Source organism: Pseudomonas sp. WS 5071 (genome assembly GCF_012985765.1).
In the GTDB taxonomy this organism is placed as follows: domain Bacteria; phylum Pseudomonadota; class Gammaproteobacteria; order Pseudomonadales; family Pseudomonadaceae; genus Aquipseudomonas; species Aquipseudomonas lundensis_A.
Genome location: NZ_JAAQWY010000027.1, coordinates 1 through 56,724 on the forward strand (window position 1 = coordinate 1; position 56,724 = coordinate 56,724).

Below are 56,724 nucleotides of genomic sequence, written 5' to 3' on the forward strand. Positions count from 1 at the left end.
GAGACGAAGATCCATGGCGGACACCTCTTTCCAGGACACATCACACCTCCTAAGGGGTCAATGTGTCCTATTAAAAGTGTTCGCGATGTCTCCGAACATTGTGTTCGCTATGTCCCCGGTCCATACATCCCGGAGGCTGGGGTGGAGGTGTAGGGCGACCTCTTAGCCTTCGTAGCTGATTCGACCGTCCACCAGCGTGTAGCGTACGGCGCCCGGCAGGCAATGGCCCAGGAACGGGCAGTTATCGCCTTTGGAGAGCCATTTTTCACCGGCCACGGTTGAAGCACCCGGATCGAACAGCACCAGATCGGCAGCCGCCCCGACACTCAAGCGACCCGCTGGCAGGCTCAAGGCATCTGCCGGGCCTGTGCTCAAACGCGCCAACAAGGTCGGCAAGTCCAGTAAACCGTCTTCAACCAACGTCATCGCCAAAGGCAACAACAGCTCTACGCTGCTCATGCCTGGCTCGGTGGCGCCGAACGGTGCCAGCTTGGCGTCCCGTTCATGGGGTTGGTGATGGCTGGAAATGGCTTGTACCACGCCGGATTTGACTGCTTCACGCAGTCCGTCACGGTCGGCACGGGTGCGCAGCGGCGGTTGCACGTGGTAGACGCTGGAGAAGTCCACCAGCGCTTCGTCGGTCAGAATCAATTGATACAACGCCACATCGGCAGTGACCTTGAGGCCGCGCGCCTGAGCTTGCGCGATCAAAGCGACGCCGCGTGCGCTGGTCAGTTGACTGAAGTGCGCCCGCACGCCGCTTTGTTCGACCAGCAACAGGTCGCGGGCCAGCGCTACGGTTTCGGCCGTTTCAGGTATGCCGGGCAGTCCACGGAATGCGGCCATCGGGCCATCGTGGGCCAGGCCGCCTTCAGCCAGGTCACGGTCTTGAGAGTGGAAAATCACGGTCAGGTCGAAGGTGGCGGCGTATTCCAGCGCGCGGCACAAGGTGCGCGTGTTGCTGAAGCTGGTGAGGCCATTGCCGAACGCTACGCACCCGGCATCGCGCAGGGCGATCAGTTCAGCCAGTTGCTCGCCTTCCAGCCCCTTGCTCAGCGCTCCGATGGGGAACACTTTGCAGTTGCCGGCTTCGCGGGCGCGGTCGAGGATTAGCTCCGCCACTGCCGAAGTATCGAGCACCGGTTTGGTGCGCGGCGGGCAGCACAGGCTGGTCACACCACCGGCTGCGGCGGCACGGGTTTCGCTGGCAATCGTGCCTTTGCGGCTGTAACCCGGCTCGCGCAGGGCAACGTTCAAGTCCACCAGCCCGGGGGCCGCCACCAGGCCTTTGGCGTCTAGCGTGCGGGTCGGCGTGAAACCGGCCGGGGCTGCGCCCATGGCGACGATTTTGCCGGCTTCCAGGTGCAGGTCGGTGATCTGATCCAGCTGGCTGGCGGGGTCTATTACACGGGCGCCGAGAATGCTGAGCTTCACTGGGCGTTCTCCTGTTCGAATTGGCGCTGGGCCGTTTGCCCGCTCATGGTCATGGACAACACCGCCATGCGCACGGCGATGCCGTAGGTCACCTGATTGAGAATCACCGAGTGGGGGCCATCGGCCACCGCCGACTCAATCTCCACGCCACGGTTGATCGGGCCGGGGTGCATGACGATGCAATCGGGTTTGGCACCCGCCAGCCGGGCAGTGGTCAGGCCGAACAGGCGATAGAACTCGCCTTCGCTCGGCAGCAGGCCGCCGGACATGCGTTCGCGTTGCAGGCGCAACATGATCACCACGTCGACGTCCTTCAGGCCTTCAGTCATGTCGGTGTAAACCTTGACCCCGTATTGCTCGATGCCGACGGGCAGCAGGGTTTTCGGTGCGATAACGCGAATGTCCTGACAGCCCAACGTTTTGAGCGCGATCATGTTCGACCGCGCCACCCGCGAGTGCAGGATGTCACCGACGATGGCCACCGACAGGTTCTCAAACCCACCCTTGTGACGGCGGATGGTCAGCATGTCGAGCATGCCCTGGGTCGGGTGCGCATGACGGCCGTCGCCGCCGTTGATGATCGCGACCTGCGGGCAGACGTGTTCGGCGATGAAATGCGCCGCCCCCGAATCGCCGTGGCGCACCACGAACATGTCAGCAGCCATGGCTTCAAGGTTGCGCAAGGTATCGAGCAGGGTTTCGCCCTTGCTTGCCGAGGAGGTCGACACGTTGAGTGTGATCACGTCGGCAGACAGGCGCTGAGCTGCCATTTCAAAGGTGGTACGGGTGCGGGTGGAGTTTTCGAAGAACACATTGCACACGGTCTTGCCGCGCAGCAACGGGACTTTTTTCACGGCCCGGGCGCCGACCTCAAGGAATGAGTCGGCGGTGTCGAGGATCTCTGTCAGCAGCTCTCGGGACAGGCCGTCGAGCGACAGAAAGTGGCGCAGCTGGCCCTGATCATTGAGCTGCAGCGGGCGCTTGGCATCTGTAGGCGTCATCGCAGTGGTCTCTTAAAGGGCTGGGTCTTGAGATAGGTCTTGAAGCTCGAGTGTCAGCGGCGCAGGGCCGGACAACTTTACCCGCTCGGTCGGCTTGAGCGACAAGGTCGCGCCCACCACATTTGGCCGAATCGGCAGCTCGGCGGCGTCCAGGTCAAGCAGGCTGACCAGGGTCACGCTGGCCGGACGACCATAGTCGAACAATTCGTTCAGTGCCGCGCGGATGGTGCGCCCGCTCATCAGCACGTCGTCGATCAGCACCAGGTGCTGGCCCTCGATCTCGAACGGCAGGTCGGACGGCCGCACTTGCGGGTGCAGCCCGTTCTGGCTGAAGTCGTCGCGGTAAAACGAGACGTCCAGCGTGCCCAGCGGTGCATCGCTGTCCATGGCGCGCAACAGTGCCTGGGCCACCCAGATGCCGCCCGTGCGGATGCCGATGTAACGCGGCTCGGTGATGTTGCGGCGGGCCAGATGGGCCTTGAGATCAAGCGCCATCTGAGAGATCAGTTCAGCGGGAACAGGCAGGATCATGGTGGCTCCTTAAAAGGCCCGCGCAGGATGCGTGCTGCGGCGGGCGCAAACAATGAGGTGCGTCAAACATGTAAACGCAATGTCAGGCTTGAGGTTCAGCCGTTTTTTTGTCGAGCCAGCCTTGCAGCACCAGTTTGGCGGCGATGGCGTCAACGGGGTTGTCGCGGTAACTGCCACGCTGGCCGCCCTGGGCCTTGCGTTCGCCCTTGGCTTCGAAGGTGGTCAGGCGTTCGTCGTGGGTAAAAACGGGGAGATTGAAACGGCCATTCAAGCGATTGGCAAATTTTTGCGCACGGGCGCAAAACTCGCTGGGGGTGCCGTCCATGTTCAATGGCATGCCCACCACCATGGCATCGGGCTGCCATTCCTTGATCAGTTTCTCGATTTCTTCCCACTTCGGGATGCCGTTCTCGGCTTTCAAATTGCACAGCTCGCGGGCTTGCCCGGTAATCATCTGGCCGACGGCGACACCGATGGAGCGGGTGCCGTAATCAAAACCCAGCAGTAAACGTAGGCTGGCCATCAGGCGTGACCTGCTTGAGTGCTTAACAAGTTGAGGTTAACTCCGAGGTGTTTGGCGGCCGCGTCAAGGCGCAACTCGCTAGAGGTGTTAAACAGAATGTGGGCAGAGTACGGGCACGTAAGCCAGGCGTTGTCTGCCAGTTCCGCTTCCAGTTGACCAGCTTCCCAGCCGGCATAGCCCAGGCAGATCAGGCTGCGTCGCGGACCGTTGCCGTCGGCGATACTGGCCAGCACATCCAGCGACGTGCTCAGCGCCAGCCCGTCTTCGAGTTCCACCGTGGCGTCGAAATTCATGCTGGCGGGATGCAGGACAAACCCTCGGTCGGTCATGACCGGCCCGCCCGCGTAAATCGGTACGTGCTCACACAGTTCGGGCACGCCACGCTCGGGGCGCAACTGCTCAAGGATGTCCTTGAGGTTCAGGTCCAGCGGCCGATTGATGGTCAGGCCCATCGCACCATTGGCCGTGTGCTCGACGATGTAGGTCAAGGAGTGAGCAAAATTCGGGTCAGCCATATGCGGCATGGCGATCAGGAACTGATGCTTGAGGTAGGTCGGTGCGCGGTTTTTCATGAGCCTTAGTGTGGCGCTGACAAGTGAAACTGACAAGTTGGCTGATTGCGCCCATTTTCCGGGCTATTAATTACTGGACAACCGATCGCCCTGGGCGAATTTCCAGGTGCGAATGATTTCGAGACGGTCGATGTCGGCCAAGTCACCGCTGAACGGTGCAAACGGCGCGGCCAAGCGTACGATGCGCTGCGCCGCTTGATCCAGCAGCGGCTGGCCGGAGGATTCGAGCACCAGCACTTCATGCAGCGAGCCGTCACGATTGATCGAGACCAGCAACCGCAGCTTGCCGTAGATTTTTTCGCGGCGTGCCTGTTCCGGGTAGTTGAGGTTGCCGATGCGCTCAATCTTTTTGCGCCAGTCTTCTTTGTACCAGGCACCCTTGTCGCGCATGGTCGAAGCCGCACTCATGCGGTAAATCTTGGGCCTTTTGGCATAGAGCTGTTGCTCGTTGGCCAGCTCGGCTTCGAGGCTGGAGATCTCGCTCGACAGTTGGGAGCTGTCAAACGAAGGAATGCTTGCCTTGGGCGCGGCTTCGGTGATGACCTTTTGCGGCTCGCGCGTGGCTTTTTTCGGCTTGGGGGCGACGGTGGTGACGGCGGCCTTGGGGGCTGCCTGCTTCTGTTCGGGGCGGGCTGCAGGCGGCGGCGTGACCTTTTTGACTTCGTTGGCCTGAAACGGCGCCACTTCTGTGGTTTTGGGCACTGCTTTCTTGTCCAGCGTGCCGCTGCCTTCCTGATTGTCCTGGGCCAGAAAGTCCGCTTTCTTCGGTGTTTTCTCGCTCTTGAACGTGGACAGGGTGATTTCCAGGGTTTTGCTGATCTGTTTGGGCTCGCTCATGCTGAACCCGACGCCGAGGATCACCGCCAAATGAATCAGTGCCGCGACAAACAGCGTAAACCCCAGGCGATCAGCCGCGCGCACGCGGTTGTGCGTGAGTTCAGGGGGCAGGTCGCTTGGACGTGTCATGGCAAAAGACCAACATCGCGGGTTTCACAGGCTGCGCATGATAACGCAATGTTGGTCTGTGTCTGGCGGATAGAAATCAGCGAGTGGCCAGTTTGCGCTCGATGGCGTCCATCAACAGCGCACCGATGTTGGTGCCGAACGCGTTATCGATCTCGCGGATGCAGGTCGGGCTGGTGACGTTGATTTCGGTCAGGTGCTCACCGATCACGTCAAGGCCTACGAACAACAAGCCCTTTTCACGCAGGGTCGGGCCGACCTGCTCCGCAATCCAGCGATCCTTGTCGCTCAGCGGGCGGGCTTCGCCGCGACCACCGGCGGCCAGATTGCCGCGTGTCTCGCCTTGGGCCGGAATGCGCGCAAGGCAATAGGGCACAGGCTCGCCGTCGATCATCAGGATGCGTTTGTCGCCGTCCTTGATCCCGGGCAAATAGCCTTGCGCCATGATTTGCTGAGTGCCATTGGCGGTGAGGGTTTCGAGAATCACCGACAGGTTCGGGTCTCCGACGCGATGACGGAAAATCGACGTGCCGCCCATGCCGTCCAGCGGCTTGAGGATCACATCACCGTGCAACGCCGCAAATTCGCGCAGGACATCGGCGCGACGGCTGACGACCGTCGGCGGTGTGCATTGGGTGAATTGCGTGGCGAACAGTTTTTCGTTGCAGTCGCGCAGGCTTTGCGGCTTGTTGACGATCAATACGCCGTCACGCTCGGCCTGTTCGAGCAAGTAGGTGGAGTACACGAACTCCATGTCGAACGGTGGGTCCTTGCGCATCAGGATCACGTCGAGATCGCTGAGGGCCGTGTCGGTTTCGGCCTCAAGCTCAAACCATTTTTCCGGGTCAGCGAACACCTTGAGCGGCTTCATGCGCGCCCGCGCCTTGCCTTCAGTGAGGTACAGGTCTTGCTGTTCCATATAGAACAGCGTCCAGCCGCGCGCCTGCGCAGCCAGCAACATGGCCAGCGAGCTGTCCTTCTTGTAGGAGATGCTCGCAATGGGGTCCATGACAATCCCGACTCGAACGCTCATGGCAAATTCCTCAAAAGTAGTTAGCGAAGACAATCCTGTGAAAGCGATCAGCAGGCAATTAAAAGTGGCGCCAGAGTGGCGCCGAGTGTGGTCTCGGTCAAGGAAAAACCGTCTTCGCCGGCAGGCTGCGGGAGGTTCGATAGATTGCATGTAGAGACTGTGCTAAAAAGGCTCGCACAGCACCTGCAGCCCTTGTCTACCAAGGACTTGGGCTACGGGATCGCAAAGTTGTAACAAAACGGGTCGCCGTGGCGATGGTAGAGCACATATGGACAAGCATTCCAGCGCCTTGAAGGTGATGGTGATTGACGATTCGAAAACCATTCGCCGCACCGCCGAAACGTTGCTCAAAAACGTCGGTTGCGAGGTGATCACTGCCGTTGATGGCTTCGATGCGCTGGCCAGGATTGTCGACCACCATCCGCACATCATTTTTGTCGACATCATGATGCCGCGCCTGGATGGCTACCAAACCTGTGCACTGATCAAAAACCACCGTGCGTTCAAGTCCACGCCCGTGATCATGCTGTCCTCCAAAGACGGCCTGTTCGATAAGGCCAAAGGACGAATCGTGGGGTCTGATCAATTTTTGACCAAGCCTTTCAGCAAGGACGAGTTGCTCAGCGCTATCAAGGCACACGTGCCCGGTTTCACGGTTGTACAAAACGCTCACTGATGTTCGGTCATCAGGCCGCTCACCTAATAAATGGGGAACACCATGGCTCGCATTCTGATCGTCGATGACTCGCCGACTGAAATGTACAAACTGAGCGGCTTGCTCGAAAAGCACGGCTATGAAGTGCTCAAGGCGGTCAATGGCGCTGATGGCGTCGCACTGGCGCGTCAGGAACACCCTGATCTGGTCCTGATGGACATCGTGATGCCGGGCCTCAATGGGTTCCAGGCCACGCGTCAATTGTCCAAAGACCCGGAAACCCAAGGGGTCCCGGTCATTGTGGTGACCACCAAGGATCAAGAGACCGACATGGTCTGGGCCACGCGTCAGGGGGCAAAAGGGTATTTGACCAAGCCGGTCGATGAGGACGCGCTGATCAAAAAAATCAAAGAAAACCTGCCAGCCTCCACGCACAAGTGATGGCTGCGCCATGCCTGACTCACTGACCGCGTTTGAACTGCTGCTCGATATTGACCAGCGCTGCCGCTCGCTGGCGGCGGGGCCTGTTGCTGAGTCAGTAGCGGCGGATACCTGGAGCGGTATCGGTTTTCGCATTGGCGAGCACTGCTTTGTAGCGCCAATGGGGGAAATTGCCGAGATCCTTCATGAGCCGCGTTTCACGTTGTTGCCTGGCGTCAAGCCATGGGTCAGAGGTGTCGCCAACCTGCGTGGGCAACTGCTGCCGATCATGGACCTGTGCGGCTTTTTCGGCGTCGAGTTATCCCCGTTGCGCAAACAGCGCCGGGTGTTGGTGCTGGAGTACGAAGACATCTTTGTCGGCCTGCAAGTCGATGAAGTCCTAGGCATGCAGCACTTTGCCCTGACAGATCTGGATACCGACCCACCCGTTTCCCCCGGTTTACCTTTCGCGCCTTATGTTCAAGGGCGTTTCGCCGCCGCGCATGCGTGGTGGGTATTCAGCCCGTTTGCCTTGGCGCAAGCGCCCGAATTCCGGGCGGTCGCGGCGTGAACAGTGAGCAAGTGCTACTTCGAGCATCAACACAGCATGTCAGGGCCTGATCGATGACCACAGCTACTAACGCAAAACCAATGGAAGGGTCGCGCAGCCGTTCGCAGATCATCGTGCTATTTATCGCCCTGATCGTGTTCATCATGCTGTTGTTCGCCAACTTTGCTTACCTCAACACCCAGTCCAACTACGACAAGCAATACATTAGCCACGCGGGCGAGTTGCGCGTGCTATCCCAGCGCATTGCCAAAAACGCTACTGAGGCAGCTGCCGGTAAAGCCGCGGCGTTCCGCCTGTTGAGCGATGCGCGCAACGACTTCAGCCAGCGCTGGGGCTACCTGAAAAATGGCGACCCGGCCACCGGTCTTCCCGCTGCGCCCCCCGCCGTACACAAAGAAATGCAGGCCGTGCAGCGCGACTGGGAGCAGTTGCTGAGCAACACCAATGCTATTTTGGCCAGTGAGCAAACCGTACTCTCGCTGCACCAAGTGGCCGCAACGCTGGCCGAAACCGTGCCGCAGTTGCAGGTCGAGTCCGAAAAAGTGGTGGAGATTCTGTTGCAACGTGGCGCGCCGGCCAGTCAGGTGGCGGTGGCACAACGTCAGTCGCTGCTGGCCGAGCGGATTCTGGGCGCAGTCAATACCGTACTGGCCGGGGACGAAACCGCAGCGCAGGCAGCCGACGCCTTCGGGCGTGACGCCAACCGTTTCGGTCAAGTGCTCAATGGCATGCTCGAAGGCAACGCGGGCATGCGCATTTCACAGGTCGAAGACAAAGACGCCCGCGCCCGCTTGCAGGAAATCTCGGAGCTGTTTCAATTTGTATCGGGCTCGGTGGATGAAATTCTCGAAACCTCGCCGCAGTTGTTTCAAGTGCGCGAAGCCGCGAGCAATATTTTCAGCCTGTCGCAGACCTTGCTCGACGAAGCCTCGATGCTGGCCAACGGCTTTGAAAACCTTGCCAGCGGCCGCTCGCTGGACATTATCGGCGGCTACGTACTGGGCTTGCTGGCGCTGGCGTCGATCATCCTGATCGGGTTGGTGATGGTGCGCGAAACCAATCGTCAACTGCGCGAAACCGCCGAGAAGAACGACCGCAACCAAAACGCGATCATGCGTTTGCTGGATGAAATTGCCGATCTGGCCGATGGCGACCTGACCGTCACGGCTTCAGTGACTGAAGATTTCACGGGCACTATCGCTGACTCGATTAACTACTCGATCGATCAACTGCGGGATTTGGTGGCCACCATTAACCTCACCGCCGGGCAAGTGGCGGCCGCGGTGCAAGACACCCAGGCCACTGCCATGCAACTGGCTGAAGCCTCCGAGCATCAGGCCCAACAAATTGCCGAAGCGTCGGGCGCCATTCAGCAAATGGCCCATTCCATTGATGAAGTATCGGCCAACGCGTCAGAGTCCTCGGCGGTGGCCGAACGCTCGGTGGCGATTGCCAACAAAGGCAATGAAGTGGTGCACAACACCATTCATGGCATGGACAACATCCGGGACCAGATTCAGGACACTGCCAAGCGCATCAAGCGTCTTGGCGAGTCTTCTCAGGAGATTGGCGACATTGTCAGCCTGATCGATGACATTGCCGACCAGACCAATATTCTGGCGCTGAACGCGGCGATTCAGGCGTCCATGGCCGGGGATGCCGGGCGCGGCTTTGCTGTGGTGGCCGACGAAGTTCAGCGGTTGGCTGAACGTTCATCGGCAGCCACGCGGCAAATCGAGACCCTGGTGCGGGCGATTCAGGCTGACACCAACGAAGCCGTGATCTCAATGGAACAAACCACCACCGAAGTGGTGCGCGGTGCACGTCTGGCGCAAGACGCCGGGGTGGCACTGGAAGAGATCGAAGGCGTGTCGCAAAACCTCGCGGAACTGATTCAAAGCATTTCCAATGCCGCCCAGCAGCAAACCACATCGGCAGGCCAGATTTCCTTGACCATGAACGTGATCCAGCAAATCACCAGTCAAACCTCGTCCGGCTCGACCGCCACCGCCGACAGCATTGGCAACCTGGCCAAGATGGCCAGTCAGCTGCGGCGTTCGGTGTCCGGCTTTACCTTGCCCGACACCCCTGAACCGCGTGAGCCTCAGTAGTGCGGCGCAAAATTGACGGGAGTCGTTATGGTTGACCGGCACGACTACGTAGCCCTTGAGTGGGTCAAAGACGAAATCGGCGAGACCCTCAAGCTGGCCCGCACGGCGCTCGACGGCTATGCGCTGCAGCCTTCACCCGAGTCGCTGGCACAGTGCCTTGCGTGCGTGCATCAAGTGCACGGCAGTTTGTTGATGGTCGAGTTTTATGGCGCGGCATTGCTGGCCGAAGAGATGGAACTGTTGGTGATCGCCCTGCAACAGCGGCGCGTCAGCCAGCTCGACGAAGCTGTGCGTGTGCTGCAACAGGCTTTTACCCAATTGCCGCTTTATCTGGACCGTGTGCACAGCGCCCGGCGCGACTGGCCCTTGGTGGTCTTGCCGTTGATTAACGACCTGCGCACCGCCCGTGGCCAGCCCCTGCTTTCGGAAACCAGCCTGTTCAGTCCGCCGTTGCAGGCGCTGCCGCCGCTGGAGCCCGAGGCGCTGGCCCAACTGCCGACGCAAGACCTGTCCGAGCGGGTTTCAGCATGGCGGCAAACCCTGCAAAGCGCGTTGCTGGGGTTGCTGCGTGGGCATGACGTGCCCAGTCAGCTGGAGCAACTGGCCGACGTGTTTGCGCAACTGGAAGCGCACTGCCGGGGCGCGCCCCTCAATGCCCTGTGGAAAATAGCCTCGGCGCTGGTTGAAGGCATGCTCAAGGGCAAAGTCGCCAACAGCCCTGCGCTGCGCAGCCTGCTCAGAGAAACCGATAAGCCGCTGCAACGGTTGCAGACCCAGGGCATCGAAGCGGTCAATCAGCCAGCCTCTGACAGGCTCGTCACCAGCCTGCTGTTTTACATCGCCAAGGCTGAGCGACCCACGCCGAAAATGCTCAGCCTCAAAGCCTTATATGAGCTGGACGAAGCCATGCCTGATGCGGCCATGGTCGATGCTGAGCGCGCGCGGCTTGCCGGGCCGGACCGAGATGCCATGCGCTCCGTAGTGGCTGCCTTGTGTGAGGAACTGGTGCGGGTCAAGGAGCGCCTCGATTTGTTCGTGCGCAGCGACCGCACCCACGTGTCGGAGCTCGGCAATCTGTTGGCGCCGCTGCGGCAGATAGCCGACACGCTGGCCGTTTTAGGCTTTGGCCAGCCGCGCAAGGTGATCATTGACCAACTGGCCGTGGTGCAAAGCCTGGCTCAGGGCCAGCGCGAACCCACAGACCCGGTGTTGATGGACGTCGCCGCTGCGCTGCTGTACGTCGAAGCCACGCTGGCCGGGATGGTCGGCAGCGTCGAGCCTTCGCAGCGCGAAGAAAGCCGGCTGCCCACCACCGACCTGATGCAAATCCACCAGTTGGTGATCAAGGAAGCGCGGCTGGTGTTCGACGAAGCCAAAGACTTGATCAACGATTACCTGGCCGCCGATTACGACCGTCAGCAGTTGCAGGCGGTGCCAGGCTTACTCACGCAAATTCGCGGGGCGCTGGCGATGATCCCGCTCAACCGCGCGGCCAGCCTGTTGCAAGCCTGTGATGATTACTTGTGTGAGCACTTGCTGCTGGGCCACGAGCGGCCCGATGCGCTGCAAATCGACCGCTTTGCCGACGCGCTGGTGAGCATCGAATACTACCTGGAGCGTCTGGCCCAGGACCCCGGTGCGGCAGGCGAGGCCGTGCTGGACCATGCCGAGCACAGCCTGATCGCACTGGGGTATGCCCCGGCCGAACGCAATGTCCCGCGGCTCGATGACATCCTCAGCCCCACCGAAGTGCTGGTGATGGAAGACTTGCAAGAACTGCAAGACCCGGACGTCGTGCAAAGCTTGGCTGACGTGTTGGCCAGCCCGGTGTCGGCGCTCAACCCGCCTGCGCAGCACATCCCCGGCAGCCTGTTGCCGCCCCCGGTTGACGAAGTGCCGGTGGACGAAGAGCTGCTGGAGGTCTTCCTCGAAGAAACCGATGAAGTGCTGATGGCGCTGCACGAAGCCTTGCCACAGTGGGTCGCCAACCCGGCGGACAGTACTGCACTGGGCGAGCTGCGACGCGGCTTTCATACCTTGAAAGGCAGTGGGCGCATGGTGCGCGCATTGGTGCTGGGCGAGTTGGCATGGGCGGTCGAAAACCTGCTCAACCGTGTGATCGAGCGCAGCGTGGCGCCGGGGCCGGCGATCCATCAGTTGCTGGAAGACACGCTGGAGATCCTGCCCGATTTGATTCACGCGTTTGCCGAGCGAAACCAGCGTCAGCGCGATGACGTCGACGCACTGGCCGCCCAGGCGCATCACTTGTCCAAGGGCGACCCTTCGCCGCTGTTGATTGAGCAGGACAGTCCGACCTTTGACCCGCAATTACTTGAGATCTTTCGTCAGGAAGCGCAGACCCACCTCGACACCTTGAGCCGCTTCCTCGATCAGGCCAGCGCCCACATGCCGCTGTATGCCAGTGATGATCTGCAACGTGCGGTGCATACGCTCAAAGGCAGCGCGCACATGGCGGGCGTATTGCCCATGGCTGAACTGGCGACACCGCTGGACCATCTGGTGCGTGAGTACAAAGCCCATCATGTTGCGTTGGACCTGGACGAAATCGAGCTGCTGCTGGAAGCCGTCGGTTTGTTGCATCGTGGCTTGAAGCAATTGGACGTCGATCCACTGGCCGAAATACAGGGCGCTCGGTCGCTGATTGAGCGCATCGAATGCTTGATTGCCGACCGCCTGGATGCGTTGCTCAATGCGCCTGGCAGTGCGCTGGCACCCCAGCGCGATCCGCAGCGCATCACGGAGTTTCTGGAGCAGGGCATGGACACCCTGTTTGATGCTGAAGACCTGCTGCGTCACTGGCGTCAGCACCCGCATGAGCGCGAAGGGCTCGACACGCTGCTGGACCTGTTGACCACCTTTGGCGAGTTGGCACATGTGCTCGACTTGCATCCGGTTGATGCGCTGTGCGAAGCCTTGCTGGATCTGTATGGGGCGGTTGAAGAAAGCAGCCTGGCCGTCAGCGATGTTTTTTTCGACGCCGCCGATCATGCTCACGAAGCGTTGATTAATATGCTCGATCAGTTGGCCGCAGGTCAGGAAATCACCCCGCAGCCGACCCTCATCCAGACCTTGAACCAGTTGCTGCAACAAGGGTTGGCGCCCGAGGCTACGGGGTTAATCCGTCGCGATGGCAGCCGCAGCCTCGACATCACCGAGCTGGGGGCTGCCACCGCGCAACTGGATAAATCCGCTTACGAGGACGAGGCAGACGGGCTGGACGATGAAATTGTCGCCATTTTTCTCGAAGAAGCCGTCGACATTCTGGAGAGCGCTGGCCAAGCCTTGCAGCGCTGGTTGAGCGAGCCTGAAAGCCTGGCGCCCTTGTCCGCCTTGCAGCGAGACTTGCACACCCTAAAAGGTGGGGCGCGCATGGCAGGCGTCGTTCCGGTGGGCGACTTGGCCCATGAATTGGAACATTTGTACGAGGGCCTGCTGGATCGACGAGCCAGCGAAAGTCCGGCGCTGGCGCAATTACTGGTGCGCAGCCATCAGCACCTGGCACTCATGCTCGAACAGCTGCAACAGCAGCAACCGCTGCGCGAGCCTTTCGAGCTGATTGAGGCTATTCGCAGCTACCGTCAGCACCCCCCCGTGCTTACCGAACAGCCCATAGCTGAGCCGGACACGGCCTCAGATGGCGATCCCGAGTTGCTGGAAATCTTCCTCGAAGAAGCCTTCGACATACTCGAAAGCTCGGGCGCTGCATTGGCACGTTGGCAAGCTGAGCCTCAGAGCACCCTTGAAGTCGAAAACCTGCTGCGCGATTTGCACACCCTCAAAGGGGGCGCACGCATGGTGGAAATCACCGCCATTGGCGACTTCGCCCATGAGCTGGAAACCCTGCTTGAAGACGTGTCCGCGGGCGTTGTAACCCCGGATGCCGAGCTGTTTGCCTTGTTGCAGGTTTGTCATGATCGCACCGCGCAGATGCTCGATGCCCTGCGCAGCGGGCAGCCGTTGCAGTCGCCGCAGGACGTGATCGAGCGTATTCGCGGCACCGAACGTTCAGTCCCGCAAGCGCCCCAGACGCTCGCGCCGAACAAGGCCGAAGCGGGTGCCACGGCGCTGACCGAAGGCGAGCGCACCGGGCTGGACACCGTCAAGGTACCGGCCGAACTGTTGGAAGACATGGTCAACCTGTCGGGCGAAAGCTCGATGATTCGCGGACGCATTGAGCAACAGATCAACGATGGTCACGTCGCGCTCAATGAGATGCAAACCACACTGGAGCGCATGCGCGATCAGCTGCGTCGACTCGACATCGAGACCCAGGGCCGTTTGCACAACCGCCCGCACAGCGAGGCCGAGGGGCTGGCCTATGACGAATTCGACCCGCTGGAAATGGACCGGCATTCGCAATTGCAGCAACTGTCGCGTGCGTTGTTCGAGTCCGCGTCTGACTTGTTTGACCTCAAGGCCACACTGGCCGCGCGCAACCAGGACGCACACAACCTGTTGCAAAAGCAGGCGCGGGTGAACACCCAGTTGCAAGAAGGCCTGATGGGCACGCGCATGGTGCCGTTCGAGCGCGTATTGCCGCGCCTCAAGCGGGTGGTGCGCCAGGTTGCCAGCGAGTTGGGCAAGCAGGTTGAATTCAGCGTCATCAATGCCGAAGCCGAGATTGACCGCAATGTGCTGGAGCGCATGGTGGCGCCGTTGGAGCACATGCTGCGCAACGCCGTCGACCACGGCCTGGAGCCCAGCGAGGTGCGTCATGCCAGCGGCAAGCCCGAGCAAGGGTTGATTACGCTTGAGCTGTCCAACGAAGGCGGCGACGTGGTGTTTGATATCCGCGACGACGGCGCCGGTGTCCCCCTTGAAGCCGTGCGCCGCAAAGCGATCCATCGCGGCCTGCTGGACCCGCTCAACAGCGTTAGCGACCGCGACGTGTTGCAGTTCATCCTGCAGCCGGGCTTCTCCACGGCCGAAAAAATCACCCAGATTTCCGGGCGCGGCGTGGGCATGGACGTGGTGCACGAAGAAGTGCGCCAGTTGGGTGGCAGCATGACCCTCGACTCGGTGGCGGGGCAGGGTGTGCACTTTCAGATCCGCTTGCCCTTCAGCGTTTCCCTCAACCGGGCCTTGATGGTGCAGTGCGCCGATGAGCAATATGCCATCGCGCTTAACACCGTTGAAGGCATCGTGCGGGTCATGCCGAGCGAGTTGGAAGGCTATTACCAGCTCAACCCGCCGCTGTATCACTACGGCGGCCAGACCTACGAACTGCGCTACCTGGGCGAGTTGTTACAGACCGTGGGCAAGCCCAAACTGGCAGGCGAAACCCATTCATTGCCCGTGCTGCTGGTGCATTGCCAGGACATGCGCGTGGCGTTGCAAGTGGATGCGCTGGCGGGCTCGCGCGAGATCGTGGTCAAGAGCCTCGGCCCACAGTTTGCCGCTGTACAGGGGTTGTCGGGGGCGACGATTCTGGGGGATGGCCGTGTAGTACTGATTTTGGATTTGCTGGCATATATACGCGCGCATCAAGTGCGTCAGCCCTTGCAGCGGGCTCAGCACGAGGCGGGCGGCAGCCTCGAATTCATCCCTGCCGTGCGCCCGCCGTTGGTGCTGGTGGTCGATGACTCGGTGACCGTGCGCAAAGTCACCAGCCGCCTGCTGGAGCGCAACGGCATGAACGTCATCACCGCCAAAGACGGGGTCGACGCGATGAGCGTGCTCGAAGAACACACCCCGGACCTGATGCTGCTGGACATCGAAATGCCGCGCATGGACGGCTTTGAAGTGGCCACGCACGTGCGCAACGACCCGCGCCTCAAAGACATGCTGATCATCATGATTACCTCGCGTACCGGGCAGAAGCACCAGAACCGCGCCATGGCCATTGGCGTCAACGACTACTTGGGCAAGCCGTATCAAGAGTCGGTGTTGCTGGAACGCATCGCCTACTGGAGCACTTTCCATGCTTGATCACCGTGTAGGCAGCCTGACGTGCCTGCTCTTGCCGCTGGCCGATCGCTACCTGTTACTGCCCAACGTCGCCATTGCCGAACTGATCGATTACCAGCGTGGCGAACCCAGCAGCGACTCCCCGCCCTGGCACCTGCGCCAGATCATCTGGCGCGACCATCCCCTGCCGCTCATCAGCTTCGAAGCCGCCTGCGGCAGCCCGCTGCTGATCGGTGACCGGGCGCGCATCGTCATCCTCAATACCCTGAGCGGCAACCCGGCGCTTAAGTACATCGCCATGGTGGTCCAAGGCATCCCGCGCTCCTACAAACTCGACAGCCAACTGAGTTTCGTCGACGTGCCACTCTGCCCGCTGGAACGTGCAGCCGTGCAAGTGGGCGAGCATGTGGCCAAGATCCCGGATTTGTGGGCGCTGGAGCAGCTTGTGCTGGAGTCGCAGTAGCTCAGCGTTATTGATACAAATAAATTGAACGTGGACGTTAATGAACAGGAGTTGTGTGGGTGAGTGATTTGCTTATGGATATATCGAGTGTTCCCTACGGCATCGATATTTTTTACTGGTTTCTAGCCATGGCGGCGGTGGCCATTCTCGTGATGAAGCTGCCAGTGGGCATGGGCTGTGGCTTGGGTTTTCTGGTCTCTGGCATTAGTGCCTTCCTCATATTGTTTCATTTGTCATTCACGCACGAGTTCGCAGGCAATGCCGAGGCGAACTCGAAAGATCACGCAACGAATTTGATTGAAACGGTATCGCGCGAAAGCGTCAGGTGCCATGCGGACAGCGCCGCATGTGAAGGGTTACAGGTAGCAAAGGCTGAGGTGGTCACGTTGATTGAAGGCAAGCGACAGGATGCCTTTGAGTCCATGGTATTCACGCTATTGACCAACTTCACCATCATGACTTTGGGGGGCGTCGCGGCGGGTTTAGTGACCACTGTCATGTTGCGTCGCACCCGCGCGGACGAGGATGAAGCAGAAGAGTCAGCCATGCGGGTGAACAGTCGCGGATTCATACTCGGGCTGTTCAAGCTGCTGTTGGTGATGGTCTCAGCTGCGTTGTTGGCGCTGTACGTAAAGCAGTACCTTGACGCGCAGGGTGTTGCGAGCCCTAATCAGGCCGCTTTTCATCAACTGTGGTCTGCAGGGTGGGTGTCACTGGCGGGTTATGCAGGGGCTTATTTCTTTTACAACGGCAAACCTTATGGGCGCGTTGTCATGTACATCGTGTTCTTGTTCATTGCGTGCGCGCTGGGTTTATATCTGAACGGGATAAAACACGTCCCTCTGGTCGTGAGTGGGGGGGTTGGATGGCCGACATTGTTCATTGTTGGCGTACCGCTTATCACGGCAGTGTGGTTGATGGCGGCGGCCAGACAACAGAAGAAGCTCGCGACCCTTTAAAGCCGTAAAGGAAGCATGTGCGTGGAAAGTTGAGTCCTTAGCTTCCAAACCAGTACGCCCCCGACTGAGCGCTTAGCAATCCTAGCCCTACGCCCGTGGCGATCAACCAAAGGGGGTTGAGCTTGCTGAACACCACCACGAGGGCACTGACTGTTGTCAGCAACAGGCTGAGGCGATTGAGCTCAAGACTGCCGATCAAAATGTAACTGGCTGCCAGTATCAACCCGATCGAAACAGGCACGAGTGCGCGCTTGGTCATGAGCACCCAAGGTGTATCGGCATGATGCTCCAGCCAGCCTGCGCCAAACCATGTTAACGCAGAGCACGGCAGCAATTTGGCGATCAATGTCGCCAACGCTCCGGGTACGCCCGCCACGTGTTGCCCGATGAATACCAGAAACATCCCGTTCGGGCCGGGCAGTGCTTGCGACAGGGCAAAAAACGACACGAACTGAGCGTCGTTCAGCCATCGCATCTCGGCCACCGTGTAACGGTGAATATCCCCCAGTGCCACGGTGTTACCGCCGATGGCCATCAGCGACCACAACCCGCACTGGAGCATCAGGTGAAACAGTACCGGCTGCATGGTTGCTCCTCAGGCGTTGCGGTCAATCAGGCGCCAGACCATCGAGACCGTAATGCTGATCAACAGTACGGTCCATAACGGCACCACCAGCACGCCCATCAATATGAAGGTCAAAACGAACACGGTGTAATTGGCGGTAGCAGGTGGCATGGCCTTGAGCAGACGCAATGCAGTGCCGAGCATCAACCCTGTGGCAATGGGTGAAATGGCGCCAAACACGTGCTGGACGGTTTGATGTTGCCACCATGAGGCATACGCCAGGCCCGCCGAAACAGCGATGAGCGAAGGGAAGCAGTACAGCCCCACCACAGCAAGGCAGGCCCCCTGCAACCCGTGCTGCTTTCGCGCATAGATAATTGCCACGTTGCAGACATTAGGGCCAGGGAAGAACTGCCCGATGGCCAGTAGTTCATTGAAGGTTTTTTCATTCACCCAGCCACGCCGATCAACCATCATCTGCCGCGCCCACGGCAAAACCCCGCCAAACCCTAAAAGCCCAACCCATGCGAAGTTGTAAAAAAGTTGCCAGCGTGTGGGCTTAACAGGCGCGATGTGATCCAGGTGCTGTGGCATAGCGATCTCCCCGAAAAGACAGGGTTAAACCGTTATCTGGTTGTAGTGAGCAAGACGTTCCTGAAACGTTTTGATGTCAGGAGAGATTGCCCAGCCTTGATACCCGCCGCGAAGTGAGCCCGCCTTAATAGAGCCGTATGCGTATGCGTGGCTTTTCGGCAACGGCCTGCTCACAGCAGTGGCCAACCATTGACGGAGTAAATGTCTTTGCTGTGAAGGCTTGCTCCCGTCCCGAAATGCTGCACGTGCATGGCAGACGACATGATTGTTCAGGCATTGAAGGTCGCCCGGTTGTAAGTCCATTTCGACATTGAGGTCAGCATCTCCCGCTATACGCTGGAAATGGTCCAGTGCTTTGAGTGTGAGCGGGTTAATTTTTGGTGTGTGGCTTAATTCTTGCATTGCCAGGATCCGTTTTCTGTAGAAACGGCAGCTGAATGCGCCCGGCATCCTCGTAAATACGGGGCACATGAAGAATCCGGGCTCACCGATTTCGGTTTTGCTGACATCGATGAAGGGGAGGGGTAAAGAGAGGGCTCTGCATTCAAGGGGGGATTGGGTTGAGAGGTGATGATGAATGGTCAGACTGCTTACCACTTTAAAACGGCCGCCCTCAGCGGCTTTTGAAAGGCAGAGCAGCGTTACCAAGTCGCAAGCATCGACATGGAATTCCATTTCACTGGATGTGTTATGGCCTCGTATGTTCTGCGGAGACAGATTGTCTTTGTTTCGAACCTCAACTAATAGCGCTTCAGTTTCATTTTGAATTAACGGTACGCCCCTATGCAGACCGATGCCCCATGCTAATAAACGAGCAAGTGGTAGCGGTTTGTTCGCCACGGGTATGCCTCTTATAAGAAACAGGCCGCAGCCATGTTCGCATTCGACCAGAGCGTGTTGCAGAACAGTGTGTAGGGTCGGTAAGGGGACGTCTGCCGGTGTGCATTGCAAGGGGCCTTTGTGTGTAGCAATCAAGTGTCGGAGTGCTCGCTCCCGTTCCGCGATTTGATGCTGAGTCAGCTCGTAAAGCCATTTGTGCGAAATGGCCAGTAGGCTTTTTCGGTTCCAGTGAGGTGATGTCCATGTAGGCGTCAGCTTCATGAGATCTCCCGCAGGCTGTTATTTATGGTGGGCCTGTTGAGTGATTCTGGGCGTGCATGCCGGGAGGCTATGTCAGGTTGGATGGGTGATTTGTGTGTGAAAAGTGCGGATTTTGTGTGGGTAAAGTCTGAAGGATTTGACTTACAGGTCTTAGGATTAGAGGGGGGGAATGCTGTCTTCCTCGACGAACGGCGCATTGCCCTTTAAGTTCGCAACCTTGACCCTTATCTCGTATCAAAGTGACACCGTCGCACGATCGGCTATTGAGGATGTTGCAGATGTATCACGGAGAAAAGCTCAATGCCTGGACTCACTTGCTGGGGGCCGTGGCCGCCGCAGTGGGCAGTGTTTGGTTGTTGGTCATGGCGTGCCTTGACGGCAGCCCGCAGAAGATTGTCAGCGCGGCGATTTACGGGGTCACGCTGGTGTTGCTGTACAGCGTGTCGACCGTTTATCACAGCGTGCGCGGGCGGTCCAAGGTGATCATGCAGAAGTTTGATCACCTGTCGATTTACTTGTTGATCGCCGGGAGTTACACGCCGTTTTGTCTCGTGACGCTGCACGGGCCGTGGGGCTGGTCGCTGTTCGGGATTGTCTGGGGCATGGCGGTGATCGGCATGCTGCAAGAAATCAAACCGCGCTCCGAAGCACGCATTTTGTCGATTGTGATTTACGCCGTGATGGGCTGGATCGTGCTGGTAGCGGTCAAGCCCTTGCTGGCTGCGCTAGGAACCGCGGGCTTTATCTGGCTGGCCACGGGCGGGGTGATGTACACCGTGGGGATTATCTTTTTTGCCCTCGATCACCGCCTGCGCCATGCCCACGGCATTTGGCACCTGTTCGTCATCTGCGGCAGCCTGCTGCATTTTGTGGCAATCGCGCATTACGTGATTTAACCAGCAAAGCCACCCGCTGGGGCGCGTTGCCCCTGCGGGTGGTGCGATCAGCTTTTCTGCGGTTTTTGGTTATCGCTGCGAATTTGCGCATGGCTGATCAAGGCAAAGATAAAACTGCCGCCAATGATGTTGCCCGCCAGGGTGGGGCCGGCAAAGATCAGCCAGAAGTCCTTCCAGGGCAGCTCGCCTGCAAACACCAGGTACGACACTTCCGCCGTGCCGACGACGATGTGGGTGAAGTCGCCCAGCGCCATCAGGTAGGTGATGAGGACGATGATCCACATCTTGGCGCTTTCCATCGAGGGGATCATCCACACCATGGTTGCGATCATCCAGCCCGAAATAATGCCTTTGGCGAACATTTGGCGGGTGTCGTTTTCCATGACCTTGCGCCCGATTTCCAGGAAGGCGTTGTCGGTCTGGGTGTCGAAAATCGGCAAGTGCAGCATGGCGTAGGCCACCAGCAGGGTACCGAGCAGGTTGCCCACCAGCACCACGGCCCATAACCGGAACAGGCGCCCGAAATTGCTCAGCGTCGGTTTGCTCATGATGGGCAATACGGCGGTGAGGGTGTTTTCGGTAAACAGTTGCTGACGGGCCAGAATCACCGCCAGAAAGCCTGCGCAGTAGCCGAAACTGGCAATCACTTTGAAGGCTTCGCCGCTGGGCAGTCGCGAGTTGAGCAACCCCATGGCCATGAGCGACAGGCCCATGGTGAGCCCGGCAGCCAGTGCCGACCAGAACAGGGCAGCGACGCTGCGCTCCAGTTCCTGATCACCCTGCAAACGGATGATTTCATGCAGCACTGCCGCGCGCGGGGGCTGGTTTTTGGTGACGTCGTGCTCTTCTTCAGCCGACAGGTTCGGGGTGTTGCCAGTGCTTTTGGTGTCCATGGGGCTTCATGACCGTTGGCGTATGTAAGCGTACGACACGCACGGCATGAAGCTGTTCACTCAAACCCGTAATCGCTGCTCGGTTGGCACGTACAACGGTGGCATCAGGCCTGGTTTTCATCCTGGAACTGATCTTTGACGTATTTGATTTCGGTGCGTCCGTGGGGGGCGGGCAGGCCGTCTTCACCCAGGTTGACGAACACCATCTTGTCGACGGTGAGGATGCTCTTGCGCGTGATCTTGTTGCGCACTTCGCAGGTGAGGGTGATGGAGGTGCGGCCGAATTCGGTAGCGGTGATGCCCAACTCGATGATGTCGCCTTGGCGCGAGGCGCTGACGAAGTTGATCTCGGAGATGTATTTAGTCACTACGCGCTGATTACCCAACTGAACGATGGCATAGATCGCGGCTTCTTCGTCGATCCAGCGCAGTAAGCTGCCACCGAACAGGGTGCCATTGGGGTTGAGGTCTTCGGGTTTAACCCATTTGCGGGTGTGGAAATTCATGTTCACTCCTGACCGTCTGCCGTTAGATGCCGCGCATGATGTCAGACCATGGCGCCCAGCTCTATTAAGCTTCGACTATGGTCTCGATTAAGCAAATGAAAAAGCCTTGGATAAAGCCTTGGGATCATCTGCCCGGATGGCTATAATCACCCCCGCTTCAAAACGGTCATTGTCATCCAGTACCGTTCCCGCCACCTGTCCGAGGGGCGCTGCAGCAGGTCTTACCTGTCAGGCTCGGATGGGGCGTTGTTTGTTCAGGGCTCCCTGGGCAGGCACTCAACGCACAACGGCGCCCATTCGCGATTAAACGAATGGAGGCTCTCTATGAGCGCTGTAAACACGCCTGCAGGTTTTACCGACTACAAAGTTGCTGACATGTCCCTTGCCCCGTGGGGCCGTCGTGAAACCTTTATCGCCGAGTCCGAAATGCCGGCGCTGATGGGCCTGCGTCGCAAGTATGCCGCTGAACAACCGCTCAAGGGCGCGAAGATTCTGGGCTGCATCCACATGACCATCCAGACCGCCGTACTGATCGAAACCCTGGTTGCCCTGGGTGCCGAAGTGCGCTGGTCGTCGTGCAACATCTTCTCGACTCAGGACCAGGCCGCTGCCGCTATCGCTGCTGCCGGTATTCCGGTTTTCGCCTGGAAAGGCGAAACCGAGCAAGAGTACGAGTGGTGCCTTGAGCAAACCATCCTCAAAGATGGCCAGCCTTGGGATGCCAACATGATCCTGGACGACGGCGGCGACCTGACCGAGCTGCTGCACAAGAAATACCCGGACATGCTGAAGAAGATCCACGGCGTGACCGAAGAAACCACCACCGGCGTACACCGTCTGCTGGACATGCTGGCCAAGGGCGAGCTGATGATCCCGGCGATCAACGTGAACGACTCGGTGACCAAAAGCAAAAACGACAACAAGTACGGCTGCCGTCACAGCCTGAACGATGCGATCAAGCGCGCCACTGACCACTTGCTGTCCGGCAAGCAAGCCTTGGTGATCGGCTACGGTGACGTGGGCAAGGGTTCGGCCCAGTCCCTGCGTCAGGAAGGCATGATCGTTAAAGTGTCCGAAGTTGACCCGATCTGCGCCATGCAAGCGTGCATGGACGGCTACGAAGTGGTTTCGCCGTTCCTCAATGGCCAGAACGACGGCACTGCTGCCAGCATCGACGCTGCGCTGCTGGGCAAGATCGACCTGATCGTGACCACCACCGGTAACGTCAACGTGTGCGACAAAAACATGCTGGCTGCGCTGAAAAAACGCGCCGTAGTGTGCAATATCGGTCACTTCGACAACGAAATTGACACCGCTTTCATGCGCAAGAACTGGGCATGGGAAGAAGTGAAGCCACAGGTACACAAGATTCACCGTACCGGCCCTAACGATTTCGATCCACAGAACGACGACTACCTGATCCTGCTGGCTGAAGGCCGTCTGGTGAACCTGGGCAACGCCACAGGTCACCCGAGCCGCATCATGGACGGTTCGTTCGCCAACCAGGTGCTGGCGCAGATCTTCCTGTTTGCTCAGAAGTACGCTGACATGCCGGCCGAACTGCAAGCCGAGCGTCTGACAGTCGAAGTGCTGCCCAAGAAGCTCGACGAAGAAGTGGCACTGGAAATGGTTCGCGGTTTTGGTGGCGTGGTCACCCAGTTGACCAAACAACAGGCTGATTACATCGGCGTGACCGTCGAAGGCCCGTTCAAGCCAGACGCTTACCGTTACTGATTAAAGAAAGGCGGCCAGGCTTGTACTGACCGCCTTTTTTTTGTGTGTGAGTTCAGCGTCAGGGGTTGCCGCTCGCCCCCTGCGCGTACGCAAGGGTATTCCCATGTCTCAAGACCGTCGTTTCAGCTTCGAGTTCTTCCCGACCAAGACCGATGCTGGACATGAAAAGCTGATGAACACGGCTCGCCATCTGGCGACCTATAATCCGGATTTTTTCTCCTGCACTTACGGTGCCGGTGGCTCTACCCGTGACCGCACGATCAATACCGTGCTGCAACTGGAGAGCGAAGTACACGTGCCTGCGGCGCCACACCTGTCGTGTGTGGGCGATAGCAAAAGCGATCTGCGCGGCCTGTTGGAGCAGTACAAAGCGGCGGGCATCAAGCGCATTGTCGCGCTGCGTGGCGACCTGCCTTCGGGCATGGGCATGGCCAGCGGCGAACTGCGCTACGCCAATGATCTGGTGAGTTTCATCCGTGAAGAAACCGGCAGCCACTTCCACATTGAAGTCGCCGCTTACCCGGAAATGCACCCGCAGGCGCGCAACTTCGAAGACGATATCAACAACTTCGTGCGCAAAGCCCACGCGGGTGCTGACAGCGCAATCACCCAGTACTTCTTCAACGCCGACAGCTACTTCCGGTTTGTTGAGCGCGTACAGGCCGCTGGCGTCACGATTCCGGTCGTGCCGGGCATTATGCCGATCACTAACTACAGCAAATTGGCACGCTTCTCTGACGCCTGTGGCGCTGAAATCCCACGCTGGATTCGCAAGCAGCTCGAAGCCTATGGCGACGATGTGCAAAGTATTCAAGCGTTTGGTGAACAAGTGATCAGCGAGATGTGCGAACGCCTGCTCGACGGCGGCGCACCGGGACTGCACTTCTACACCTTGAACCAGTCCGAACCGAGCCTGGCCATCTGGAACAACCTGAAGTTACCGCGCTGATTCACCTGCCTGTAACCGCTGCCGCACGCTGCAGGGGCGAGAGCGGTTACAGGATGGGTGCGCTTGATGAGTACAAAACCGTTGAGCAGCATGAAATCGGCGCGCTGTGAATGCTCTGTTATACTCCGGGCTTTCCGCCAGGCTTACGCCCGGCCGCTCGTCCTTGTACAAGGCATTCAACCCCGCTACTGCGCAGCATCTGCCAGCGCGAGCGGTGCGAATGGACCTTCAGGACCGAAGCAGGACCGGACGGGATTGCGTCTCCTATAAACGCCATTCACGCCAGGCAAGACTATCCCTTTGGGCAAAGCCCTAACTAGAACAGGATTACTCATGTCCTTTGCTTCCCTCGGTCTCTCCGAGGCTTTAGTCCGCGCCATTGAAGCAGCGGGCTATACCGAGCCTACTCCGGTGCAACAGCGGGCCATTCCCGCCGTGTTGCAAGGTCGCGACCTGATGGTTGCGGCTCAGACAGGTACTGGTAAAACCGGCGGCTTCGCTCTTCCGATTCTGGAAAAGCTGTTTCCCAATGGCCACCCAGACAAATCCCAGCGTCACGGTCCACGCCAACCACGCGTATTGGTCCTGACGCCTACCCGCGAACTTGCTGCACAGGTCCACGAGAGCTTCAAGCTTTATGCCCGTGACCTTAAGTTCGTCAGCGCCTGCATCTTCGGCGGCGTTGGCATGAACCCGCAGGTTCAAGCCATGTCCCGCGGTGTCGACGTACTGGTGGCGTGCCCCGGTCGTTTGCTCGACCTGGCTGGCCAAGGCAGTGTTGACCTGTCCCACGTTGAAATCCTGGTGCTCGACGAAGCTGACCGGATGCTCGACATGGGCTTTGTTCATGACGTGAAAAAAGTCCTCGCACGTCTGCCGACCAAGCGTCAAAACCTGCTGTTTTCGGCGACGTTCTCCAAAGACATCACCGATCTGGCCGGCAAGCTGCTGCGCAACCCTGAGCGTATTGAAGTCACTCCGCCGAACACCACGGTCGAGCGTATCGAACAGCGCGTTTTCCGCCTGCCTGCCAGCCACAAGCGTGCCTTGCTGGCGCACTTGATCACGGCCGGTGCATGGGAACAGGTGTTGGTCTTCACCCGTACCAAGCACGGTGCCAACCGTCTGGCTGAATACCTGGACAAGCATGGCCTGAGCGCAGTCGCGATCCACGGCAACAAGAGCCAGAACGCACGCACCAAAGCCCTGGCCGACTTCAAGGCAGGCACCGTTCGTATTCTGGTTGCGACCGATATCGCGGCACGCGGCCTGGACATCGATCAGTTGCCGCACGTGGTCAACTTCGAGCTGCCAAACGTTGATGAAGATTACGTTCACCGCATCGGACGTACCGGCCGTGCCGGTCGCTCGGGCGAAGCGATCTCGATGGTTGCGCCGGACGAAGAAAAACTGCTGAAAAGCATCGAACGCATGACCAAGCAGAAAATCGCCGACGGCGACCTGATGGGTTTCGATGCCAGCACGATTGAAGCTGAAAAGCCTGAAGTCCGTGAACGTCCGGATGTGCGTAACCCGCGCAACCCACCGCGTGGCCCTCGCGGCGACGGTCCTAATGGCGGCGGTGGCGGCCGTAAGGACAAAGGCAAGGACAAGGGTAAAGAGAAGCCTGCCGCAGCCCGTGGCGAACGCCCGGCCCGCGAGCACAAACCGCGTGAAGGCACACCGGCGCGTGAACCGCGTCAGCAAGCGGCCCCTTCGATCCCGCGCCCGGACGCCAACCGTGCGCCGGACGAGTTCCGTGACGACGATGTGGACAACTTTGGTAACCGTGCTGATTACGTCAGCCCGTACCAGAACAAAAACAACCAGAGCCGTGGTCGTCGTCCGGGCGCTCCGGCGCAAGGCACGGGCGCTGCTCCGGCCGGTCGCACCGGTGGTCGCCAGAACGGTCCCCGCACCGGCACAGGCGCCAGCACCGGCACGCCGCCTGCCAAGCGCAGTGGTCCGCGCAACGGCGCTCCGCGTGACGGTCAGGCCCGTCGCGAGAACCGTCCGGCCCGTGATGATCGCCAGGAGCCAGCCGTTAAAGGCCCTCGCGAGAATCAGCCGAAGATCATGCACAAAGAGTCGAAAAGCGACCGCTTCCCGACACCGGAGCAGCTCGATCAACTGCCGAACCGTCCTCGCGGTGAGAAGCCAGCCTTGCTGACCCGCAATCGCTGAGTGACTGCCGAATAAAAAACGCCCTCCATCGCATGATCGGGGGGCGTTTTTTTGTGCCGCTAAAAGTGCCTTCGCCCCCGCCTTTTCCTGTTTATGCGAGCGAATTCATTCAGCCTTCTTGCCCTCCAGACAAGGATCAGGGTGAAGACACCCTTAAATCCCTGGCACAAAAAAACGCCCCGACTCTCGCAAGTCGGGGCGTTTTTCTCAGCCGTGTGAACGGGCTATTACTTGTTCTTTGTACCTTCCAGCGAGATGTCGAGGTTCAGGGTCTGAGACGTAGGGCCCGGGCCTTTGATGCCGAAATCGTTCAGGTTCAGGGTCGTGGTGGCGTTGAAGCCAGCACGTTCGCCGCCCCATGGATCCTTGCCCTCGCCGTTGAACGTTGCCTTGAACGTTACGGGCTTGGTCACGCCGTGCAGGGTCAGGTCACCGGTGACGTCAGCTGTTTTTTCGCCAGTCGGAACGACTTTGGTCGAAACGAACTCGGCATCCGGGTACTTGCTCACGTCCAGGAAATCTTTGCTGGCGATGTGCTTGTCACGCTCAGCGTGGTTCGACCACAGGCTGGCTGTTTTCAGGGTCACGTTGATTTTGCTGTCAGCAGGCTTGGCAGCATCCCACGAGAATGTGCCCTTCCAGTCTTTGAACGTCCCGTGAATGAAGCTGTAGCCCAGGTGGCTGATTTTCCAGTCGATAAAGGCGTGCTGACCTTCTTTGTCGATGGTGTAGTCAGCAGCCATTGCCTGGCCAGCGGACAACAGCGCTGTACCCAGTGCCAAAGCGGCGAGAGTCTTTTTCAACATGCGTTCTATTCCTTTTGAGTTGAGGTTGAACATCAGGCTTTGCGTCCCAGCATACGAGTCAGGGTCGCATCACGATCGATAAAGTGGTGCTTGAGAGCGACTAGACCATGTAATCCGGCAAAGATCACCACGGTCCACGCCAGGTACAAATGCACGACACCGGCAACATCCGCCTGATCAGGCAGATTTGTAATCAGTGCCGGTACTTCAAACAGACCGAATACCGGGATGCCAACGCCTTCGGCGGTAGAAATCAGGTAACCGGCGATCATTACGGCAAACAAACTTAGATACAAAAAGCCATGGCCGAGCGTGGCGCCAATGCGTGTGGCACGGCTGTAAGTGGCCAGTGCTGGTGGTGCCGGGCTGATCCAGCGCCACACCACGCGAATGACCATCAAGGCCAGGAGCGTCAAACCGATGCTTTTGTGCAGGTCGGGGGCTTCCTTGCGCCACGGGCTGTAATAGTCGAGCCCGACCATCCATAAGCCGAGTGCAAATAAGCCGAACACGGCCAGGGCAACAAACCAATGCAAGAAAACACTGACCGCACCGTAGCGAGTAGAAGAGTTGCGTAGCTGCATTGCCAACATCCTGTAGGAACTTGGGCCTAAGACTAATCGTTTACCTATCGAATGAAAGCGCATTTTTTCGCTGGAAGGTATCGATAAATACGATCTGTAGCCTGTGAGGAAGGCATTAAGAAAACATTAACGATGATTCATGACTCCACTGCGACGGCGTTCGTCAGCACACCATAGAAGCGATACGTGTTGTTGCAAGCGCAATGACTTGTTACGAACTCGCGCATTGCATAGGCTTGCGCGATTGTTTGCCCGCACACGCCGGGAGCCAGCGCCAGGAGAGTGGAAATGGGCCTGAATAATCAGTGGATGCAGCGCGATTTAGCCGTTTTATGGCATCCCTGCACCCAAATGAAAGATCACGAGCAATTACCGTTGATCCCGATCAAGCGCGGTGAAGGCGTGTGGCTCGAAGACTTCGAAGGCAAGCGTTATCTGGATGCTGTGAGTTCCTGGTGGGTCAATGTGTTCGGGCACGCCAACCCTCGCATCAACCAACGCATCAAGGATCAAGTCGATCAGCTGGAGCACGTAATTCTGGCCGGGTTCAGCCATCAGCCAGTGATCGAGCTGTCGGAGCGACTGGTGCAGATGACGCCAGAAGGCCTGACGCGCTGTTTCTATGCCGACAATGGTTCGTCCTGCATAGAAGTTGCGCTGAAGATGAGCTTTCACTACTGGCTCAACCGTGGCCAGCCAAACAAAAAGCGTTTCGTGACCCTGACGAACAGTTATCACGGCGAGACCATGGCAGCGATGTCGGTGGGCGATGTGCCGCTGTTCACTGAAACCTACAAGGCGCTGCTGCTTGACACCATCAAGGTGCCCAGCCCCGATTGCTATTTGCGTGCGGACGGCATGAGCTGGGAAGAACACTCGCGCGTGATGTTCATGGCCATGGAACAGACACTGGCCGAGCACCACGCCACCGTGGCAGCCGTCATTGTCGAACCGCTGATTCAGGGGGCGGGCGGCATGCGCATGTACCACCCGGTGTACCTCACGTTATTGCGTGAAGCGTGCGACCGTTATGGCGTGCACTTGATTCACGACGAAATCGCGGTGGGCTTCGGTCGCACCGGCACGATGTTCGCGTGTGAGCAGGCAGGCATCACCCCGGACTTCCTGTGCTTGTCCAAGGCATTGACGGGCGGTTATTTGCCACTGGCTGCCTGTGTGACCACGGATGAGGTCTACAGCGCCTTCTACGACGACTATCCGACCCTGCGCGCTTTCCTTCATTCCCACAGTTACACCGGCAACCCGCTGGCGTGTGCGGCGGCATTGGCCACGCTGGATATCTTCGAACAAGACAACGTTATCGAGAACAACAAAGCCCTGGCACAGCGTATGGCCAGTTCGACGGCGCATCTGGCGGACCATCCGCATGTCTCGGAAGTGCGTCAGACCGGTATGGTTCTGGCCATCGAAATGGTCCAGGACAAGGCCAGTAAAACGGCATACCCGTGGCAGGAGCGTCGTGGGTTAAAAGTGTTCCAGCATGCGTTGGAGCGTGGCGCGTTGTTGCGTCCGCTGGGCAGCGTGGTGTATTTCTTGCCGCCTTACGTGATAACCCCGGAGCAAATCGACTTTCTGGCCGACGTAGCCAGCGAAGGCATCGACATCGCGACCCGCAGTGATATCCGCGTGGCTGTGCCGGCGAATTTCCATCCGGACTTCCGCGACCCGGGCTAGGGTTATTTTCTTCGGGCGCGCACGTTCGCGCCTGAAGCGCACACTTTTCAGAGAAAACACATGAGATTGTCCCGTTTCTTCATCGATGCCCCATTGAGCCTCGGTGAGCATGAATTGCCTGAAGCCCAGGCGCATTACATTGGCCGCGTGCTGCGCATGGCCGAGGGCGATGCCCTGCAAGTGTTCGACGGCTCGGGTCACGAGTTCCTGGGGCGTTTGCTGGAAGTCGGTAAAAAGCGCGTGCGCGTGGTGCTGGAAGAGACCTTCGCCGGGCAAGTCGAGTCGCCGCTGGCGATTCACCTTGGCCAAGGGTTGTCCCGTGGTGAGCGCATGGATTGGGCGATTCAGAAAGCCACGGAACTGGGGGTCAACGAGATCACGCCGATCATGAGCGAACGCTGCGAAGTGCGGCTCAAGGACGAACGTGCAGACAAACGTCTGGCTCACTGGCGTCAGGTGGCTATCAGTGCGTGCGAGCAATGTGGGCGTTCGCGGGTGCCGGTGATTCATTCGCCCGTGCTGCTTAATGACTGGATTAACAACACGCACGCCGACCTCAAGCTGGTGTTGCACCCGGTGTCCGAGCCGCTGGCCAGCCATGCCAAGCCTTCGCGCCTGGCGTTTCTGATCGGTCCGGAAGGCGGGTTGACCGACAATGAAGTCGATCAGGCCCAGGCGGCGGGTTATCAACCGGCGCGCCTTGGCCCTCGGGTATTGCGTACCGAAACCGCCCCGGTGGTGGCGCTGGCCGTGGCTCAGCAGTTGTGGGGCGATTTCTGACGCTGACGCGTTGAGCAGTTACATCGACACGAAGAAGAAGCTGACGATCAGCCCCATGCCGATGAACCACACCAGTGAACGCAACATGGCCCAATCTGCCAGGTAACAAATGATGTACAGCAAGCGGCTGGTGATAAACAGCACGGCCAGTACATCAATCGTGACGGGTTGGGCGTTACCGACGATGTCAGCAATGATCACGGCAGCGGCAAACGCCGGGGTGACTTCGAAGCTGTTGAGTTGCGCGCTGTGAGCACGTTTGGCGAAACCGTCGAGGGTGTCGAGAAACGCGCGCGGGTCATGGTTTTGCCGGGGCCCGAATTTGCCGCCGCTGAACTTGGCCACCGCGGTACACACGTACGGCAGACACAAGGCAATCAGTACACACCAGAAGGCAACCGTCATTGGAATTTCTTTTTTAGAGTTTCATCACGAGCATGCCGATCAGCACCAGCCCACACGCTAAGAGTCTGGGGCCGCCAAAAGGTTCTTTGAGGTAGCGCATGCCGAACAGCACCACCAGCATCACGCTGACCTCACGCAAGGCCGCCGCCTCGGCAATCGAGCCCAGCTGCATCGCCCACAGCACCAGTGCATAACTGGTCAGCACGCAAACCCCGACGGCCAACCCCAACCGCCATTGCGTGCGCCAGAACAGCGTGAACGCGGCACGTTTGCGGGTGATGGCCAGCAGTGGGAACGGCCACGCGCTGATGAGCGTCAGCCACACCAGATAATCCAGCGGGTGCGGCCAGCGGCGTAACGCCTGACCATCAAGAAAGGTATAGCAGCCAATGCACAGGCCGATGAGCGCGACCACCGGCAGCATCGACCACGGCAGACGATCACCGCCGCCGCCTTGCCACAGCAGGCAGGCCATACCGCACGGTATCAGGAGAATGCCGATAATTTGCTGGCCGGTCAGCACTTCACCGGCAAAAATCAGGGTCAGTGTCAGCACCACCAAGGGCGAAAGGCCGCGCATCAGCGGGTACACCAGCCCAAGGTCTCCGACCCGGTAGGCGCGGATCAGCAGCACGCGGTACAGCAGTTCGAAGAGGGCAGACGCCAGAATCCACGGCCAGAGAGCCAGCGGCGGGAACGACACAAAGCCCACCAGCGCGGCGACCACCAGCAGTGCCACCGTGTCCATGCAGGCGATGACCAGCAGACGCTCGCCGCTGAACTTAATCAGGGTATTCCAGACCGCGTGCAACACAGCAGCGATCAACACCAACGACGTTGCCAGCACCCCGTGCTCCTTATGTGGTTGGACGATGGCTGTTTATACGTCAAACGTGCGTCGGCGCGCGCAGCGTTTGCGTGAACAAACGAATAATCGGGTGCCCCTTTGGTGGCTCCCAGGCGCTAGCTGACGGAGCATCATTAAGGACCCTAAACCCTGCAGGTGTTGCAACAAAGGACTCATGCCGTGGTCAATGCTGGCCAGGCGTTGCGTCGGTTTGTCACGCTCGGCAATGTGCCGCTCACGCCAGCTTTTGCATCAAACCAACGCCCGGCCTGACCGGAAACCCCTTCACTCCCGCCACCACAGGAACTCGGATGCTTGAGCTTGTTGCTGCGTTTATCTGTCTGACGTCGTTGCTGACGTATGTGAATTACCGTTTTATCGGCCTGCCGCCCACGATTGGCGTGATGGTCACCGCCCTTTTATTTTCTTTGCTGTTGCAGGGTTTGAGCGTACTCGGCTACCCGGGGCTCGAAGACCGCGTGCAACAGTTGATCGGCCAGATTGATTTTGGCGATCTGCTCATGAACTGGATGCTGGGCTTTCTGCTGTTTGCAGGCGCTTTGCACGTTAACTTCAACGACGTGCGCAGCTACCGCTGGCCCATTGGCTTGCTGGCCACGGTGGGGGTTTTGATCGCCACCACGGTGATAGGCAGCCTGGCGTACTGGATTTTTGGCCTCTTTGGCTGGCACATCAGCTTCCTGTACTGCCTGCTGTTCGGCGCGCTGATATCCCCCACCGACCCGATTGCGGTGCTCGGCGTGCTGCGGACCGCCAACGCATCAAAGCCCCTGAAAACCACCATCGTGGGCGAGAGTCTTTTCAATGATGGCACCGCGGTTGTGGTGTTCACCGTGTTGCTTGGCATTGTCCAACTGGGCGAAACCCCGAGCGTCAGCGCCACGGCCATGATGTTCGCCCACGAAGCCATTGGCGGCGTGGTGTTCGGCGGGCTGATCGGTTATCTGGTGTACCGGATGATCAAAAGCATCGAGCAGTACCAGATCGAAGTCATGCTGACCCTCGCGCTGGTGATCGGCGGCTCGGCCATGGCCAGTGAGCTGCATGTATCGGCGCCGATTGCGATGGTGGTGGCCGGCCTGATCATCGGCAATCTGGGTCGAAACAAAGCGATGAACGAGATGACCCGCCGTTACATGGACGGTTTCTGGGAGTTGCTGGATGACATGCTCAACGCGTTGCTGTTTGCGCTGATCGGCATGGAATTGTTGCTGCTGCCGTTCTCGTGGCTGCATTTGCTGGCTGCCAGTGCGTTGGCCGTGGCGATTCTGCTGTCACGCCTGCTGACCGTTGCCCCGGCCATTATGTTACTGCGCCGCTGGCGCGCCGTGCCCCGTGGCACCATCCGCATCCTGACGTGGGGCGGCCTGCGTGGCGGGGTTTCGGTTGCCCTGGCACTGGCGTTGCCACTCGGCCCGGAGCGTGACCTGATCCTGAGCATCACTTACATCGTGGTGCTGTCGTCGATCCTGTTCCAGGGCCTGACCATTGGCAAACTGGTGAGGCACGTGACCCAAGATGCGCCTGCCCCGGCTGAGGCCGACAGGGCGCATTAAGCCTGCGTGACCTTGTCTGCCGGTCACCGCTGCGTACCTGATGCGCGGCGGTGAATGCGCTTCGACGGCCTCGCTCGCCTGCAGCCTCGTCCACTCACAGCAATCATGTGCGACTAATCCTGCATCCTTGTGGGTGCTTCCCTACACGTTGACTACACTCAAACTCGTTTGGCTGAAGGTGCTTTCGGCAATGGCTTGAGTGCGCCTGTTCGTTCGGGTTTTCCTTACACACCCAATGTGCATATAACGGAAAGGGGAAAGGGATGAGTACATCTGCGGGTTATGCGTCACCCTCGGCAACGCCCAGGCGTCACGTGGGTGCTTATATTCTGATCGTCGCCGCGCTGGTTGCGCTGGTCATCACCGCGTGGCGTTTTTTCACGCCGCTGTCTGGTATTGATGGCTCGGGTGGCGCGATGACGGCGATGTTCGCTGAGCTGGTGATGGTTGTATTGGGGCTGTTACTGCTCAAGAGTCATGCGGGCGGGCTGCGAGGCTTTCTCCTGTTTTTGAGTTGGGCGGGGATTGTCGGGACCTTCATTGCAGCACTGTTTTTGCACGGGTGGTGGACTGCCGCCGTGCTGGCAGTAGGCGCAGTGGGTGTCGTGATTGAAACCTTCACCCCGGCCACCAGGAGCGCGTGACATGAATACAATGAAAAAACACCTTTTGAGCGCCCCGGCCCTGTGCATGCTGGCGGGACTTTCAACGGCCCAGGCTGAGACCTACACCGTACCTGCGCCGCTGCTCGCGCCGTCGAGCGTGTCGGCTGAAAGCGCGAAAATTCCGATCCCGAACGGCAAGGAATGGGACAGCTTTCACGGCCAGCTCAGCGCACAGAAGTACTCCCCCCTCACGCAAATCAATAAAGACAACGTCGGCAACCTGACCAAAGTCTGGCAGTACTTCACCGGGGACATGTCCACCGGCACGGGCAAAATCCCGCCGTCCGTCTGGTCGGCCACGCCGATCTTCGCCAATGACACCTTGTACATCGGCACGCCGTTTTACCGAATCATTGCCCTTGAACCCGAGACCGGGAAAGAAAAGTGGGTATTTGATACCAAGTCGCCTCTGGTGGCCGAGACCCAGCCTGCGTTGAAGTCCCGGGGCGTGGCTTATTGGCAAGAGAAAAACCCGCAAGCGGGCGTGGCCTGCCAGAAAGTCGTGTACCTGGGCAACATGACTGCACAACTGTATGCGGTGGATGCCGACACCGGTAAGCCGTGCGAAAGCTTCGGCAAAAACGGCGTGGTGGACATCAACCAATGGAACACCCTTAACGCCAAATGGCCGCTGTCGGTGCTGCAACCGCCAACTGTGATTGGCGACAAGCTGATCGTGGGCTGGGCCGGGAAAGACTGGGAATACGAGGTAGAGTCGCCAGGTTCGTTGTTTGCACTGAACGCCCGCACCGGTGAGTTGGAATGGGAGTTCAAGCCGATCCCGGAGGAGGAAGCGGGCAAAACCGGCACTGCCAATATCTGGACTGCCATGTCTTACGACCCGGCACTGGGCTTGCTGTACATCCCGGTGTCATCGCCGTCGCCCAACTACTGGGGTGGCAACCGCACCAAGCCGATTCCGCTGGGTACGTCTACCACAGCGCTGGATATCAACACCGGCAAAGTCGTCTGGTCGCGTCAGTGGGTTCACCATGACTTGTGGGATTACGACATCAACTCGGCACCGACGTTGATGGACATTACAGTCAATGGCAAACCGGTGGCCGCGTTGGTGCAGGCGACCAAGATGGGCTTCCTGTTCACGGTTGACCGGCGCACAGGTGAAGACGTGTGGCCGATCGAGGAACGTCCGGTGCCACAGGGCGATGCCGATGGCGAAGTGTACTCACCGACCCAACCATTCCCGACCAAGCCTGCGCCGCTAATGGACCAGTCCAAGAAACCGGCAATCTGGAAAGTCGCGGACATCGTTGGCTTGGGCCAGTGCTCGAAGATGTGGGACGGCCTGGAATACAACGGCATGTACTCGCCGCCCGCGACCAAAGGCAATGGCGTGCTCGCGTACCCGGATAGTGCGGGCGGGGTGCAGTGGGGCGGGGTTGCGTTTGACCCGGTTAACCAAGTGGCCATCGTGAACACCTCGCACATCGTGCAGATGATCAAGCTGTGGGACCGTGCGGCGTACGACAAACAGCCCAAGGAAGCCGGCAACGAAAACGGTTTCTACCCGCAAATCGGCGCGCCGTATGGCATGTCGCTGCTGAACGCGCAGAACTGGGCAGGCATGCCGTGCTGGGCGCCGCCGTTCGGTGAAATCGTGGCCCTGGACATGCGCACCGGTGACGTGAAATGGCGTCGCCCGATGGGCGCGGTTCAGCAGTGGGGCTGGTACATGCCTGAAGACATGGGGTCACCCACCATTGGTGGCCCGGCAGTGACGGCGGGCGGGGTGATTTTCATCGGTGCTTCGATGGACGCCAAAGTCCGTGCCTACGCGCTGGATGACGGCAAGGAGTTGTGGTCCGACATTGTCATGGCTCCTGCGGTGGCCAACCCGGCGGTCTACGAATACAAAGGCCGTCAGTACGTTGCCTTTGTGGCCGGTGGCAACTCGATCCTCAAGGATCAAGTGGGCGATCAGGTGGTGGTGTACGCCTTGCCGAAGTAATGCTGCGTACGCGGTAGCTGCCGTCAAGCTGTGAGAGGGTTGAGGTTTAAACGCTCGCAGCTTGCGGCAGGGACTGCGGTTACAGCGACAAACGCTGCAACTGTTCGTTGGCGTGTTGCGCGAACAATTGCAGCAACCCCTCCAGCGTATGCGGACCCGGTTCGTCGGCACGGGTCAGTGCGTACAGCGTAATGGGCAACGCAGGCGTCAGCGGCCGTATTCGTGTGCTGTCGCGTGAAGCCCCCAGTGCGGTGAACGGGTCAATCACAGCCAATCCCGCCCCTGATTCCACCATTGCGCTGGCCAATGAATAGGTCTGCACCGCGAGCCTGATACGTGGCGGCGGTTCGACGGCTTGCAGGTAACGTTCAAACCGCGCAAACAACGGGTCGGCGCTGCTCAAGCCAATCAACGGCGCATTCGCCAATTCATCCAGTTTCAGCGGCAAGCCGAGGTCTGTTTCGGGCCAGTAGCCCCGTGGGGCCAGTGCCACCAGCACACCGTGGGCCAGCGCTTGCGCCTTGAGGCCAGGATGCTCGGGTTGCTTGAAGGTCAGGGCAACGTCGAGCTCGCGCATCAGCAGGTTTTGCACCAGTTCTCGGGTATGAGCGCTGGCCAGCTCGCAGTGGATATCGGGATAGCGTTGCGTCCATTCGCGGATCACGGGCGGCATCAGCGACAGCGCCAGTGCCGGGGTACTGCCAATACGCAAGCGATGACCAGGCTCACGGCGCAAGCTTTCGGCCAGTCGCTGCACGCCTTGCAGGCTTTCGGTGACTTTATCGACCTCGCGCTCCAGCAGTAGCGCCTCAGGCGTGGGCTGGAGTTTGCCGCGTACCCGCAGGAACAGGGCAAATCCCAGTTGCAATTCGGCATGCTGTAAGACTTTGCTCACCGCCGGTTGCGAGACGTGCAGCAACTGGGCAGCGGCGCTGACCGAGCCGGTTTGGCGGATGGCCTGAAAGACCTCGATATGTCGCAAACGCATGGCAGTAGTCCATAACCTTTGTTTATGGGATGAGCATCTTTATTCATTATTCATGCCCTGTCATCTGCCCCTAATCTGAAGGCCGCATAACTTTGGGTTAAGGACTGACATGGCACAGCAGGTTTGCATCATCGGTGGCGGCGTCATCGGGCTGGCAACAGCGTATGCGCTGGTGCGCGAAGGTTTTGACGTCACGCTGATCGAAGCCCAGACCCGCCTCGGTAGTCAGACCAGCTTCGCCAATGGCGGGCAGCTGTCGTATCGCTATGTGGCGCCCCTGGCCGATGCCGGGGTGCCCTGGCAAGCCATGGGCTGGATGCTGCGCGCCGATTCACCTCTCAAACTTCGCCCCCGCATGGACCCGGCTCAATGGCGTTGGCTGGCTTCGTTCGTCGGTGCTTGCCGCGGCTCCGTCAATCAGCGCAACGGTGCGCATCTGTTGCGTCTGGCGCTGCTCAGTCAGGCCACGTTGCAGCAATGGCGCGAAGACGATCACCTTGACGGCTTTGAATGGCGACGCAATGGCAAGCTCGTGGCTTTTCGGGAGCCCGCGCACTTCCACAAAGCCCGGCAAAACGTTACCCACAGTTCCTTTCAACAGGCGCTGTCAGCCAGCGAGTGCGTAGCGTTGGAGCCGGGTTTGCTAGGCGCTCCGTTTGTCGGCGGCATTTACACCCCGGACGAAGAGGTGGGCGACTGCCATCTGTTTTGTCAGCAGTTGGTGGCGCGCTTGCAAGCCTCTGGCCGCTGCACGTTTATGCTGGGCAAAACCGTGACGCGTCTCGTGCACCATCAGGGTGCCGTGACGGCGGTCGAGATGGGCCATGACGTACTGCCGGTCAGTCAACTGGTGCTGGCGGCGGGCCATAACAGCCCCGCCTTGCGCCTGCCCGGTCTGGAGTTGCCGCTGTACCCGCTCAAGGGCTACAGCCTGACCCTGCCGCTGGCCAATGTGAAAAAAGCCCCGCAGGTGAGCATCACCGACTACGACCGCAAGATTGTGTACGCCCGCATTGGCGAGCAGTTGCGGATCGCGGCGATGGTCGACATTGTCGGATTTGACGCAGCGCTGGACCCCAAGCGCCTGGCTCAAATGCGCCAGTTGGCGCACGGCACCTTCCCCGAAGCAGGCAATTATGACGACGCCATCGAGTGGGCTGGCATGCGCCCTGCAACGCCGACCGGTGTGCCGATTCTGGGGGCCAGCGGTTATCGCAACTTGTGGCTCAACCTGGGGCATGGCGCACTGGGCTTCACGCTGGCCTGTGGCAGTGGCCGGTTGCTGACCGAGTTGATCGCACAGCGCCAACCTTCCATCGACATGCAAGGCCTTGCGCCCCATGCCGCTTGAATCTGTACCTACAACAAGGAACCACCCGATGACGATTCACCGAATTAACAGCAATGACCGTTTGAGCGCCGCCGCGACGTTTGAGGCGCTGGTGTTTTTGTCCGGGCAAGTTCCCACGCAAACTCAAGACATTGCCGCGCAAACCGAAGAAGTACTCAGCAAAATCGATGCTCTGCTAGCCGAAACAGGCAGTGACAAAGACCACATCCTAAACGCCACGATCTACTTGCAAAACATCCAGCGTGATTTTGCGGCCATGAATGCGGTGTGGTCGGCCTGGCTGTCGGCTGGCAAGGCGCCGACCCGTACCACGCTGCAAGCCGAGCTGGCGCGGCCCGAAGTGCGGGTGGAAATCAGCGTGATTGCTGTACGTCGTTAATCTGTTTTAAAGGGGAAATAAGAAGATGAAAAAACTCACCTTGATCAGTTGCACGCTGGGCCTGTTGATCAGCCAGGCAGTCTGCGCCAATGACGTGCCGTTGCAGGGCACTATGAAAAAGATTTCGGATTCGGGGCGCATCACCCTCGGCTATCGGGACGCTTCGGTGCCCTTCTCTTATGTTGGCGACAACTCGGGTAAGCCCATGGGGTACTCCGTGGAGCTGGCGAATAAAATCGTCGAAAACGTGCAAAAGAAGCTGGGCGACAAGCCCTTGAACATCAAATACAACCTGGTGACGTCGCAAACCCGCATCCCGCTGGTGCAAAACGGCACAGTGGATCTGGAATGCGGTTCAACCGGCGTGACTGCCGAGCGTCAGAAGCAGGTGGCGTTTTCCTACGGGTTTATCTACGTCAAAGGCCAGTTGTTGACCGCCAAGGACAGTGGCATCAAGGGGTTTGATGATCTGCGCGAGAAAAACGTAGTGACCACTGCGGGCACCACCAATGAGCGTTTTATTAAAAGCTACAGCGCCGATCACAAAATGGGCATGAACGTCATCAGCGCCAAGGACCATGGCGAAGCGTTCAAAATGCTGGAAACCGGGCGCGCCGTGGCGTTTTACATGGACGACGCGCTGCTCTATGGCGAACGCGCGAAGGCCCGTGACCCGCATAACTGGGTGGTAGTGGGTGACGAGCAATCGCGTGAAATCTACAGCTGCATGGTGCGCAAGGACGACCCGCAGTTTTTGGCTGTGGTGAACCAGACCCTGGCCGACCTGTACAGCTCGGGTGAAATCACCGGGATTTACCAGCGCTGGTTTGAGCAACCGATCCCGCCCAATGGCCTGAACCTTGAGTTCCCGATGACGGCAGAACTCAAGCAAATCATCGCCAAGCCGGTGAGCGATCCGGTGGAGTAAGGCCTTTACGTCGCTGTCGAGTGGCGCCCGTGAATGCTCGCCAGCGACTACAAAGGGTGGCGTGGGGCCTGTTTTATTCAGGCAGTGCCGCGCCTTTAGGCCACAGCAGCCAGATATTGCCCTTTTGCTTCATGTCACCGGCCAACTTGCCGGCTTCCGGGCCTGTACCGACGAAGAAGTCGGCGCGAACTTCGCCCGCAATCGCTCCGCCCGTGTCCTGAGCCGCTACCGGGCGTACGATCGGTTGACCGTCGGCTTGAGTCGTCGACAGCCAGAGCAGACTACCCAATGGAATCACCTTGCGGTCAACGGCTACGCTGTAGCCTGCGGTCAGTGGCACATTCAACGAGCCGCGCGGGCCTTCGTTGCTGTCGGGGTTCTGGGTGAAAAACACATAACTGGGGTTGCTCGCCAGCAGTTCGCTGACACGCTCAGGGTGTGCCATCGCCCAGGCGTGAATGGTGCCCATGGTTACGTCTTCTTTTTTCAACTCGCCCTGTTCCACCAGCCAGCGGCCAATCGGCTTGTACGGATGACCATTCTGGTCGGCGTAGCCGATGCGAAGTTGACGGCCGTCATCCAGTTGCACGCGGCCAGAACCCTGAATTTGCAAAAATTGCAGGTCCATCGGGTCGGTCAACCACGCGATGACAGGCGCGTTCAGGCCTTGGGCATTGATCGTGGCTGCCGTGTCGTAGGGTTTAATGACACGGCCTTCAAGGCGCCCGCGCAGACGCTTGCCCTTGAGTTCCGGGTAGAGGCTGTCGAGGTTGACCACGATCAGGTCGGAAGGCACGCCATACACCGGCACCTTGGCCACCTCGTTGGCCGCCAGGCTGCCGGGGTAGACGGGTTCGTAATAACCGGTAATCAGGCCATCGCTGCTGCCTTGCGCGGAACGCAGGCTGTAGACATCGAGGTGGGTTTGCAGAAAATTGCTGATCTCGGCCACGCTCGGGCTGGCCGGTAACTGGGCGGCCTCGCTGCAGATTCCCCCCCAGTTGGCGTCGGCCTTGAGCCGGGTGCATGCACTGCGCCAAGAGGCGAAGCCGCCCTGCAGATCAGCGCCGGTCACCTCTGGCAACGCACTCCAGTCCGCTTTGCTGTACGTGGTGTGCGGGGCTTCAGGTTGTTTGGCATCCTGATCGGTGCCGTTGCAGCCGGCCAGCAACATAACAACGGGCAGCGCCCACACCAGTGGCTTTAAAAGACGACTCATCTGCGATGTTCCTTTACGGTTGCCGAGGTTCAAGAACCGTCCAGGCAATCCTTATATTCAATAGGGGTATTGGTCTTTACAGGTGACACGAGGATACTGGCGACCGAATTTCGTGATGTGAAGCGACCATGACTCTGAAACGATTGACTGTTGTACTGCTGGCCTGTCTGACGCTGTCGGCGTGTGGCGGGGTTGATCCCAATTCGCCGCTGGGCCAGCGTAAAGCGATTTTCAAGCAAATGCTCAAGACCAGTGAAGACCTGGGGGGCATGTTGCGTGGGCGAATTCCGTTCGATGGCCCGCGTTTTACCGAGGGGGCGGTCAAACTCGATGCGTTGGCCCATGAGCCGTGGAAACATTTCCCGAAGGTCAAAGAGTCTGACCAAACCAGCGCAACCGATGATGTGTGGCAGAAACAGGCCCGTTTTCAGGACTTGGCCCGTCAACTGGAAGCCGCCACGGGTGAGTTGGTGATTGCCAGTCAGGTTCAGCCATACAAGGCCAGCAGCCTTGCGCCAGCTGTGCAGAAAGTCGAAGACACGTGCAGCGCGTGTCACAAGGAATTCCGTAACCACTGACCATGCCTTCAATCAACAGCCCCTCTCCCTGAGGGAGAGGGTTGTCGTGACAGGGCCGAAGGCTTACTTGTCGAGTTGGTCCAGTGCTTCCTGCAGTTCTTTGCGCGACTCAGCCAGCTTGTCTTTGCGCTTGTTGATCTTCTCCGGGTCGCCTTTCTTCATGGCCTTGTCCAGATCGGCCTGACGCTGGCTGACTTCGTGCTTGGCCTCAAGAACCTTGTTCTCACGTTCTTTCTTAAGGCTAGCGTCAGTGCAATTGGCTTTGACTTCACTCAGGGCTTTTTCCAGACCGGCGATCTGGCCGCTGTTGTTGTGAGCCCGCGCGTACTCAAGCTGAGTCTCGATGTTTTTGACCTTGGCAGCGCAACCAGTCAGTTCAGGCGCTGGATCAGCGGCCATGAGCGGGGCAGCCATCAGGCCGCAAACAGTGAACAGGGCGAGCGGTGAAAGAAATTTCATAAATAGCTCCATAACAAAAAGTAACAATACACACAGTTCAAAGATGCGAAACGCAGCATGGGTCCGGCAACGGACTGAAGCAGGCTAGTCGAACCCCGCCACTTCAGCAGCCCGTAATGCATCCCCTATCGCCCGTACATTCGGGTCTTGCAGGAACGCACTCAATTGTTCGGCACGACGCGGACCGATGCCCGGTTCTGCTAACCACGCTTCAGTGTCACGTGCCACCAGCGCCTGCCATGACTGACCCAAAGGTGCGTCACCCGTGGGCGGTAGACCGATTGCTTTGACCCAGCGTTCGAACGATTGTTGCCGGGCGGCCTGCAAACTGGTCAATAAACGTACGCTGCTGCGCTCGCCGAAGCCCGCAATGTTAACAAGCCGGGAAGCATCCAGGGTCAACCAATCCGTCAGGCTGTTGATTTGTCCGCTCTGGATCAACGTTTTCCAGGTTCCGGGGCCGACAGACGGCAGGGCCAACCCATTCTTTCGGCTTAACCCGTTCAGGCGCGCCAAAAATTGGCTTTCGCAGCCCGGCGTGGGTTGCCAGCAGCTCAGGGTGTGGAAGTTGTGGGGGTTGGGGGCGTTCACTTCAAGGCGCTCCGGCGCGCGCAACGCGACACTGTCCAGGCGTGGGATGGTCATGCCTGCGAGACTGATCGCCACATGGTCGCCGGGACGAATATCAAGCTGTTGCCAACGTTTCAGGGAGCCGACGCTGATGCGTTTGATTCGCCGGTCGTCGAGCGTCACGGGGGTTAGCTCAAGCATGGGCGTAATGCGCCCGGTGCGCCCGATGTTGAACGCGACACTGCGTACTTCACTGACGGCTTGTGCGTGAGGGTATTTCCAGGCGACGGCCCAGTTCGGCGGTTTTGCCTGCCAGCGCCTGGCGTCCGGGCGTTCGCTCTGGCGCAACACCACACCATCTGTGGCAAACGGCAACGCTGTGGTGTACCAGTGCTGGCGCCAATCCCGTGCTTGTTCGAAGCGTTCCACGGGCTGACTGTAGGTTTGGCTGTCGACAAACCCCAGATCGCTCAGGTGCTGTAAACGCTCGGTTAGCGTGGCGGGGCCGTCGGGCCAGTCCCAGACAAATAAACCGATGCGCTCGGCGTGTTCAGGCGTGAGCGCATGGCGCGCCATCAACCCTGCAACCAGGCTGCGCGCATTGAGGCTGCCAGAGGTCGCTTGCACATGATCAGGCAGGCGCCAATAAAGCTCGCCTTGCAGCACCCGGTCCACCGGTTGCGGCAAGGTACGGGGAATTGCGTCAAGGGTAAGGGCCGAGGCAGTCCAGTCCTGACCTTTCTCCCCGTCCCCCCGGCTGATCACTTGCTCCAGTTGTCCCTGTCGATAGGTCAGCGTCACGGCCACGCCGTCTACCTTGGGCTGTACCCACACACCCTGGCGGCTGTTTATCCAGCCTTTGACGGCTTGTTCACTGCGCAGTTTGGCCAGTCCGGTGTGGGCTACCGGGTGCTGGATTTTTCCGCGGGCTGTGTGCAGGGGGTGACGGGAAGGGGGCGTGTTCAGGCAGCGCCGCCAGTGTTCCAGTCGTGCGCGGGACTGGTCGTAAACAGCGTCCGTAACCAGAGAAATCCCTTGGCGGTGGTAGCTGTCGTCCCAGATACGCAGTTGCTGTTCGAGGCTGTCGAATGCCTGTTGGGCGCGGGGCTGCGGCCACGAGGGACAGGTCTGCGCGTAGGTGTTGAAGGTGAAGCAGGCGAGTGCAAGCCCGCTAAAAAGACGAAGTGTGGCCAGCATCATGAGCGTCCTTGCCCGGGAAGAATGCTTAAGGCTAGTGCAGGCTGGTTGCCGTGCAGCGCGGGAGAATTACCGGGTGTTTCCAGGTGGGTATGCGCCCGTCAGCGAATACAAAAAAGCCCCGGACAGTCGCCTGTCCGGGGCTTTTGGATGCAGCAGGCTTACTTACACGCCAGCAGCAGCGCGCAGCTCTTCAGCGCGGTCAGTGCGCTCCCACGTGAACGTGGTGAAGGTGTCGTCGCCAACTGTTTTGGTTTGCGGCGTGCGGCCGAAGTGGCCGTAAGCTGCGGTTTCCTGGTACATCGGGTGCAGCAGGTCGAGCATTTTGGTGATCGCGTAAGGACGCAGGTCGAACACGTCACGTACCAACTTGATGATTTTCTCGTCAGAAATTTTGCCAGTGCCGAAGGTGTTCAACGAAATCGAAGTCGGTTGAGCGACGCCGATTGCGTAGGAAACCTGGATCTCGCAACGCTCAGCCAAGCCGGCTGCCACGATGTTCTTGGCCACATAACGACCGGCGTAAGCCGCCGAACGGTCAACCTTGGACGGGTCTTTACCCGAGAATGCGCCACCGCCGTGACGGGCCATGCCGCCGTAGGTGTCAACGATGATCTTGCGACCGGTCAGGCCACAGTCGCCCACCGGGCCGCCGATGATGAACTGGCCAGTCGGGTTGATGTGGAACTGGGTGTCTTTGTGCAGCAGTTCGGCAGGCAGCACGTGCTTGACGATCAGCTCCATTACGCCTTCGCGCAGATCGGCAGCGCTGACATCCGGGTTGTGCTGGGTCGACAGCACGATAGCGTCGATGCCCACTACCTTGCCATTGTCGTAACGGCAAGTAACCTGGGATTTCGCGTCCGGGCGCAACCAAGGCAGCAGGCCGGATTTACGGGCTTCGGCCTGACGTTGAACCAACTGGTGCGAGAAGGTGATCGGTGCTGGCATCAGCACGTCAGTTTCGTTGCTGGCATAGCCAAACATCAGGCCCTGGTCGCCAGCGCCCTGATCTTCAGGCTTGGCGCGGTCAACACCCTGGTTGATGTCAGGGGACTGCTTGCCGATGATGTTCATCACGCCGCAGGTTGCGCCGTCGAAGCCGACGTCAGAGCTGGTGTAGCCGATGTCGGTGATCACGTCACGAACGATCTGCTCCAGGTCAACCCAGGCCGAGGTGGTGACTTCGCCCGCGATGATCGCTACGCCGGTTTTCACCAGAGTCTCGCACGCCACACGGGCGAACTTGTCTTCAGCAATGATGGCGTCCAGCACCGCGTCAGAAATCTGGTCAGCGATTTTGTCCGGATGCCCTTCAGACACGGACTCGGAGGTGAAAATGGAGTATTCGCTCATCTCGACGGTTTCCTAATATTTACCGATGGTGAGTGTCGCCAGAAGGTCGCTGAAAGTGGCGGACCTGAATCTGGAAACCATTACGTAAGCCTACATAGAGGCTTTCCCCGGGAACGAGTCCCGCAGCGGTGGCCCAACGGGCCAGATCATCTTGTTCAAAACCTAGCCACAAATCGCCGCACGCCTCGCGGGCCCACGCCTGATTATGGCTACACAACTCTGTTACCAGCAGGCTACCGCCAGGTTGCAGCAAGGTGGCCAGTTGCTTAACTGCTTCAGCCGGTGCGGCGAAATGGTGCAGGACCATGTTCACAACCACGCAATCGACTTGAATCTGCGAACCGTTGAGCGCGTCGGCCAGGATCAGGCTGACGTTGTTCAGTGATTCGCGCTCACACACCTGACGTGCCAGTTCAAGCATCGCCGGGCTGTTGTCCAGTGCCGTGACCTGATGAAAGCGCCGAGCCAGGTCAGGCAAAAAGCTGCCATCGCCGGGGCCAACCTCCAACGCAGTAGCTGGCGCAGTGAAGCTCAACTTGTCGAGCAATGCCAATACGCTGTCCCGGTACTGCGGCAAGCCTGCAATCAGGTCTTGCTGGGCGCGAAATTTCTCGGCAATGCGCGAGAAAAAGTCTTGGCTAGCGGCAGCGCGTTGCCCGTGTACAGCGCTGATACGTGCCTGTACGTCAGCGGGCAGGGTCAGGTTGTCGACCTCTTCCAGCAGCGCGGCGTGCAACTTGCCGCCCAATTGTTCGGTGTGAGGCAGGGCGCGGCGATAAAAGATCGCGTTGCCTTCGCGCCGTGTGGCAACCAGCCCGGCCTGCGACAGCACCTTGAGGTGATGGCTCATGCCGGATTGGCCGGTGGCGAATATCTGTGTCAGCTCCAGCACACCAAATGAATCGTTGGCTAACGCGCGCAGCACATTCAGTCGCAGCGGGTCGCCTCCAGCCTTGCACAGGGCGGAGAGCTCATCGCAATCGTCATGGCGAATTGAAGGCACGCGTAAGTTCATGGGGTCGCAGTCTAGTTACCCCGTTCTGTCGTCGCAAGGCCAATATCAAAACATTTTGATATTGGTCGATAACTGGCACGTTTGTCGGACCGGTTAAGTGTAATGACGAGCGCCGCGGTCCAAACCTCAACAGATTGAACGGTTAAGCACAGGAAAAACGGCTCAAGTGACTATCTGTCATTGCCCGAGGGCGCTGCCTGAGGGAAAATGCTCGCCTTTTTTCCGATTCGTTTTTATTTATCAATTCCCAGGAGAACAGCGATGCCCAGCCGTCGTGAGCGTGCCAACGCCATTCGTGCACTCAGCATGGATGCCGTGCAAAAAGCCAACAGCGGCCACCCGGGTGCCCCGATGGGCATGGCGGATATCGCCGAAGTACTGTGGCGCGATTATCTGAAGCACAACCCGAGCAACCCGTCATTCGCTGACCGTGACCGCTTCGTGCTGTCCAACGGCCACGGTTCGATGCTGATCTACTCGTTGCTGCACCTGACCGGCTACGACCTGTCGATCGACGACCTGAAAAACTTCCGTCAGCTGCACAGCCGCACTCCGGGTCACCCGGAGCTGGGCTACACGCCGGGCGTTGAGACCACCACCGGCCCGTTGGGTCAGGGTCTGGCCAATGCCGTGGGTTTTGCCCTGGCAGAAAAAGTCATGGGCGCACAGTTCAACCGTCCTGGTCACACTGTTGTCGATCACCACACCTACGTGTTCCTGGGTGATGGCTGCATGATGGAAGGCATTTCCCACGAAGTCGGCTCGCTGGCCGGTACGTTGGGCTTGGGCAAACTGATTGCCTTCTATGACGACAACGGCATCTCCATCGATGGCGAAGTCGAAGGCTGGTTCACCGACGACACGCCAAAGCGTTTCGAAGCCTACAACTGGCAAGTGATCCGTAACGTCAACGGTCACGATCCGGAAGAGATCAAGACCGCGATTGAAACCGCACGCAAAAGCGACCAGCCAACGCTGATCTGCTGCAAAACCACGATCGGTTTCGGTTCGCCGAACAAGCAGGGCAAAGAAGATTGCCACGGTGCTCCGCTGGGCAACGATGAAATCGCCCTGACCCGCAAGGCACTGGACTGGAACTTCGGCCCGTTTGAAATCCCGGCCGAGATCTACGCCGAATGGGACGCCAAGCAAGCCGGTGCTGCCGTTGAGTCCGAGTGGGACCAGCGTTTCGCCGCCTATGCAGCCGAGTTCCCGGAGCTGGCGGCCGAGCTGTCCCGTCGCCTGAGCGGCGAATTGCCCGCTGACTTCGATGCCAAGGCCACTGCCTACATCAATGAAGTCGCGGCCAAAGGCGAAACCATCGCCAGCCGTAAAGCCAGCCAGAACACCCTGAACGCATTTGGTCCGTTGCTGCCTGAACTGCTGGGCGGTTCGGCCGACCTGGCCGGTTCCAACCTGACCCTGTGGAAAGGCTGCAAAGGTGTGTCGGCAGAAGATGCCAGCGGTAACTACGTGTACTACGGCGTACGCGAGTTCGGCATGAGCGCCATCATGAACGGCGTGGCCCTGCACGGCGGTCTGGTGCCTTACGGCGCAACCTTCCTGATGTTCATGGAATACGCCCGCAACGCCATCCGCATGTCGGCCCTGATGAAGCAGCGCGTGATCTACGTGTTCACCCACGACTCCATCGGTCTGGGTGAAGACGGCCCGACGCACCAGCCTATCGAGCAACTGACCAGCCTGCGCACCACGCCGAACCTGGACACCTGGCGCCCAGCCGATGCGGTGGAATCCGCAGCGGCCTGGAAGTTCGCACTGGAGCGTAAGGACGGCCCGTCGGCGCTGATCTTCTCGCGTCAGAACCTCAACCACCAAACCCGTGATGCCTCGCAAATTGCCGACATCAACCGCGGTGGTTACGTGCTCAAGGACTGCGCAGGCGAGCCTGAGCTAATCCTGATCTCGGCGGGTTCGGAAGTCGGCCTGGCGGTTCAGGCGTACGAGAAACTGACCGAGCAAGGCCGCAAGGTACGTGTTGTTTCGATGCCGTGCACCAGCGTGTATGAAGCGCAGGACGCAGGCTACAAACAGTCGGTTCTGCCGTTGCAGGTCAGCGCGCGGATCGCCATTGAAGCCTCCCACGCAGACTACTGGTACAAGTACGTCGGCCTGGAAGGTCGTGTGATCGGCATGACCACCTACGGCGAGTCGGCGCCTGCGCCTGCCTTGTTCGAAGAGTTTGGTTTCACCCTGGAAAACATCCTGGGTCAGGCTGACGAACTGCTGGAAGACTAATGCTCCACGCGGCGGCCTCTGGCCGCCGCGATCCCCTTAGTCGCTGCCGCAGGCACCCTTTTCCTTGAAGGGCCCGCGGTCCTGATCGCAGTCTTCGGCGGCGACGACAGGTTTTGAATAAGAGAACCCCATGCCTCAACCGCGTCCTTACAAAGTTGCACTCAACGGCTACGGCCGCATTGGTCGTTGCGTCTTGCGTGCGTTGTTTGAGCGGGGAGCTGCTGCCGGGTTTGAAATTGTTGCCCTGAATGATTTGGCCGATATGGCCAGCCTCGAATATTTGACGCGCTTCGACTCCACGCATGGCCGGTTTCCCGGCGAGATACGGATCGAAGGCGACTGCCTGCACATCAATGGCGACTGCGTGAAAGTGTTCCGCAGTGCCACTCCTGAAGGAATTGACTGGGCCGCGCTGGGCGTTGATCTGGTTCTGGAATGCTCCGGTGCCTACAACACCCGTACGGACGGCCAGCGTTTTCTCGACGCCGGAGCCCCCGCTGTTCTGTTTTCGCAACCGATGGCCAGCGAGGCAGATGCCGACGCCACCATCGTGTACGGCGTGAACCAGCACACCCTGACCGGCACCGAGCGGCTGATCTCCAATGCGTCCTGCACCACCAACTGCGGCGTGCCGCTGTTGCGTCTGCTGGATCAGGCGTTCGGTCTGGAGTACGTGTCGATTACCACCATTCACTCGGCGATGAATGATCAGCCGGTGATCGATGCGTACCATGACGAAGACCTTCGTCGTACACGTTCGGCGTTTCAGTCAGTGATTCCGGTGTCCACCGGTCTGGCGAAAGGCATTGAACGTTTGCTGCCGGAACTTGCGGGCCGAATTCAAGCCAAAGCCGTACGGGTTCCGACCTTGAATGTGTCGTGCCTTGATATCACCTTGATTACCGCGCGCGACACCAACGCGGTGGAAGTGAACCGCATGTTGCGCGAAGCCGCCACCAGCGGTCCGCTTAAAGGCCTGTTGGCGTACACCGAATTGCCCCATGCCAGCTGTGATTTCAACCATGACCCGCATTCAGCGATTGTCGATGCAAGCCAGACCCGTGTGTCCGGCCCCCGGTTGGTCAACTTGCTGGCCTGGTTCGACAACGAATGGGGCTTTGCCAATCGAATGATCGATGTGGCAGAGCACTATCTGCATGTAACTCACCCAAAAACCGTTCTCTAACATTAGAAACTCAGGAACTGCGACCCATGACCGTGTTGAAGATGACCGACCTCGATCTGCAAGGTAAGCGCGTACTGATCCGCGAAGACCTCAACGTCCCAGTCAAGGACGGTGTTGTCACCAGCGATGCGCGCATCCTTGCTTCGCTGCCGACCATCAAGCTGGCGTTGGAGAAAGGCGCGGCGGTCATGGTCTGCTCGCACCTGGGCCGCCCGACTGAAGGCGAATTTTCGGCCGAAAACAGCCTCAAGCCCGTGGCTGATTACCTGAGCAAGGCGCTGGGCCGTGAAGTGCCACTGGTCAGCGACTACCTCAATGGCGTTGACGTGAAAGCCGGCGACATCGTGCTGTTCGAGAACGTGCGCTTCAACAAGGGCGAAAAGAAGAACGCTGATGAACTGGCCAAGCAATACGCGGCCTTGTGCGACGTGTTTGTGATGGACGCTTTCGGCACTGCGCACCGCGCCGAAGGTTCGACCCACGGCGTGGCCAAGTTCGCCAAGGTTGCGGCTGCAGGACCGTTGCTGGCTGCCGAACTGGAAGCCCTGGGCAAAGCGCTGGGCGCCCCGGCCAAACCGATGGCTGCGATTGTCGCGGGCTCCAAGGTGTCGACCAAGCTGGATGTGCTCAACAGCCTGAGCCAGATCTGCGACCTGCTGATCGTGGGCGGCGGCATTGCCAACACGTTCCTCGCCGCAGCGGGCCACCCGGTGGGCAAGTCGCTGTACGAACCCGACCTGCTGGACACCGCGCGCGCCATCGCCGCCAAGGTCAATGTGCCGCTGCCGACCGACGTGGTCGTGGCCAAGGAATTTGCCGAAAGCGCTGAAGCCACCGTCAAGCTGATTGCTGACGTGGCAGAAGACGACATGATTCTGGACATCGGCCCGCAGACGGCTGCGCACTTTGCCGAGCTGCTGAAGTCATCCAAAACCATTTTGTGGAACGGCCCGGTGGGCGTGTTCGAATTTGACCAGTTTGGCAATGGCACCCAAGTGCTGGCCCACGCCATCGCTGACAGTGCTGCGTTCTCGATTGCCGGTGGGGGCGACACGCTGGCCGCCATCGACAAGTACGGTGTTGCTGACAAGATTTCTTATATCTCGACCGGTGGCGGCGCATTCCTGGAGTTCGTTGAAGGCAAGGTATTGCCTGCCGTGGAAGTCCTGGAAAGCCGCGCGAAAGCCTGAACGTGAATCAGGCCCTGAAAGGAAGCATGGACATGCTCAAGTTGTTACCGCTGTTGATGATTGCAGGCTTGGTGGCCGGTTGTTCCGGCTCGAACAAGCCAGCGCCTGAAGCGGCCACGCCTGAAGAGAGCGGCTGCTACCAGGCTGACTGGCAGGCGCAGAGCGTGCCATTGGTCAATAAACGATCAGGGCCTGAGGCACTTGAGAAATACGAGTCACCCACGCCTTCTAAAGAGCGCGGGTGCCCGTAACGCTTTGACCTGTAGGCGTTGCCGGTTCAGTGATGGGCTTTGAACAGACTGCGGCAACGACGACAGACGATGCTACTTACTCGCAGGCCGGTTACCCCCGATCTGCAAAAACTTGAATAGCAGCCGCCGCTCCGGCAGGCTTGCACGATTAACGACCCTCGTCCGGGAGAGACACGCACAATGGCACTTATCAGCATGCGCCAGATGCTGGACCACGCCGCCGAATTCGGCTATGGCGTTCCAGCTTTTAACGTCAACAACCTTGAGCAGATGCGCGCCATTATGGAAGCCGCTGACAAGACTGACTCCCCGGTGATCGTTCAGGCTTCGGCCGGTGCGCGCAAATACGCAGGTGCTCCGTTCCTGCGTCACCTGATCCTGGCCGCTATCGAAGAATTTCCGCATATCCCGGTGTGCATGCACCAGGACCACGGCACCAGCCCTGACGTGTGTCAGCGTTCGATCCAGCTGGGCTTCAGCTCGGTGATGATGGACGGCTCGCTAGGCGAAGACGGCAAGACCCCGACTGACTACGATTACAACGTGCGCGTTACTCAGCAAACCGTTGCGCTGGCTCACGCTTGCGGTGTGTCGGTAGAAGGCGAGCTGGGCTGCCTGGGTTCGCTGGAAACCGGTATGGCTGGTGAAGAAGACGGCATCGGCGCTGAAGGCGTTTTGGACCACAGCCAAATGCTGACCGATCCTGAAGAAGCCGCTGACTTTGTAAAACGCACTCAAGTGGACGCCCTGGCGATTGCCATCGGTACTTCCCACGGTGCGTACAAATTCACCAAGCCACCCACTGGCGACGTGCTGGCGATTGACCGGATCAAAGAAATCCACAAACGCATTCCGAACACTCACCTGGTGATGCACGGTTCGTCCTCGGTGCCGCAAGAGTGGCTGAAAATCATCAACGAATACGGCGGCGACATCAAAGAAACCTACGGCGTGCCGGTTGAAGAAATCGTTGAAGGCATCAAGCACGGCGTACGCAAAGTCAATATCGACACCGACCTGCGTCTGGCATCGACTGGCGCCATGCGCCGCCTGATGGCTACCAACCCGAGCGAGTTTGACCCGCGCAAATTCTTCGGCGCTACGGTGACGGCGATGCGTGATGTCTGCATCGCCCGTTACGAAGCCTTCGGCACCGCCGGTAATGCTTCGAAGATCAAGCCGATCTCTCTGGAAGCCATGTACCAGCGTTACCTGAAGGGTGAGCTGAACGCCAAGGTCAACTAAGACCTGCGCGACATGAAAAGCCCGCAGCGATGCGGGCTTTTTTGTAGGCGCTGACAGCCCATCGGGTGCAGGCGCGGGTGAGGTGGCTATAACGACTCAGGATCGACGCCATTGCCCCTGAGCAGTGCATCCACCAGCGAGCGGGTCATCTCGACAGAGTGCAGCATCGACCAGATCAGCCCGCGTTCGATGCCGCTGGCGCGTTCGGTGATCTCGTCCGAAACCTCTTCGGCGCTTTTAAGCATCATCGACATATGCTTCAGGGCCTCCAGCGCCCGCACATCACTGCGTACGGCGAAAGGCGAGGCCGGGCTGACCTCGGCGGCCTGGGTCGGGTTGAGTTCGTCCAGCGGGGCAGGCGTAGCGTTGAGGTCTTCAAGCAGGCGCCGAGTTGTTTCATCGTGCAGGTGATCGTCGCGCTTTTTCTTCATGTCGATTCCACTGGAAGCATCAATTGGGCCAGGCCGCTCGGCGACTCCAGAAGATAGCCCTGCGACTTTCAGTGCCGCAAGCAATGCCTGAGGGGATACCGCCATCTCAGAAGTGCCCTTCATTTACATAAGCAAATATCCCACTTTCGACCGAGGATGAGTCCGTTGATTCGCATCATTTAGACATCATCTGGCCTACCCCGACGTGACCAAAAGCCATGACTGTAGAGCCGCATTGCAGCTCAACGTTTTGCTCAAAGCGCGTTGTGGTCGATGTCCAGCTTGCTGAACGTGACTTGTCCACCTTCCTTGCTGTTGCCCGTGTTGTCTTGCACGTACACCCCAGCCTTGAAGTACAACGGTTTGTCGCGCCACGTGGCGCTGATGGGGGTGCTCCACACCTTATTGGCGCCTTTGACGTTCAAGGTGCCGTCGGGCGTCAAATTGATCACATAGGTGAAGCTTTTTTGCAGGGGCACATTCTCGGCTACGGTCACGGTTTTGATGGTGGTGTCGTTGGGGCGTATGCGCACCTTGGCCACCAGATTGCCGCTGAGTTTGCTGGTTTTGTATTGATACTCAAACTTGAGCATGGGCTGCTGGCTTTGAAACGCGTGGATTTGACCGATCACGATCTTGCCCGAGGAGGGCACTTGATTGACGGTCAATGTAGCGTTCAAAAAATGGTTGGCGCTGGGGTAGAGCCAATTGCGCAGGGAGCCATCGGCGCGAGTCTCACGTAATTCGCTGCGCGGGTAAATGGCGTTGACGGTGGTGCTTCCGGTCACGGGCGCCCAGAAAAAAAGCGTGCCGGAGTCGGAGTGGAAATACATATTTGTGAAGCCCTTGAGCAGGCGCGGTGTCTCGATGGTGGTAGGGGAATTACCGACGGGAACACTCAGGTTCCAGGTTGCCAGATCGATCATGTTTCGGGCCTTGAGCTGAAGCACTTACAGGCATCAAACGCGTTGATGGCGTCTGGACCAGGGCTTTGAGGGATGGTCTTTATAGGACGATCGGTAGTGCCAGTAAATAACCAGGTGTTTAATTGACGTCAAAAAATAGGCCGCGGTTGTAAGGCTTGCCTTACACAAAGGGACTAATGGCTATACCGTTAGTCGGTTCAGTACAACTATGTGTAATTGTGTGACGGTGGGTCGCTTCTGCTTTGTGATACTCAGGTTTAGAGTTGGATCCCGATTTTTGTCCGGTTTTCTCCTGAGTTCAGGACAGTCATAAAGAGAAGCAGCATGGAATGCGTGCCCGAGAAACCAGTCGAGACTGGTTCAGTGCTTTTGGTAGTGGATGATTACCCTGAAAATCTGATCAGCATGCAGGCGCTGTTGCAGCGTGCGGATTGGCACATTCTGACGGCAACGTCAGGTGTAGAAGCCCTGGAGTTGTTGCTCAGTAACGAGGTCGATCTGGTGCTGTTGGATGTGCACATGCCAGGCATGGACGGGTTTGAAGTTGCCCGACTGATGCGCGGCAGCCAACGCACGCGGCTCACCCCGATTATTTTTCTCACGGGGAATGCACAATCCCGGGACGCGGTACTCGAGGGCTACGCGTGCGGCGCCGTCGATTACTTGCTCAAGCCCTTCGATTCTCAAATCCTCAAACCCAAAGTGCAGGCGCTGCTGGAACATCAAAGCAATGCCCGGGCGCTGCGCCGCTTGAGCCGTGATCTGGAAATAGCCCAGGCGTTCAATGCTTCGGTACTGGAAAATGCCGCCGAAGGCATTCTGGTGGTCAACGAAGACGGGCGTATCCGATTCGCCAACCCGGCCATTTCCCGCTTGCTCAAGGTCTCCGTAGCGGGTCTGGAAGGCGTGCCCCTGCTGGATTTCCTGCAAAAACCCCACGTACCCGAGTGGTATGAGTCTGCGATCTATCATGGTTACCGGCGCGGCGAAACCTATCGCGTGCATGATGCAATCCTGCGCTCGGCCCAAGGCCAACTGCTGCCTGTCACCCTGTCCTGTGCGCCTTTGTCGGGGCAACAGCACGCGATGGTGGTGACGGTGCTGGACATGTCGGAAGTGTGCCATTTGCATCAGCAACTCGAACTGCAAGCCATTACGGATTCATTGACGGGACTCTTGAACCGTCGCGGTTTTCAGCGTTCCGTTGAGGGCGTGCTGATGCGTGACGCTGCGGACACTCAATTGCGTGCGCTGCTGTATCTGGATCTGGACGGTTTCAAGCGTATCAACGACTCGCTGGGGCATGAAGTCGGGGACCGTGCGCTGAGTTGGGTCTCCGAACAGCTGGAGCAGTGCGCCCGGCCCGGCGATGTTTTGGGGCGCATCGGCGGGGATGAGTTCACCCTGTTGCTGAACGTCACTGAGGCGCAGGAAGCTGCGCAGATTGCCCGGCAACTGATCGACATGATTGCGGTACGCCAGCAAATACAAGGGCTGGATGTCAGCCTTGGGGTCAGTATTGGCATTGCGCTGTCCCCCGGGTGTGGCACGAGCCTTGAAACCCTGATGCGCGCAGCCGATGCGGCAATGTACGAAGCCAAGCGGGCAGGGCGTCAGCAGTACCGCTTTTATGATGCGTTAATCAGCGCCCAGCCCTTGCTGAGCCCTGTTCACTGGAAGTAAGGGCCGATGCGCCGCTACACTGGCGCACTTTTTACGCGTCGCGCGGGCCCCATGACTGCTCTCAAATACCTCCAGGCATACCCTCAGACCTTGCAGGATCAAGTACGGCATTTGATCGAGCGTGATCAGTTAGGTACGTACCTGAACGAGCGTTATCCCCGCAAACATGCAGTGCAGAGTGACAAAGCCCTGTACGTGTACGCGCTTGAACTCAAGCAGGAGCACCTGCGTAACGCGCCGTCTTTTGACAAAGTGCTGTTCGACAACCGCCTCGACCTGACCCACCGCGCCCTGGGCTTGCACACCACCATTTCACGGGTGCAGGGCGGCAAACTCAAGGCCAAGAAAGAGCTGCGCGTGGCTTCACTGTTTAAAGATGCCGCGCCCGAGTTCCTGAAGATGATCGTGGTGCATGAGCTGGCCCACTTGAAGGAGTCGGACCATAACAAGGCGTTTTACAAATTGTGTGAGTACATGCTGCCCGACTATCACCAGCTGGAATTCGACCTGCGGGTGTACCTGACGTGGCGTGACCTGCAGAGTAAAACCTGACTTTACCGGTAGCCGCGAACAGGTTCGCGCAACCGAAAATCCACCGTGTGACCGGAGTGATGAATGGACGTCAGTAAAACCAAAAGCAGCTTTTACCGGCGCCTGTATGTGGCCTGGTTGATTGATACCCAACAGGCCAGCAACGTTCCGGCGCTCACGGAGGTGACCGGCATGCCCCGTCGTACGGCGCAGGACACAATAGCGGCGCTGGCTGATCTGGACATCCTGTGCGAATTCGAACAAGAGGACGGCGCCCGCAATCACGCCGGGCGCTACGTGGTCCGCAGCTGGGGCCCGATTAATAAACAGTGGATCGCCGGGCATGTGGATCAGATCAAGCAGGTGTTGGGTTACCCCTGATCGTCGGCGTCCAGGCGCATGCCGATATGCGGGATGTTGTCTTCCAGGTATTGCTCGCCTGCGACGTAAAAGCCGTGCTTTGCATAAAGCGATTGCAAGTGCGCCTGGGCTGACAAAAAGACAGGTTCCTGCGGCCAGTTTTCTTTGATGTTAAGCAGGGCCTGGTCCATCAAGTCATGGCCCAGGCTATGTCCACGTGCCTGAGGTGCCACGATGACCCGGCCAATCACCACATCCCCGGCATGGGAGTCTGGGTCGAGCAAGCGTGCATAGGCCACCAGTTGATCGTTTTGCCAGCCCATCAGGTGCAGCGTGTCACCTTCGAGATCCTGTCCGTCGATGTCCAGATAGGCACATTCCTGTTCAACGATGAACACTTCACAGCGCAGCTTCAAAATGGCGTACAGCTGTTCTTTACCCAAGTCGGAGTGGTGTTTGCAGATCCAGTCAGTGGTCACGGTGTTGTCCTGAACAAGTGGCGGTCGCCAGATACTAGGCGTGATGGCAAAGCAGGCCAAGCGTAAAAGTGTCAGCAGATAAGGCTTTTTAATATCAACCTTTTGCGATTGGGGGTTATCTTTAGGTGGTCAGGTCTCTCATACCCTGACGCTGATCAGGATGAACCCCAATAATTGGCAGCTAAATAATAGTGGGTAGCCCTATAAGGATCTTGCATGTCTCGCTTGC

The 56,724-nt window shown here is 58.9% G+C and carries 53 protein-coding genes, 1 pseudogene and 1 riboswitch (1 of these 55 only partly in view); of the genes and pseudogenes, 29 read left to right on the forward strand and 25 right to left on the reverse strand.

Translation table 11 applies throughout. The annotated features are described in order from the left end of the window. Positions 1-162: 162 nt before the first annotated feature. From HBN61_RS16520 to gshB, 7 genes are all read right to left on the reverse strand, one after another. Positions 163-1,434 (reverse strand): dihydroorotase, encoded by a 1,272-nt coding sequence (locus HBN61_RS16520; protein WP_170047235.1) that lies wholly within the window; start codon positions 1,432-1,434, stop codon positions 163-165. Further along, on the reverse strand, positions 1,431-2,435 hold the full coding sequence (locus tag HBN61_RS16525; RefSeq protein ID WP_047278345.1) for an aspartate carbamoyltransferase catalytic subunit: 1,005 nt from the start codon (positions 2,433-2,435) through the stop codon (positions 1,431-1,433). The genes HBN61_RS16520 and HBN61_RS16525 overlap by 4 nt, the downstream gene beginning before the upstream one ends. Positions 2,436-2,447: 12 nt before the next feature. Then, positions 2,448-2,966 (reverse strand): bifunctional pyr operon transcriptional regulator/uracil phosphoribosyltransferase PyrR, encoded by a 519-nt coding sequence (gene pyrR / locus HBN61_RS16530; protein ID WP_094991638.1) that lies wholly within the window; start codon positions 2,964-2,966, stop codon positions 2,448-2,450. A gap of 82 nt (positions 2,967-3,048) precedes the next feature. Further along, a complete protein-coding gene (gene ruvX, locus HBN61_RS16535; RefSeq protein WP_094991637.1) occupies positions 3,049-3,489 on the reverse strand; it encodes a Holliday junction resolvase RuvX in 441 nt (146 codons plus the stop codon). Continuing rightward, a complete protein-coding gene (locus HBN61_RS16540; protein WP_094991636.1) occupies positions 3,489-4,061 on the reverse strand; it encodes a YqgE/AlgH family protein in 573 nt (190 codons plus the stop codon). Before HBN61_RS16540 ends, ruvX begins: the two co-directional genes overlap by 1 nt. Before the next feature lie 66 nt (positions 4,062-4,127). Beyond that, complete coding sequence (locus HBN61_RS16545; protein WP_170047237.1) at positions 4,128-5,027, reverse strand: energy transducer TonB; 900 nt, start codon at positions 5,025-5,027, stop codon at positions 4,128-4,130. Between the two features lie 76 nt (positions 5,028-5,103). Beyond that, positions 5,104-6,057, reverse strand: a complete 954-nt coding sequence (gshB, locus tag HBN61_RS16550) for a glutathione synthase (RefSeq protein ID WP_094991634.1) — start codon at positions 6,055-6,057, stop codon at positions 5,104-5,106. A 268-nt stretch (positions 6,058-6,325) separates the two neighbouring features. On the opposite strand from gshB, the gene pilG reads away from it, so the two are divergent. Genes pilG through HBN61_RS16585 form a run of 7 tightly spaced genes read left to right on the forward strand, consistent with a single transcriptional unit; the run spans position 6,326 to position 17,164 of the window. Continuing rightward, complete coding sequence (gene pilG / locus HBN61_RS16555) at positions 6,326-6,733, forward strand: twitching motility response regulator PilG (RefSeq protein ID WP_094991633.1); 408 nt, start codon at positions 6,326-6,328, stop codon at positions 6,731-6,733. Between the two features lie 42 nt (positions 6,734-6,775). Continuing rightward, a complete protein-coding gene (gene pilH, locus HBN61_RS16560) occupies positions 6,776-7,153 on the forward strand; it encodes a twitching motility response regulator PilH (RefSeq protein WP_169962174.1) in 378 nt (125 codons plus the stop codon). 10 nt (positions 7,154-7,163) lie between these two features. Further along, positions 7,164-7,703, forward strand: coding sequence for a chemotaxis protein CheW (locus tag HBN61_RS16565; protein ID WP_170047239.1), 540 nt, complete (start codon positions 7,164-7,166; stop codon positions 7,701-7,703). Between the two features lie 53 nt (positions 7,704-7,756). After that, positions 7,757-9,814: a methyl-accepting chemotaxis protein gene (locus HBN61_RS16570; protein WP_094991630.1), complete on the forward strand. Its 2,058-nt coding sequence runs from the start codon at positions 7,757-7,759 to the stop codon at positions 9,812-9,814. Positions 9,815-9,841: 27 nt separating this feature from the next. Further along, positions 9,842-15,763, forward strand: a complete 5,922-nt coding sequence (locus HBN61_RS16575; protein WP_170047241.1) for an Hpt domain-containing protein — start codon at positions 9,842-9,844, stop codon at positions 15,761-15,763. Continuing rightward, entirely contained in the window at positions 15,756-16,205 is a 450-nt protein-coding gene (locus HBN61_RS16580; protein WP_094991628.1) for a chemotaxis protein CheW, read from the forward strand. Before HBN61_RS16575 ends, HBN61_RS16580 begins: the two co-directional genes overlap by 8 nt. Before the next feature lie 59 nt (positions 16,206-16,264). Further along, the gene (locus tag HBN61_RS16585) at positions 16,265-17,164 is read left to right on the forward strand and encodes a hypothetical protein (protein WP_094991627.1); all 900 of its coding nucleotides are present in this window, start codon (positions 16,265-16,267) and stop codon (positions 17,162-17,164) included. A 37-nt stretch (positions 17,165-17,201) separates the two neighbouring features. Here HBN61_RS16585 and HBN61_RS16590 read toward each other — a convergent pair whose 3' ends face one another. The 3 genes from HBN61_RS16590 to HBN61_RS16600 are packed head-to-tail and all read right to left on the reverse strand — an operon-like array spanning position 17,202 to position 19,424. Next, complete coding sequence (locus HBN61_RS16590) at positions 17,202-17,750, reverse strand: chromate transporter (RefSeq protein WP_094991626.1); 549 nt, start codon at positions 17,748-17,750, stop codon at positions 17,202-17,204. A gap of 9 nt (positions 17,751-17,759) precedes the next feature. Then, on the reverse strand, positions 17,760-18,323 hold the full coding sequence (locus HBN61_RS16595) for a chromate transporter (protein WP_169962165.1): 564 nt from the start codon (positions 18,321-18,323) through the stop codon (positions 17,760-17,762). 24 nt (positions 18,324-18,347) lie between these two features. Beyond that, positions 18,348-19,424: a TauD/TfdA family dioxygenase gene (locus tag HBN61_RS16600; RefSeq protein WP_170047243.1), complete on the reverse strand. Its 1,077-nt coding sequence runs from the start codon at positions 19,422-19,424 to the stop codon at positions 18,348-18,350. Positions 19,425-19,702: 278 nt separating this feature from the next. Between HBN61_RS16600 and trhA the strand changes: the two genes are divergently transcribed. Beyond that, complete coding sequence (gene trhA, locus HBN61_RS16605; protein WP_170047245.1) at positions 19,703-20,320, forward strand: PAQR family membrane homeostasis protein TrhA; 618 nt, start codon at positions 19,703-19,705, stop codon at positions 20,318-20,320. Positions 20,321-20,367: 47 nt separating this feature from the next. Here trhA and HBN61_RS16610 read toward each other — a convergent pair whose 3' ends face one another. Both HBN61_RS16610 and HBN61_RS16615 read right to left on the reverse strand, forming a co-directional pair. Next, positions 20,368-21,213 carry a formate/nitrite transporter family protein gene (locus HBN61_RS16610; protein WP_094991623.1) on the reverse strand — a complete coding sequence of 282 codons (846 nt, stop codon included), beginning with the start codon at positions 21,211-21,213 and terminating at the stop codon, positions 20,368-20,370. Between the two features lie 104 nt (positions 21,214-21,317). Beyond that, entirely contained in the window at positions 21,318-21,719 is a 402-nt protein-coding gene (locus HBN61_RS16615; RefSeq protein ID WP_047279442.1) for an acyl-CoA thioesterase, read from the reverse strand. A 195-nt stretch (positions 21,720-21,914) separates the two neighbouring features. Beyond that, positions 21,915-22,021, forward strand: a riboswitch (S-adenosyl-L-homocysteine riboswitch). A gap of 22 nt (positions 22,022-22,043) precedes the next feature. Between HBN61_RS16615 and ahcY the strand changes: the two genes are divergently transcribed. The 3 genes from ahcY (at position 22,044) to rhlE2 (ending at position 26,586) form a co-directional block, all read left to right on the forward strand. Then, positions 22,044-23,453: an adenosylhomocysteinase gene (gene ahcY / locus HBN61_RS16620; RefSeq protein WP_094991622.1), complete on the forward strand. Its 1,410-nt coding sequence runs from the start codon at positions 22,044-22,046 to the stop codon at positions 23,451-23,453. Between the two features lie 103 nt (positions 23,454-23,556). Then, positions 23,557-24,402 carry a methylenetetrahydrofolate reductase [NAD(P)H] gene (gene metF, locus HBN61_RS16625; RefSeq protein ID WP_170047247.1) on the forward strand — a complete coding sequence of 282 codons (846 nt, stop codon included), beginning with the start codon at positions 23,557-23,559 and terminating at the stop codon, positions 24,400-24,402. Between the two features lie 333 nt (positions 24,403-24,735). Further along, on the forward strand, positions 24,736-26,586 hold the full coding sequence (gene rhlE2 / locus HBN61_RS16630) for an RNA helicase RhlE2 (RefSeq protein WP_094991620.1): 1,851 nt from the start codon (positions 24,736-24,738) through the stop codon (positions 26,584-26,586). A 227-nt stretch (positions 26,587-26,813) separates the two neighbouring features. Here rhlE2 and HBN61_RS16635 read toward each other — a convergent pair whose 3' ends face one another. Beyond that, complete coding sequence (locus HBN61_RS16635; RefSeq protein ID WP_170047249.1) at positions 26,814-27,392, reverse strand: YceI family protein; 579 nt, start codon at positions 27,390-27,392, stop codon at positions 26,814-26,816. Between the two features lie 32 nt (positions 27,393-27,424). Beyond that, positions 27,425-27,976 (reverse strand): cytochrome b, encoded by a 552-nt coding sequence (locus HBN61_RS16640; RefSeq protein WP_170047251.1) that lies wholly within the window; start codon positions 27,974-27,976, stop codon positions 27,425-27,427. A gap of 288 nt (positions 27,977-28,264) precedes the next feature. On the opposite strand from HBN61_RS16640, the gene bioA reads away from it, so the two are divergent. Together bioA and HBN61_RS16650 are read left to right on the forward strand one after the other, a co-directional pair. Next, positions 28,265-29,671 carry an adenosylmethionine--8-amino-7-oxononanoate transaminase gene (gene bioA / locus HBN61_RS16645; protein WP_170047253.1) on the forward strand — a complete coding sequence of 469 codons (1,407 nt, stop codon included), beginning with the start codon at positions 28,265-28,267 and terminating at the stop codon, positions 29,669-29,671. Positions 29,672-29,731: 60 nt separating this feature from the next. Continuing rightward, positions 29,732-30,451: a 16S rRNA (uracil(1498)-N(3))-methyltransferase gene (locus tag HBN61_RS16650; RefSeq protein ID WP_170047255.1), complete on the forward strand. Its 720-nt coding sequence runs from the start codon at positions 29,732-29,734 to the stop codon at positions 30,449-30,451. An 18-nt stretch (positions 30,452-30,469) separates the two neighbouring features. Here the strand turns inward: HBN61_RS16650 and HBN61_RS16655 are convergent, their stop codons facing one another. Together HBN61_RS16655 and HBN61_RS16660 are read right to left on the reverse strand one after the other, a co-directional pair. Continuing rightward, positions 30,470-30,856 (reverse strand): MAPEG family protein, encoded by a 387-nt coding sequence (locus HBN61_RS16655; protein ID WP_094991615.1) that lies wholly within the window; start codon positions 30,854-30,856, stop codon positions 30,470-30,472. Positions 30,857-30,869: 13 nt separating this feature from the next. Continuing rightward, on the reverse strand, positions 30,870-31,703 hold the full coding sequence (locus HBN61_RS16660; RefSeq protein ID WP_094991614.1) for an EamA family transporter: 834 nt from the start codon (positions 31,701-31,703) through the stop codon (positions 30,870-30,872). A gap of 311 nt (positions 31,704-32,014) precedes the next feature. Between HBN61_RS16660 and HBN61_RS16665 the strand changes: the two genes are divergently transcribed. The 3 genes from HBN61_RS16665 to HBN61_RS16675 all read left to right on the forward strand — a co-directional run bounded on the left by HBN61_RS16665 (position 32,015) and on the right by HBN61_RS16675 (position 35,914). Then, on the forward strand, positions 32,015-33,280 hold the full coding sequence (locus HBN61_RS16665; RefSeq protein WP_169962156.1) for a cation:proton antiporter: 1,266 nt from the start codon (positions 32,015-32,017) through the stop codon (positions 33,278-33,280). A gap of 263 nt (positions 33,281-33,543) precedes the next feature. Further along, a complete protein-coding gene (locus tag HBN61_RS16670) occupies positions 33,544-33,924 on the forward strand; it encodes a hypothetical protein (RefSeq protein ID WP_094991612.1) in 381 nt (126 codons plus the stop codon). A 1-nt stretch (position 33,925) separates the two neighbouring features. Then, a complete protein-coding gene (locus HBN61_RS16675) occupies positions 33,926-35,914 on the forward strand; it encodes a pyrroloquinoline quinone-dependent dehydrogenase (RefSeq protein WP_094991611.1) in 1,989 nt (662 codons plus the stop codon). A gap of 79 nt (positions 35,915-35,993) precedes the next feature. Here the strand turns inward: HBN61_RS16675 and HBN61_RS16680 are convergent, their stop codons facing one another. Beyond that, entirely contained in the window at positions 35,994-36,902 is a 909-nt protein-coding gene (locus HBN61_RS16680; RefSeq protein ID WP_169962152.1) for a LysR family transcriptional regulator, read from the reverse strand. 109 nt (positions 36,903-37,011) lie between these two features. On the opposite strand from HBN61_RS16680, the gene HBN61_RS16685 reads away from it, so the two are divergent. Genes HBN61_RS16685 through HBN61_RS16695 form a run of 3 tightly spaced genes read left to right on the forward strand, consistent with a single transcriptional unit; the run spans position 37,012 to position 39,560 of the window. Continuing rightward, positions 37,012-38,253 carry a D-amino acid dehydrogenase gene (locus HBN61_RS16685; RefSeq protein ID WP_170047257.1) on the forward strand — a complete coding sequence of 414 codons (1,242 nt, stop codon included), beginning with the start codon at positions 37,012-37,014 and terminating at the stop codon, positions 38,251-38,253. A 28-nt stretch (positions 38,254-38,281) separates the two neighbouring features. Beyond that, positions 38,282-38,632 carry a RidA family protein gene (locus HBN61_RS16690; RefSeq protein WP_094991608.1) on the forward strand — a complete coding sequence of 117 codons (351 nt, stop codon included), beginning with the start codon at positions 38,282-38,284 and terminating at the stop codon, positions 38,630-38,632. A gap of 25 nt (positions 38,633-38,657) precedes the next feature. Further along, positions 38,658-39,560, forward strand: coding sequence for a transporter substrate-binding domain-containing protein (locus HBN61_RS16695; protein ID WP_169962146.1), 903 nt, complete (start codon positions 38,658-38,660; stop codon positions 39,558-39,560). Positions 39,561-39,633: 73 nt separating this feature from the next. Here HBN61_RS16695 and mltA read toward each other — a convergent pair whose 3' ends face one another. Further along, positions 39,634-40,779 (reverse strand): murein transglycosylase A, encoded by a 1,146-nt coding sequence (gene mltA, locus HBN61_RS16700; protein ID WP_170047259.1) that lies wholly within the window; start codon positions 40,777-40,779, stop codon positions 39,634-39,636. A 128-nt stretch (positions 40,780-40,907) separates the two neighbouring features. On the opposite strand from mltA, the gene HBN61_RS16705 reads away from it, so the two are divergent. Next, positions 40,908-41,357, forward strand: coding sequence for a c-type cytochrome (locus HBN61_RS16705; protein WP_094991605.1), 450 nt, complete (start codon positions 40,908-40,910; stop codon positions 41,355-41,357). Positions 41,358-41,420: 63 nt separating this feature from the next. On the opposite strand, the gene HBN61_RS16710 is transcribed toward HBN61_RS16705, so the two are convergent. From HBN61_RS16710 to HBN61_RS16725, 4 genes are all read right to left on the reverse strand, one after another. Further along, positions 41,421-41,816 (reverse strand): DUF1090 domain-containing protein, encoded by a 396-nt coding sequence (locus tag HBN61_RS16710; RefSeq protein ID WP_094991604.1) that lies wholly within the window; start codon positions 41,814-41,816, stop codon positions 41,421-41,423. A gap of 84 nt (positions 41,817-41,900) precedes the next feature. Beyond that, positions 41,901-43,583, reverse strand: coding sequence for an NAD-dependent DNA ligase LigB (gene ligB / locus HBN61_RS16715; RefSeq protein ID WP_170047261.1), 1,683 nt, complete (start codon positions 43,581-43,583; stop codon positions 41,901-41,903). 165 nt (positions 43,584-43,748) lie between these two features. Next, a complete protein-coding gene (gene metK / locus HBN61_RS16720; RefSeq protein ID WP_047278222.1) occupies positions 43,749-44,939 on the reverse strand; it encodes a methionine adenosyltransferase in 1,191 nt (396 codons plus the stop codon). A gap of 19 nt (positions 44,940-44,958) precedes the next feature. Next, positions 44,959-45,954, reverse strand: coding sequence for an ArsR/SmtB family transcription factor (locus HBN61_RS16725; protein ID WP_094991601.1), 996 nt, complete (start codon positions 45,952-45,954; stop codon positions 44,959-44,961). Between the two features lie 261 nt (positions 45,955-46,215). Here HBN61_RS16725 and tkt point away from each other — a divergent pair, with 261 nt between their 5' ends. From tkt to fba, 5 genes are all read left to right on the forward strand, one after another. After that, positions 46,216-48,213: a transketolase gene (tkt, locus tag HBN61_RS16730; RefSeq protein ID WP_170047263.1), complete on the forward strand. Its 1,998-nt coding sequence runs from the start codon at positions 46,216-46,218 to the stop codon at positions 48,211-48,213. 130 nt (positions 48,214-48,343) lie between these two features. Then, positions 48,344-49,399, forward strand: a complete 1,056-nt coding sequence (gene epd / locus HBN61_RS16735) for an erythrose-4-phosphate dehydrogenase (protein ID WP_094991599.1) — start codon at positions 48,344-48,346, stop codon at positions 49,397-49,399. 26 nt (positions 49,400-49,425) lie between these two features. Continuing rightward, positions 49,426-50,589 carry a phosphoglycerate kinase gene (locus HBN61_RS16740; protein ID WP_094991598.1) on the forward strand — a complete coding sequence of 388 codons (1,164 nt, stop codon included), beginning with the start codon at positions 49,426-49,428 and terminating at the stop codon, positions 50,587-50,589. A gap of 32 nt (positions 50,590-50,621) precedes the next feature. Next, entirely contained in the window at positions 50,622-50,840 is a 219-nt protein-coding gene (locus tag HBN61_RS16745; protein WP_048375396.1) for a hypothetical protein, read from the forward strand. A gap of 180 nt (positions 50,841-51,020) precedes the next feature. Beyond that, positions 51,021-52,085 (forward strand): class II fructose-bisphosphate aldolase, encoded by a 1,065-nt coding sequence (gene fba, locus HBN61_RS16750; RefSeq protein ID WP_047278209.1) that lies wholly within the window; start codon positions 51,021-51,023, stop codon positions 52,083-52,085. Between the two features lie 86 nt (positions 52,086-52,171). On the opposite strand, the gene HBN61_RS16755 is transcribed toward fba, so the two are convergent. Further along, positions 52,172-52,516 (reverse strand): hypothetical protein, encoded by a 345-nt coding sequence (locus HBN61_RS16755; protein WP_094991597.1) that lies wholly within the window; start codon positions 52,514-52,516, stop codon positions 52,172-52,174. Positions 52,517-52,770: 254 nt separating this feature from the next. Next, positions 52,771-53,442, reverse strand: a complete 672-nt coding sequence (locus tag HBN61_RS16760) for a polysaccharide lyase family 7 protein (RefSeq protein ID WP_170047264.1) — start codon at positions 53,440-53,442, stop codon at positions 52,771-52,773. A 324-nt stretch (positions 53,443-53,766) separates the two neighbouring features. On the opposite strand from HBN61_RS16760, the pseudogene HBN61_RS16765 reads away from it, so the two are divergent. The 3 genes and pseudogenes from HBN61_RS16765 to HBN61_RS16775 all read left to right on the forward strand — a co-directional run. Then, positions 53,767-55,077 (forward strand): annotated as a pseudogene (locus HBN61_RS16765) (diguanylate cyclase domain-containing protein); the annotation flags it as partial. 99 nt (positions 55,078-55,176) lie between these two features. After that, the gene (locus HBN61_RS16770; protein WP_170047266.1) at positions 55,177-55,677 is read left to right on the forward strand and encodes a M48 family metallopeptidase; all 501 of its coding nucleotides are present in this window, start codon (positions 55,177-55,179) and stop codon (positions 55,675-55,677) included. A 63-nt stretch (positions 55,678-55,740) separates the two neighbouring features. After that, complete coding sequence (locus HBN61_RS16775) at positions 55,741-56,037, forward strand: winged helix-turn-helix domain-containing protein (protein WP_094991594.1); 297 nt, start codon at positions 55,741-55,743, stop codon at positions 56,035-56,037. Here the strand turns inward: HBN61_RS16775 and HBN61_RS16780 are convergent. Beyond that, positions 56,028-56,495, reverse strand: coding sequence for a GNAT family N-acetyltransferase (locus HBN61_RS16780; RefSeq protein ID WP_094991593.1), 468 nt, complete (start codon positions 56,493-56,495; stop codon positions 56,028-56,030). The two genes, HBN61_RS16775 and HBN61_RS16780, sit on opposite strands and share 10 nt — an antisense overlap. A gap of 216 nt (positions 56,496-56,711) precedes the next feature. Here HBN61_RS16780 and HBN61_RS16785 point away from each other — a divergent pair, with 216 nt between their 5' ends. Continuing rightward, positions 56,712-56,724 carry the beginning of a substrate-binding periplasmic protein gene (locus HBN61_RS16785; protein ID WP_170047268.1) on the forward strand. The gene runs 725 nt beyond the window's last position, so only the first 13 of its 738 coding nucleotides appear in the window; the start codon lies at positions 56,712-56,714; its stop codon lies off the right edge, out of view.

Bases quoted from the DNA above. Each gene is read 5' to 3' on its own strand.
- HBN61_RS16655 (WP_094991615.1), bottom strand. From the start codon at position 30,856: ATGACGGTTGCCTTCTGGTGTGTACTGATTGCCTTGTGTCTGCCGTAC.
- HBN61_RS16740 (WP_094991598.1), top strand. From the start codon at position 49,426: ATGACCGTGTTGAAGATGACCGACCTCGATCTGCAAGGTAAGCGCGTA.
- HBN61_RS16525 (WP_047278345.1), bottom strand. From the start codon at position 2,435: ATGACGCCTACAGATGCCAAGCGCCCGCTGCAGCTCAATGATCAGGGC.
- pilH (WP_169962174.1), top strand. From the start codon at position 6,776: ATGGCTCGCATTCTGATCGTCGATGACTCGCCGACTGAAATGTACAAA.
- HBN61_RS16600 (WP_170047243.1), bottom strand. From the start codon at position 19,424: ATGAAGCTGACGCCTACATGGACATCACCTCACTGGAACCGAAAAAGC.
- HBN61_RS16775 (WP_094991594.1), top strand. From the start codon at position 55,741: ATGGACGTCAGTAAAACCAAAAGCAGCTTTTACCGGCGCCTGTATGTG.
- gshB (WP_094991634.1), bottom strand. From the start codon at position 6,057: ATGAGCGTTCGAGTCGGGATTGTCATGGACCCCATTGCGAGCATCTCC.
- HBN61_RS16545 (WP_170047237.1), bottom strand. From the start codon at position 5,027: ATGACACGTCCAAGCGACCTGCCCCCTGAACTCACGCACAACCGCGTG.
- HBN61_RS16725 (WP_094991601.1), bottom strand. From the start codon at position 45,954: ATGAACTTACGCGTGCCTTCAATTCGCCATGACGATTGCGATGAGCTC.
- HBN61_RS16610 (WP_094991623.1), bottom strand. From the start codon at position 21,213: ATGGACACCAAAAGCACTGGCAACACCCCGAACCTGTCGGCTGAAGAA.
- HBN61_RS16580 (WP_094991628.1), top strand. From the start codon at position 15,756: ATGCTTGATCACCGTGTAGGCAGCCTGACGTGCCTGCTCTTGCCGCTG.
- HBN61_RS16755 (WP_094991597.1), bottom strand. From the start codon at position 52,516: ATGAAGAAAAAGCGCGACGATCACCTGCACGATGAAACAACTCGGCGC.
- HBN61_RS16705 (WP_094991605.1), top strand. From the start codon at position 40,908: ATGACTCTGAAACGATTGACTGTTGTACTGCTGGCCTGTCTGACGCTG.
- pyrR (WP_094991638.1), bottom strand. From the start codon at position 2,966: ATGATCCTGCCTGTTCCCGCTGAACTGATCTCTCAGATGGCGCTTGAT.
- fba (WP_047278209.1), top strand. From the start codon at position 51,021: ATGGCACTTATCAGCATGCGCCAGATGCTGGACCACGCCGCCGAATTC.
- mltA (WP_170047259.1), bottom strand. From the start codon at position 40,779: ATGAGTCGTCTTTTAAAGCCACTGGTGTGGGCGCTGCCCGTTGTTATG.
- HBN61_RS16745 (WP_048375396.1), top strand. From the start codon at position 50,622: ATGCTCAAGTTGTTACCGCTGTTGATGATTGCAGGCTTGGTGGCCGGT.
- HBN61_RS16540 (WP_094991636.1), bottom strand. From the start codon at position 4,061: ATGAAAAACCGCGCACCGACCTACCTCAAGCATCAGTTCCTGATCGCC.
- metK (WP_047278222.1), bottom strand. From the start codon at position 44,939: ATGAGCGAATACTCCATTTTCACCTCCGAGTCCGTGTCTGAAGGGCAT.
- trhA (WP_170047245.1), top strand. From the start codon at position 19,703: ATGTATCACGGAGAAAAGCTCAATGCCTGGACTCACTTGCTGGGGGCC.
- HBN61_RS16615 (WP_047279442.1), bottom strand. From the start codon at position 21,719: ATGAATTTCCACACCCGCAAATGGGTTAAACCCGAAGACCTCAACCCC.
- HBN61_RS16590 (WP_094991626.1), bottom strand. From the start codon at position 17,750: ATGCAGCCGGTACTGTTTCACCTGATGCTCCAGTGCGGGTTGTGGTCG.
- HBN61_RS16710 (WP_094991604.1), bottom strand. From the start codon at position 41,816: ATGAAATTTCTTTCACCGCTCGCCCTGTTCACTGTTTGCGGCCTGATG.
- metF (WP_170047247.1), top strand. From the start codon at position 23,557: ATGTCTCAAGACCGTCGTTTCAGCTTCGAGTTCTTCCCGACCAAGACC.
- epd (WP_094991599.1), top strand. From the start codon at position 48,344: ATGCCTCAACCGCGTCCTTACAAAGTTGCACTCAACGGCTACGGCCGC.
- HBN61_RS16575 (WP_170047241.1), top strand. From the start codon at position 9,842: ATGGTTGACCGGCACGACTACGTAGCCCTTGAGTGGGTCAAAGACGAA.
- HBN61_RS16690 (WP_094991608.1), top strand. From the start codon at position 38,282: ATGACGATTCACCGAATTAACAGCAATGACCGTTTGAGCGCCGCCGCG.
- HBN61_RS16670 (WP_094991612.1), top strand. From the start codon at position 33,544: ATGAGTACATCTGCGGGTTATGCGTCACCCTCGGCAACGCCCAGGCGT.
- HBN61_RS16650 (WP_170047255.1), top strand. From the start codon at position 29,732: ATGAGATTGTCCCGTTTCTTCATCGATGCCCCATTGAGCCTCGGTGAG.
- bioA (WP_170047253.1), top strand. From the start codon at position 28,265: ATGGGCCTGAATAATCAGTGGATGCAGCGCGATTTAGCCGTTTTATGG.
- HBN61_RS16665 (WP_169962156.1), top strand. From the start codon at position 32,015: ATGCTTGAGCTTGTTGCTGCGTTTATCTGTCTGACGTCGTTGCTGACG.
- ahcY (WP_094991622.1), top strand. From the start codon at position 22,044: ATGAGCGCTGTAAACACGCCTGCAGGTTTTACCGACTACAAAGTTGCT.
- HBN61_RS16770 (WP_170047266.1), top strand. From the start codon at position 55,177: ATGACTGCTCTCAAATACCTCCAGGCATACCCTCAGACCTTGCAGGAT.
- ruvX (WP_094991637.1), bottom strand. From the start codon at position 3,489: ATGGCCAGCCTACGTTTACTGCTGGGTTTTGATTACGGCACCCGCTCC.
- HBN61_RS16675 (WP_094991611.1), top strand. From the start codon at position 33,926: ATGAATACAATGAAAAAACACCTTTTGAGCGCCCCGGCCCTGTGCATG.
- HBN61_RS16595 (WP_169962165.1), bottom strand. From the start codon at position 18,323: ATGCCACAGCACCTGGATCACATCGCGCCTGTTAAGCCCACACGCTGG.
- tkt (WP_170047263.1), top strand. From the start codon at position 46,216: ATGCCCAGCCGTCGTGAGCGTGCCAACGCCATTCGTGCACTCAGCATG.
- HBN61_RS16685 (WP_170047257.1), top strand. From the start codon at position 37,012: ATGGCACAGCAGGTTTGCATCATCGGTGGCGGCGTCATCGGGCTGGCA.
- pilG (WP_094991633.1), top strand. From the start codon at position 6,326: ATGGACAAGCATTCCAGCGCCTTGAAGGTGATGGTGATTGACGATTCG.
- HBN61_RS16635 (WP_170047249.1), bottom strand. From the start codon at position 27,392: ATGTTGAAAAAGACTCTCGCCGCTTTGGCACTGGGTACAGCGCTGTTG.
- HBN61_RS16565 (WP_170047239.1), top strand. From the start codon at position 7,164: ATGCCTGACTCACTGACCGCGTTTGAACTGCTGCTCGATATTGACCAG.
- HBN61_RS16695 (WP_169962146.1), top strand. From the start codon at position 38,658: ATGAAAAAACTCACCTTGATCAGTTGCACGCTGGGCCTGTTGATCAGC.
- ligB (WP_170047261.1), bottom strand. From the start codon at position 43,583: ATGCTGGCCACACTTCGTCTTTTTAGCGGGCTTGCACTCGCCTGCTTC.
- rhlE2 (WP_094991620.1), top strand. From the start codon at position 24,736: ATGTCCTTTGCTTCCCTCGGTCTCTCCGAGGCTTTAGTCCGCGCCATT.
- HBN61_RS16760 (WP_170047264.1), bottom strand. From the start codon at position 53,442: ATGATCGATCTGGCAACCTGGAACCTGAGTGTTCCCGTCGGTAATTCC.
- HBN61_RS16570 (WP_094991630.1), top strand. From the start codon at position 7,757: ATGACCACAGCTACTAACGCAAAACCAATGGAAGGGTCGCGCAGCCGT.
- HBN61_RS16680 (WP_169962152.1), bottom strand. From the start codon at position 36,902: ATGCGTTTGCGACATATCGAGGTCTTTCAGGCCATCCGCCAAACCGGC.
- HBN61_RS16640 (WP_170047251.1), bottom strand. From the start codon at position 27,976: ATGCAGCTACGCAACTCTTCTACTCGCTACGGTGCGGTCAGTGTTTTC.